The 40,717-nt window shown below is 60.1% G+C and carries 36 protein-coding genes and 1 pseudogene; 10 read left to right on the plus strand and 27 right to left on the minus strand.

Annotated elements, in window-relative coordinates; all coding sequences use genetic code 11:
• Nucleotides 1–210: 210 nt before the first annotated feature.
• The 10 genes from ASC74_RS21590 to gabT all read right to left on the minus strand — a co-directional run bounded on the left by ASC74_RS21590 (nt 211) and on the right by gabT (nt 10,400).
• Nucleotides 211–651, minus strand: a complete 441-nt coding sequence (locus ASC74_RS21590) for a CBS domain-containing protein (protein ID WP_046046902.1) — start codon at nt 649–651, stop codon at nt 211–213.
• 40 nt (nt 652–691) lie between these two features.
• The gene (gene nirD / locus ASC74_RS21595; RefSeq protein ID WP_008156769.1) at nt 692–1,069 is read right to left on the minus strand and encodes a nitrite reductase small subunit NirD; all 378 of its coding nucleotides are present in this window, start codon (nt 1,067–1,069) and stop codon (nt 692–694) included.
• Complete coding sequence (nirB, locus tag ASC74_RS21600; RefSeq protein ID WP_056743918.1) at nt 1,069–3,630, minus strand: nitrite reductase large subunit NirB; 2,562 nt, start codon at nt 3,628–3,630, stop codon at nt 1,069–1,071. The genes nirD and nirB overlap by 1 nt, the downstream gene beginning before the upstream one ends.
• Nucleotides 3,631–3,724: 94 nt before the next feature.
• Nucleotides 3,725–3,865, minus strand: a complete 141-nt coding sequence (locus ASC74_RS31665) for a hypothetical protein (RefSeq protein WP_156400838.1) — start codon at nt 3,863–3,865, stop codon at nt 3,725–3,727.
• A 125-nt stretch (nt 3,866–3,990) separates the two neighbouring features.
• A complete protein-coding gene (locus ASC74_RS21605) occupies nt 3,991–5,334 on the minus strand; it encodes an OprD family porin (RefSeq protein ID WP_056743922.1) in 1,344 nt (447 codons plus the stop codon).
• 66 nt (nt 5,335–5,400) lie between these two features.
• Entirely contained in the window at nt 5,401–6,606 is a 1,206-nt protein-coding gene (locus tag ASC74_RS21610; protein ID WP_056743923.1) for a DUF1624 domain-containing protein, read from the minus strand.
• Between the two features lie 28 nt (nt 6,607–6,634).
• The gene (locus tag ASC74_RS21615) at nt 6,635–7,405 is read right to left on the minus strand and encodes a DUF4198 domain-containing protein (protein ID WP_236713324.1); all 771 of its coding nucleotides are present in this window, start codon (nt 7,403–7,405) and stop codon (nt 6,635–6,637) included.
• Between the two features lie 416 nt (nt 7,406–7,821).
• Nucleotides 7,822–8,310 (minus strand): Lrp/AsnC family transcriptional regulator, encoded by a 489-nt coding sequence (locus tag ASC74_RS21620; RefSeq protein WP_008055821.1) that lies wholly within the window; start codon nt 8,308–8,310, stop codon nt 7,822–7,824.
• 45 nt (nt 8,311–8,355) lie between these two features.
• Nucleotides 8,356–9,012: a 2-haloalkanoic acid dehalogenase gene (locus tag ASC74_RS21625; RefSeq protein WP_056743925.1), complete on the minus strand. Its 657-nt coding sequence runs from the start codon at nt 9,010–9,012 to the stop codon at nt 8,356–8,358.
• Between the two features lie 95 nt (nt 9,013–9,107).
• Nucleotides 9,108–10,400, minus strand: coding sequence for a 4-aminobutyrate--2-oxoglutarate transaminase (gene gabT / locus ASC74_RS21630; RefSeq protein ID WP_056743927.1), 1,293 nt, complete (start codon nt 10,398–10,400; stop codon nt 9,108–9,110).
• 272 nt (nt 10,401–10,672) lie between these two features.
• Here gabT and ASC74_RS21635 point away from each other — a divergent pair, with 272 nt between their 5' ends.
• Nucleotides 10,673–11,599: a 2-hydroxyacid dehydrogenase gene (locus ASC74_RS21635; RefSeq protein WP_056743978.1), complete on the plus strand. Its 927-nt coding sequence runs from the start codon at nt 10,673–10,675 to the stop codon at nt 11,597–11,599.
• A gap of 123 nt (nt 11,600–11,722) precedes the next feature.
• Here ASC74_RS21635 and ASC74_RS21640 read toward each other — a convergent pair whose 3' ends face one another.
• The 13 genes from ASC74_RS21640 to ASC74_RS21700 all read right to left on the minus strand — a co-directional run bounded on the left by ASC74_RS21640 (nt 11,723) and on the right by ASC74_RS21700 (nt 27,914).
• On the minus strand, nt 11,723–12,802 hold the full coding sequence (locus tag ASC74_RS21640; protein WP_056743929.1) for a tartrate dehydrogenase: 1,080 nt from the start codon (nt 12,800–12,802) through the stop codon (nt 11,723–11,725).
• Nucleotides 12,803–12,827: 25 nt separating this feature from the next.
• A complete protein-coding gene (locus ASC74_RS21645; protein WP_056743932.1) occupies nt 12,828–14,285 on the minus strand; it encodes an NAD-dependent succinate-semialdehyde dehydrogenase in 1,458 nt (485 codons plus the stop codon).
• A 260-nt stretch (nt 14,286–14,545) separates the two neighbouring features.
• Nucleotides 14,546–15,703, minus strand: coding sequence for an acetylornithine deacetylase (gene argE / locus ASC74_RS21650; protein WP_056743934.1), 1,158 nt, complete (start codon nt 15,701–15,703; stop codon nt 14,546–14,548).
• Nucleotides 15,700–16,854, minus strand: coding sequence for an NAD(P)/FAD-dependent oxidoreductase (locus ASC74_RS21655; RefSeq protein WP_056743936.1), 1,155 nt, complete (start codon nt 16,852–16,854; stop codon nt 15,700–15,702). The genes argE and ASC74_RS21655 overlap by 4 nt, the downstream gene beginning before the upstream one ends.
• Nucleotides 16,851–18,242 carry an FAD/NAD(P)-dependent oxidoreductase gene (locus tag ASC74_RS21660; RefSeq protein ID WP_056743938.1) on the minus strand — a complete coding sequence of 464 codons (1,392 nt, stop codon included), beginning with the start codon at nt 18,240–18,242 and terminating at the stop codon, nt 16,851–16,853. The genes ASC74_RS21655 and ASC74_RS21660 overlap by 4 nt, the downstream gene beginning before the upstream one ends.
• Nucleotides 18,224–18,532, minus strand: a complete 309-nt coding sequence (locus ASC74_RS21665) for a (2Fe-2S)-binding protein (RefSeq protein ID WP_056743940.1) — start codon at nt 18,530–18,532, stop codon at nt 18,224–18,226. The genes ASC74_RS21660 and ASC74_RS21665 overlap by 19 nt, the downstream gene beginning before the upstream one ends.
• Nucleotides 18,529–20,370 (minus strand): ABC transporter ATP-binding protein, encoded by a 1,842-nt coding sequence (locus ASC74_RS21670; RefSeq protein ID WP_056743942.1) that lies wholly within the window; start codon nt 20,368–20,370, stop codon nt 18,529–18,531. The genes ASC74_RS21665 and ASC74_RS21670 overlap by 4 nt, the downstream gene beginning before the upstream one ends.
• A gap of 1 nt (nt 20,371) precedes the next feature.
• A complete protein-coding gene (locus ASC74_RS21675; RefSeq protein ID WP_056743943.1) occupies nt 20,372–21,247 on the minus strand; it encodes an ABC transporter permease in 876 nt (291 codons plus the stop codon).
• Nucleotides 21,244–22,200, minus strand: a complete 957-nt coding sequence (locus tag ASC74_RS21680) for an ABC transporter permease (protein WP_056743945.1) — start codon at nt 22,198–22,200, stop codon at nt 21,244–21,246. The genes ASC74_RS21675 and ASC74_RS21680 overlap by 4 nt, the downstream gene beginning before the upstream one ends.
• A 45-nt stretch (nt 22,201–22,245) precedes the next feature.
• A complete protein-coding gene (locus ASC74_RS21685; protein ID WP_056743947.1) occupies nt 22,246–23,883 on the minus strand; it encodes an ABC transporter substrate-binding protein in 1,638 nt (545 codons plus the stop codon).
• A 94-nt stretch (nt 23,884–23,977) separates the two neighbouring features.
• Nucleotides 23,978–25,252, minus strand: coding sequence for an NAD(P)/FAD-dependent oxidoreductase (locus tag ASC74_RS21690; RefSeq protein WP_056743950.1), 1,275 nt, complete (start codon nt 25,250–25,252; stop codon nt 23,978–23,980).
• Nucleotides 25,253–25,309: 57 nt separating this feature from the next.
• The gene (locus ASC74_RS21695) at nt 25,310–25,978 is read right to left on the minus strand and encodes a haloacid dehalogenase type II (protein WP_056743952.1); all 669 of its coding nucleotides are present in this window, start codon (nt 25,976–25,978) and stop codon (nt 25,310–25,312) included.
• A 463-nt stretch (nt 25,979–26,441) separates the two neighbouring features.
• The gene (locus ASC74_RS21700) at nt 26,442–27,914 is read right to left on the minus strand and encodes an aldehyde dehydrogenase family protein (RefSeq protein WP_056743953.1); all 1,473 of its coding nucleotides are present in this window, start codon (nt 27,912–27,914) and stop codon (nt 26,442–26,444) included.
• A 242-nt stretch (nt 27,915–28,156) separates the two neighbouring features.
• Between ASC74_RS21700 and ASC74_RS21705 the strand changes: the two genes are divergently transcribed.
• Both ASC74_RS21705 and ASC74_RS21710 read left to right on the plus strand, forming a co-directional pair.
• Nucleotides 28,157–29,014, plus strand: coding sequence for a GNAT family N-acetyltransferase (locus ASC74_RS21705; RefSeq protein ID WP_056743956.1), 858 nt, complete (start codon nt 28,157–28,159; stop codon nt 29,012–29,014).
• Between the two features lie 40 nt (nt 29,015–29,054).
• Entirely contained in the window at nt 29,055–29,768 is a 714-nt protein-coding gene (locus ASC74_RS21710; protein WP_056743958.1) for a cupin domain-containing protein, read from the plus strand.
• Nucleotides 29,769–29,849: 81 nt separating this feature from the next.
• Here ASC74_RS21710 and ASC74_RS21715 read toward each other — a convergent pair whose 3' ends face one another.
• A complete protein-coding gene (locus tag ASC74_RS21715) occupies nt 29,850–31,076 on the minus strand; it encodes an RtcB family protein (protein ID WP_056743960.1) in 1,227 nt (408 codons plus the stop codon).
• A 240-nt stretch (nt 31,077–31,316) separates the two neighbouring features.
• Nucleotides 31,317–32,261 carry an AraC family transcriptional regulator gene (locus ASC74_RS21720; RefSeq protein ID WP_056743980.1) on the minus strand — a complete coding sequence of 315 codons (945 nt, stop codon included), beginning with the start codon at nt 32,259–32,261 and terminating at the stop codon, nt 31,317–31,319.
• 174 nt (nt 32,262–32,435) lie between these two features.
• On the opposite strand from ASC74_RS21720, the gene ASC74_RS21725 reads away from it, so the two are divergent.
• From ASC74_RS21725 to ASC74_RS21735, 4 genes and pseudogenes are all read left to right on the plus strand, one after another.
• A complete protein-coding gene (locus tag ASC74_RS21725; RefSeq protein ID WP_056743963.1) occupies nt 32,436–33,485 on the plus strand; it encodes an NAD(P)-dependent alcohol dehydrogenase in 1,050 nt (349 codons plus the stop codon).
• Nucleotides 33,486–33,539: 54 nt separating this feature from the next.
• Nucleotides 33,540–33,719: a hypothetical protein gene (locus ASC74_RS21730; RefSeq protein WP_056743965.1), complete on the plus strand. Its 180-nt coding sequence runs from the start codon at nt 33,540–33,542 to the stop codon at nt 33,717–33,719.
• A pseudogene (locus tag ASC74_RS32240) lies at nt 33,670–33,864 on the plus strand (alpha/beta hydrolase); the annotation flags it as partial. The gene ASC74_RS21730 and the pseudogene ASC74_RS32240, both read left to right, overlap by 50 nt.
• Before the next feature lie 86 nt (nt 33,865–33,950).
• A complete protein-coding gene (locus tag ASC74_RS21735; protein WP_056743967.1) occupies nt 33,951–35,150 on the plus strand; it encodes an MFS transporter in 1,200 nt (399 codons plus the stop codon).
• 73 nt (nt 35,151–35,223) lie between these two features.
• Here the strand turns inward: ASC74_RS21735 and ASC74_RS21740 are convergent, their stop codons facing one another.
• Nucleotides 35,224–35,967 carry an SDR family NAD(P)-dependent oxidoreductase gene (locus ASC74_RS21740; protein WP_056743969.1) on the minus strand — a complete coding sequence of 248 codons (744 nt, stop codon included), beginning with the start codon at nt 35,965–35,967 and terminating at the stop codon, nt 35,224–35,226.
• A 180-nt stretch (nt 35,968–36,147) separates the two neighbouring features.
• Here ASC74_RS21740 and ASC74_RS21745 point away from each other — a divergent pair, with 180 nt between their 5' ends.
• Nucleotides 36,148–36,480, plus strand: a complete 333-nt coding sequence (locus ASC74_RS21745) for a winged helix-turn-helix transcriptional regulator (protein WP_201784098.1) — start codon at nt 36,148–36,150, stop codon at nt 36,478–36,480.
• A gap of 11 nt (nt 36,481–36,491) precedes the next feature.
• Here ASC74_RS21745 and ASC74_RS21750 read toward each other — a convergent pair whose 3' ends face one another.
• Nucleotides 36,492–37,421 (minus strand): LysR substrate-binding domain-containing protein, encoded by a 930-nt coding sequence (locus ASC74_RS21750; RefSeq protein ID WP_056743971.1) that lies wholly within the window; start codon nt 37,419–37,421, stop codon nt 36,492–36,494.
• A gap of 229 nt (nt 37,422–37,650) precedes the next feature.
• Here ASC74_RS21750 and ASC74_RS21755 point away from each other — a divergent pair, with 229 nt between their 5' ends.
• Both ASC74_RS21755 and ASC74_RS21760 read left to right on the plus strand, forming a co-directional pair.
• A complete protein-coding gene (locus ASC74_RS21755) occupies nt 37,651–38,940 on the plus strand; it encodes a dicarboxylate/amino acid:cation symporter (RefSeq protein ID WP_056743973.1) in 1,290 nt (429 codons plus the stop codon).
• 10 nt (nt 38,941–38,950) lie between these two features.
• Nucleotides 38,951–40,423 carry an amino acid racemase gene (locus ASC74_RS21760; RefSeq protein WP_056743975.1) on the plus strand — a complete coding sequence of 491 codons (1,473 nt, stop codon included), beginning with the start codon at nt 38,951–38,953 and terminating at the stop codon, nt 40,421–40,423.
• The last annotated feature ends 294 nt before the right edge of the window (nt 40,424–40,717 follow it).

The raw sequence follows: 40,717 nt of genomic DNA on the forward strand, positions 1-40,717 counted from the left end.
CCCCCGGCCATGGATGGCCGATGGCGGCGGGCCCCCGGAGCAATGCCGGAGTGAGGGCATGCCGAGCCTAGGCGAGGCACCGAATGGAGGGGCAAAGCGTTTTGCTTCCTTTTGGGCGTCTGCAAAAGGGAGTCGCTGTAAAAGCGAAACCGTAATCAGCCAACACCGCAGAAACGGATATGTCCCCCAACCTTAGTGACGCTGACCGGTCTAGTGCCCGCGAATGTAATGCTCCAGCTGCCGAATCAAATCCGCCTGTTCAACAATGGCCTCCTTGACCAGATCCCCAATCGATAACAGCCCCATCAGTTCGCCACCCTCCATCACCGGCAGATGACGCAGATGGCTGTCAGTCATAACCGCCATGCAACGCTCAATACTCTGCTGACTGTCAGCCGTCACCACGGGCGCACTCATGATGTCCCGCACCGGCGTACCAACCGAAGAGCGCCCCTGCAGCACGACCTTGCGCGCATAGTCGCGCTCGCTGATCACGCCGACCACCTGCCCGGCCTCGATCACCGGAAGCGCACCCACGTTCTTTTCGGCCATGATCCTCAGCGCTTCAAGGACCATCTCATCGGGCGCGATGCTATGCACCTGACGGTTTTGCACGACCTTGAGTTTCAGCAATTGTGCGGCTGTTTTCATAAATGCCTCCGATGCGGATACGCGATGCTGTTGAACAGGCTCAAGCCACCCCGACTTCCACCACGCCGCTGTTCAACCGCACGGGCCAGACACGCAGACGCTGTTGCGGGTACTCCAGGCAGCTGCCGTCCTCAAGGCGGAAATGCTGTTTGTAGATCGGCGACGCAACCACCAGATCACCCTTGATGCTGCCCACCAACCCGCGACCGATCACATTCGCCCCGGATTGCGGGTCATGGTTGTCGATGGCATAGAGGGTCCGACCCTCGGCACCCGGCAGGTAGAACAACGCCACTTGCGCGCCATCGAGCCAGACGACAACGCCGGAGTTGCTGACCAGGTCCTGTTGCTCGCACACCGTTTGCCAGGCCTCGGGGTTTTCCAGGGAATCGATGCGTTGGGTATTGGACTGGCTCATCAGGCAATCTCCTCGGAAACAGGGATAAGGTTGAGTTCGGCGGCCATGATCGGGCGCCGCTGGCCGCGTTCCTGGACAAAGTGGATGTCCGGGTCCGGGCGTTTATCGTTGACGAAGGTACGGAAGCGCTTGAGTTTTTCCGGGTCTTTGAGGGCGTTGGCCCACTCGCATTCATAGCGGTTGACCACCAGTTGCATCTGCGATTCGAGCTCTTCACCCAGCCCGAGGCTGTCGTTGATGATCACGTCCTTGAGGTAATCGAGGCCGCCCTCCAGGCTTTCGCGCCACACCGACGTACGCTGCAATTTGTCGGCGGTGCGGATGTAGAACATCAGGAAGCGGTCGATGTAGCGGATCAGGGTCGCATCGTCGAGGTCGGTGGCGAACAGCTCGGCGTGGCGTGGACGCATGCCGCCGTTGCCGGCGATGTAAAGGTTCCAGCCTTTCTCGGTGGCGATCACGCCAACGTCCTTGCTCTGGGCCTCGGCACACTCACGGGTGCAACCGGACACCGCGAATTTGAGCTTGTGCGGCGAGCGCAGGCCCTTGTAGCGGTCCTCGATGGCCAGGGCCATTTGCACGCTGTCTTGCACGCCATAACGGCACCAGGTGCTGCCGACGCAAGACTTCACTGTGCGGGTCGACTTGCCGTAGGCATGCCCGGTTTCAAAACCGGCTTCGATCAGCTCGGCCCAGATGTCCGGCAATTCATGCAACTGCGCGCCAAACAGGTCGATACGCTGGCCGCCGGTGATTTTGGTGTAGAGGTCGTATTTCTTCGCCACCACACCGATCGCGATCAGTTTGTCGGCGGTGATTTCGCCACCGGGGATGCGTGGCACCACCGAATAGGTGCCGTTTTTCTGCATGTTGGCCATGAAGGTGTCGTTGGTGTCCTGCAGCGGCACCAGTGAGGCGTCCATGATCGGCTGGTTCCAGCACGACGCGAGGATCGAGCCCACCGCCGGTTTGCACACGTCGCAACCGGTGTGGCCACGGCCATGCTTGGCCAGCAGTTCTTCGAAAGTGATCACCCCTTCTACCCGCACCAGCGCATAAAGCTCTTGGCGGGTATAGGCGAAGTGTTCGCACAGGCTCTTGTCGACGCTGACGCCACGGGCAATCAGCTCATGTTCGAAAACCTGCTTGAGCAGCCCGGCACAACCACCGCAACCGGTGCAGGCTTTGGTCTGCGACTTGAGCAGGCCGAGGTCGGTGCAGCCACCGTCGATGGCCGAGCAAATGGAACCCTTGGTCACGTTGTGGCACGAGCACACCGTGGCCGCTTCGGGCAACGCGCCCGGGCCCAGCGTCGGCGCGCCTTCGGACGACGGCAGAATCAGACTGGCGGGTTCCGCCGGCAGCGCAATCGCGTTCTGCATGTATTGCAGCAGCGTGTCGTAATAGCTGTTGTCACCGACCAACACCGCACCGAGGACGTGCTTGCCCGTGGCATCCACCACCAGGCGACGATAGCTGGCCGTGGTTTCGTCGATGAACTGATAACTGCGCGCGCCCGGCGTGCTGCCGTGGGCGTCGCCGATGGAGCCGACATCGACGCCCAACAGCTTGAGCTTGGTCGACATGTCCGCGCCCATGAACGGCTCGGCGGTTTCGTTGCACAGCAGTGCGGCAACACCGCGTGCCATTTGGTAGCCCGGGGCGACCAGGCCAAAAATGCTGCCGTTCCACGCGGCACACTCACCGATCGCATAGATGTTCGGATCGCTGCTCTGGCATTGGTCGTCAATCACCACACCGCCGCGCGGGCCGACTTCCAGCGAGCATTGACGGGCCAGTGCATCTTGCGCACGGATACCGGCGGAAAACACGATCAGGTCGGTTTCCAGGAATTCGTCATTGGCGAAGTTCATCCGGTAGCGGTATTCCTCGCCTGCGCTGATCGATTGCGTGCCGCGCGACAGGTGCACACCGACGCCGAGGCGTTCGATCTGCGCCTTGAGTGCACGGCCACCGTATTCGTCCAGCTGCACCGGCATCAGGCGCGGGGCGAATTCCACCACATGAGCTTCCAGCCTCAGGGTTTTCAGGGCGTTGGCCGCTTCCAGACCGAGCAAGCCACCGCCGACCACCACACCGCGTCGAGCGTTGCTTGCCGCGGCACGAATGGCGTCGAGGTCTTCAAGGGTGCGATACACCAGCCGCGAATCGCCCTCGGCGCCTTCGATCGGTGGCACAAACGGATAGGACCCGGTGGCCAGCACCAATTTGTCGTAGGAGACACAGCCTTGCGCAGTGATCACCTGACGGCGGGCGCGGTCGATTTCCAGGACCGGCACCCCCAGATGCAGCGTGACGCCCGGGGTCTGGTACAGCGAGGCTTCACCGAGGGCCAGCGACTCGGCATCACGGCCGGAGAAATACTCGGAAAGGTGCACGCGGTCGTAGGCACGCATCGGCTCCTCGCTGAACACGTGCAGCCGATACTGATCAAGGGCACCGCGTTCGATCAGCTGTTCGACACAATGATGTCCGACCATGCCATTGCCGATCACGATCAGCGTTTGCAGCTTGTTCAAAGTGGCAACATTGGAATTCATAAGAGACATCCGTCGATAGCTGTTCAAAAAGCAAAAAAAACGCCTGAAACCTTGCGGTTCCAGGCGTCTTTGCCTGTTCATTTACGGTGCTAAGTCAGGCATCTATGCCGGATCCACCGATGTTGCCCGCGACCTGTTCGGCCAATCGATCGTCGTTGACCGAGGGGGCTGCCCACTCGACTGCATTCACAGTGGGCCTGAACAGTGTCTTGCAGACTTTGTGCCAGTCGGCCATCGGCAGTCCTTGGGCCAGTTAACGTTGACTAAGGAAGCCCGTGAACGCCCGATATTTGCCTTCGCATAGTGCAGAGGCGTGTTGCGCGGCCTTATAAAAGTGCACAAAGGCGATCCGGTTCCGGATCAGAATTTGCCACCTAGCGGGTATTCGATCGCCAGGCGGATCTGATTGGCGTCCAGTTCTGCTTGCGCCGCATTCCCGCGATGAACCGCATGGCGCAGGCTGAACGCGAGGTTTTTCGCAACGCCCGACTGCACCACGTATTTGGCCTGCAGATCACGTTCCCAGTGCTTGCCGCCCTGCCCGTAACCCAGCCATTTGTATCCGCCGTTCGGGTCCATGTGCGTACCGTCGATGCCGCTGCCGCGCACGTACAGTGCGCCGAAGGTCAGGCCGGGAATGCCATAGCCGGCCATGTTCAGATCGTAGCGCGCTTGCCAGGATGCCTCCCGGGGTGCGTTGAAATCGGACAGCGCCACGGCGTTGCTCAGGTAGATCGCGCCACGGGTCACGTAATCGAAGGGCGTGTCGCCATCGACCTTTTGATAGCCAAGGCCGAAGCTGTGGGCCCCGAGCTTGTAGGTCGACAGCAAACTCCAGGTGGTGTTGTCGATGCGGCCGGACAAGGCTTTGCCGGTGTCCTGGGTTCGGTACAGATTGAGATCAAAGATCAGGTCCTGGCCTTGCGCCAACGGCTGGGTGTAGACCGCGCCCAGGTAATGCTGTCGCCAGGTGTCGGCGTAATCCGCGCTGAACAGGCTGGCGTTGAGTCCTTTGACCGCCGTGTTGCGCACCCCCACCAGGTCGAAGCTGTCGCCCTGTTTGCCGTTGGAGTAATTGACTACAAAGCCTTGGTCATGGCTGGTGGCGTTGCGATCGGTGCTCTCGTTGAAATGTCCGCCATACAGGGTCGTGGCGGGCAGTTCGCGACTGGTCAGCAGCCAGCCGGTGGCGGTCTCCGGCAGCAAGCGGCTGTCGGAGGAACCGAACACCGGGGTTTTTACCCGCTGCTCGCCGTAACGCAATTCCGTCGAGGAAAACCGCAGCTTGGCCACGGCACCGCCACGGCTGAACTCATCCTTGGGGTGCCCGTCATTGTCCACGCCCAACACCCGCGCCTTGCCGGCCCGGCCGCCGCCGCTGTCCAGTTCCCAGCCGGAATACACATGGGCGTCCAGGCCCAAGCCCACAGTGCCGGCGGTGTAGCCGGAGGTGAAATCGGCCATCAGGCCGTAGGCCCACTCCTCGGCCAGGTCGCTGCGTTCGGCGCGGGGCTTGAAGGCATTGCGCGCGCCATTGCTCAGTGAGCCGTGTTCATAGTCGCGACGGTCGTAGAGGCTGCGGTTGAGCAGGCTCCATTGGCTGTCCTCGATAAAGCCTTTTGCGGTGTCTTGCTCTGAAGCCAGGGCGAGCAGAGACTGCCCGCCCAATGCCAATAGCAGGGTATGCGTCGATAGGGTTTTCACAGTGCAACTCCACAGAATTCGGGGTCTGCAAGGTGTCCCGCCGAACGGGGGACACCGTAGGTCACCTCAGAGGTATTTGAGGATCGCGATATCGCGGCGGCGCTGTTTGAGGTTGGCGAACCAGCGCGTCGGGAAGAACAACAACACCCCGAGGATCACACTCCACAGCCACACCGTGGGCAGGTTGTCGAAGCCATAGTAGGCACCCTGATTGGCGCCCCAGATCGCGACCGCCACCAGGTACATGGCCTTGAGTACGTACAAGTGCAGCAAATAGAAGAACATCGGCGCCCCGCCGTAAATCGCCAGGGTTGCGGTGGACCAGCGATCCTGCAGCTTCTCGAACAGCGCCAGCAAGATCAGCGAAAGGCCAATCGTCGGCATCAGGAACATCAGCGAGGGCGGGTACTTCTTGGCGCTCATGAAACTCATGAAGGTGCGCAACGCATCACCGGTCTGCACCCAGGGTTTCTCGCCATAGACGTTCAGATAGCGAATGAACACGAACGCTACAAGCAGGCCGGCGCCCAGTTTGAGCAGGCGGGAAATCCGCTCGGCCGGGGCCGTGTCCTTGCCGAACCACGGCCCGATTCCCCACCCCAGCAGGATCACGCCAATCCAGGGCAATACCGGGTAAGTGGTGCGGGCCCGGGTGAATTCGGTGATGTCGATGAACACCCGCTGATGCAGGATCGACCACGGCACAAAGAACGGCGATTCCGGCCCCACGGTCACGCCATCGAGCAGGTTGTGCCCGGCGACAATGGCCACACCGAGCACAATCAACCAACTGCGTTTGAAGTGCAGCAACCCGGCAAGCACGATCATGCAGATGCCGATGCACCAGATCACCTGCAGCCACAAGGTCTTGGGCGGGAACTCGGCGTTCCAGGCAAAGCACACGAAGGTGACTTCGAGAAACACCAGGAACAACCCGCGCTTGAGCAGGAACACCGAGGTTTCTTTCGCTGTGTGTTTCTGGCTGTAGAGCCAGGCCGACAAACCGGTGAGGAAGATGAACGCCGGGGCGCAGATCTCGCTGAGCATGCGGGTGAAGTACAGGTCCGGCGTGACGCTCAACGCATCGATCGGGTCGGTGACCTGACGGTGCAGCAGAAAGGTTTCCCGCACATGGTCGATCAGCATCAACAGCATGACGAAGCCGCGCAAGGCGTCGATCGCCAGCATGCGGGTGTTGGCCTTGACGGCACTGGTTGCAAGCGCAGGGGAAGCGGCTGTCGCCTGCCCTGCCAATCCTGAAGATGGGGTCATATCAGTCACTCATGTAGTGGTCGAGGGGTCAGGCCTGTTTCTTCAGCCTGGCGACTTCCGATGCCGGTAGCTGCGACGGCGCGCGCGGCAATGGCGTCTGGCCCTGTGATCGATAGAACGACAGTGTCGAACTGAAGCTCTTTATATCGAACGGTTCGGCTTTGCCTTGAGGACTGATGCGTTCGCCGGGCGTGCGGTCCTTGTATTCCACGGCCACCACGTAGGTGCCCTGCCACGGCAGCTCGAAGCTGACTTTGCCCGCGGCGTCGGTGCGCTGGGTGAACACTTCACCGGAGCCGGTTTCCAGCACCACGTCCTGGTCGGCCAACGGTTTGGACGCATAGAACACCTGGAATTGCGCCTTGCCTGCATCGGCGACGCCGGTGGGCACGATGTCCAGGGTCAGTTCCGGGGTGCGGGCGCGCAAGTCGCCAACCCAACGGGTCGCTGGCGTCCAGTGGGTCTTCAGCGCCTTGTCGGCCTCATGAATATCGAAGATCGGATAGTGCGGGTCCTGGGCCAGCAGCGAGTCATCGGCCCGGGTTTGATGCGCCACCGCAAAGGCCTGGCGCTGCAAGGTCAGTGTTAACGGCTGGGACTTGTTGCTGATCGACCAGCCCTTGAGTTGCTGGAACCGGTCCATCCCGCCCGGCGTGACTTCCAGCATGTTCTTGTCATATTCCCCGTAGTACAACGCCAGGGGTTGCCCGGGTGGTTGTTCATACCAGATCTGATGCGCCTCGCTGCTGCTCGCCAGCAATAAGACGCCGTAACCCAATAGTGCTTTTGCGTTGCTCATTCGCATTTTTTTACGCTCCGATTGGTGTTATTCAGCGGTTTGTTGCAGCCGTCTCATCCTGTGGAATCAGCGACTTCAAAAACCGCTCCCCTCTCTCTGAACGCATTACAGCGCAGAGACTTTTGCGCTTTGCTCTGAAATCAGTGCATAGGGGGCAATCGGCAACTGTTTTTGTGGCTTGAAACAGCCGTTTATGCGGCTTGCGCCAGGATGAAGCGCGTTGAGGGGATCTAACGAACTCATGTCCAAACGCGGTGCAGGTGGCGCTGCAAAACAAATGTGGGAGCGGGCTTGCTCGCGAAAGCGGTTTGTCAGTCGACATTTCTACCGACTGATACGGCCTCTTCGCGAGCAAGTCGAATCGTCGCACCGCCGCTCCCACAGGGGATTTGTATTGGGTTTGGGAATGGAGTCTGTCAGTGGCGCAGCAACTTGCGCAGCGGCACGCCGTCCTTGAGCACTGGAGATTTGATGACGATGTAACTGAAGTACTTGGAGATGCCGATGTTCTTGTCCAGCAGGCTTTCGATCACTTCCTGATAATGCTGGATGCTGCGGGTCATGAAGCGCACCAGATAATCGTAGCCACCGCTGATCAAATGGCACTCGAGCACTTCGTCCACCAGACGGATGTTGGACTCGAACTTGGCGAAGTCTTCGCGCTTGTGGTCGCTCAAGGTGATTTCGGTAAACACCGTCACCGAATCGGTGATCTTGGCCAGGTTCAGGTGCGCCTTGTAGCTGGAAATATACCCGGCCGACTCAAGCCGTTTGACCCGTTGCAGGCAGGGACTGGCCGACAACCCCACCGCATCGGCCAGGCTGACGTTGGTCATGCGCCCGTCCTTTTGCAGCTCAACCAGGATGCTGATGTCGATTCGGTCCAGTTTGACTAACCCTTCCATTGCGTACCTCTTGACTGCCGTTTGTAAGACAATCTTCTAGCAAAATCAGCGCCGTAAAGACAGCTGATGCTGAGCTACCAGATCCGCCATGCTGTTAATACAGTAATCCGCCGCGCACGGCGTGGGGTGTTTTGACCGGCCGCGACAGATCAGGCACACGTCTTTGGCCGCCTGTCGACCGACCGAAGGACGGGTCACTTGCAGGATGCTGCCGGGTTCAAGCTCGTTGACCTTCAACCACTCTGGATCAAGCAAAGGGTCGCTGGCCAGTGAAATGAAATCGTCGGGCATGATCCCCAGTCGCTCACACAGCAGCCCTCGATCCTCGGCATCCCGGTCGCCGTGCACCAGCAAGCGGTAGAACTTGCGCAGGTACAACATCGCCCCGGGCGCGTCCTCGAACAGCGACCAGCCGGCCACCGAACGGGCAAAGCTCATGCCCTCCTCCCAACTGGCTTTCAGGCCCCAGCGCTCGGCCAGCTGGCGATGGGCGAAACACAGCACGCCACTAAAGCCCAGCTCAGCGAAACGCGGATACAGCGCTTGCACCACCTCGCTGTATTCGGCCAGCACCTGTTCCTTGTCCGGATGACCGCCTCGGCTGTCCAGCAGCGGTTGCAGTGCCGTCCAGACACCCGAGTCCCGATCGACCAGGACCTCATCGCAATCAATGAGCAGTGCTCGATAATCAGTCAGCCCCATGGTGCGCAAAGCCTCCGATGATGCATTCCATCAATCCATGCTCCATAAACGCTCACGGGCGATGCCTTGTGGCACCGCCCCGAGCGGCCATGAGCTCAGTTCAAGACGCGTGCCAATGCTGCTTCAAGAATCTGCAGCGCTTCATCGACCTGTGCTTCGGTGGTCACCAGCGGTGCGAGGAAGCGCAGCACGTTGCGGTACACACCGCATTTGATCACCAGCAAGCCGCCGGCCCGGGCTTCATCGATCAGCCGCTGATTCAGGTCAGCGTCCGGCGTGCGGGCCGCGTCATCCTTGATCAATTCGATCGCCAGCATGAACCCGGTGCCGCGCACGTCGCCGATTTGCCCGTGACGGGCCTGCAAACGCAGCAGCCCCTGACGCAAACGCTCGCCCAATGCTTCGCCGCGGGCCAGCAATTGTTCCTGCTCGAAGGCCTCGATCACCGCCAGCGCGGCGGCGCAGGACAAGGCGTTGCCACCGTAGGTGCCGCCCAGGCCACCGGGCAGCGGCGCGTCCATGATCTCGGCTTTGCCGACCACCCCGGACAACGGCAAGCCACCGGCCAGACTCTTGGCGACGGTCACCAGGTCCGGCTGTATCCCGGCGTGCTGGAAACCGAACCACTTGCCGGTACGGCCGAAACCGGTCTGGATTTCATCGAGAATCAGCACGATGCCGTGCTTTTCAGTCAGCGCGCGCAGGGCCTGGAGAAACTCCGCCGGTGCCGACAGGAAACCGCCGTCACCCTGCACCGGTTCAATGATGATCGCGGCGACACGCTCAGGGGCAACCTGGGTGGCCAGCAACTCGTCGAGGGCCTTGAGCGCCATCTCGCTGGTGACGCCACGATAGGCATTCGGATACGGGGTGTGGAACACCTCCGGCGCGAACGGCCCGAAGTTCTGTTTGTAGGGCTGGCTCATGCCGGTCAGCGTGGTGCCGAGCAAGGTACGACCGTGGAAACCACCGCGGAAGGCGATCACGGCCGAGCGGTTAGTGTGAGCGCGGGCGATCTTCACCGCGTTTTCCACCGCCTCGGCGCCGGAGGTAAAGAACGCCGCTTTATACGCTTCCTTGCCACCGATCATTTCGCACAGACGCTGGGCCAGGTCCAGATAAGGCTTATAGGCCACCACCTGGAAACAGGCGTGAGAGACCTTTTGCAATTGCGCCTGCACCGCAGCGACCACCTTCGGGTGGTTGTGACCGATGTTCAACACACCGATGCCGCCGACAAAATCCAGGTAGCGCTTGCCGTCCACGTCCCACAACTCGGCACCTTGGGCGCGATCGATCACCAACGGGTGAGCGGTCACCAGGCCACGCGGCACGAATTGATCGCGCTGACGGAGCAAATGAGGGGTTTCGTCGACTTTGCTATTCATGGCATATCCCATCGTGAGTCCGGCAACCGGGAGGTGGTTGCGATGGTGTTCAGGTTAAGCCTTGCGCGAAACGATCTACGCCGAACTTGGCCCCTGAGAAATTCGGATCGACTGTTTTCACCCTGCCAAACGGCAGATTCCTTTCACCCGCCGAATCTGCCGGGCCGTCGCCGATCGAACATCGCGAAACCCGTTTAACCCGGCCCTTTCGACAGATCCTGCGCTGACGTTGCGCGATGATGGACAACACCTTCATCCCTCAGGACATGCCCATGGCCCTGCTTTATAAAGCTGACCCTGTGCGCGGCGAACAGTGGAAAGCGCTGTTTGCCGAACACGCCCCGGATATCGAATGGCGCGCCTGGCCGGACATCGGTGATCTCGCGGACATCGAGTACCTCGCCGCCTGGCAGGCACCCGACGATCTCGAGGTTTTGCTGCCGAATCTGAAAGTACTATTTGCGTTGTCCGCCGGGGTCGATCAACTGGACCTCAGTCGCTTGCCCGAGAGCTTGCCGGTGGTGCGTCTGCTGGACCCCGGCATCACCCGTGGTATGTGCGAGTACGCCAGTTTTGCGGTGCTGAGCCTGCACCGGGACATGCTGCGTTATCGCCAGCAGCAAATGGCGCGGTGCTGGCAGGCGCACTTGCTGCAACCGGCGGCCACGCGCCGGATCGGGGTCATGGGCCTTGGCACCCAGGCTCAGCAGATTCTGGCGACGTTGCAGCCGTTGGGCTTTGCCTTGTCGGGTTGGGCGCGCAGTGCGCATCAGGTCGCTGGCGTGGAGTGCTATGCCGGGCGCGAGCAACTGCCGGCGTTTCTCAGTCGGTGCGACATTCTGCTGTGCGTGCTGCCGCTGACTGAGCAGACTCAGGGCATTCTTGATCGTGAGTTGTTTCGGCAATTACCCCTTGGCGCGGCGTTGATCAACATGGGGCGTGGCGGGCATCTGGTGGAGAGTGATCTACTGGAGGCGCTGGACAGCGGGCAGCTCAGTGGTGCGGTGCTGGATGTGCTGCAGGAAGAACCGGCGCCGAAGGATCATCCGTTTTGGGATCATCCGCAGATTCTGCTGACCCCGCATATTGCCGCGATGACACAGCCGGAGAGTGCGTTTGGGGTGTTGTTGGAGAATATTCGGCGGTTTGAACAGGGTAAGCCAATGGTGGGCCAGATCGACCGCACCCAAGGTTACTGAACTCAACACATAACAACTGTGGGAGCGAGCCTGCTCGCGAAGACGGAGTGTCAGTCAACATCCATGTTGAATGTAAGTCCGCCTTCGCGAGCAGGCTCGCTCCCACATGAGTGAGTGCTGAACTCAAAGGTTGTCGGCGATGGCTTTGCCGACGTCCTGAGTCGACCCCTTCCCCCCCAAATCCGGCGTAATCGGCCCCTGCGCAATCACTCGCTCAATCGCCTGCAAAATCCCGTCATGCGCCGCGCGATAGCGCTCGTCCCCATTCCCCAGAAAATCCAGCATCAACGCCCCTGACCAGATCATCGCAATCGGATTGGCAATGTTCTGCCCATAGATGTCCGGCGCCGAGCCGTGCACCGGTTCGAACAGCGACGGAAAGCGACGTTCAGGATCAAGGTTGGCCGACGGCGCAATACCAATGGTCCCTGCACACGCCGGGCCCAGGTCGGAAAGAATGTCGCCGAACAGGTTCGACGCCACCACCACATCAAACCGGTCCGGTTGCAGCACGAAACGCGCGCACAGAATGTCGATGTGCTGCTTGTCCCAGGTGATGTCCGGGTACTGCGCCGCCATCAATGCGGTGCGTTCGTCCCAGTACGGCATGCTGATGGAAATCCCGTTGGACTTGGTCGCCGCCGTCAGACGCTTGCGCGGTCGAGTCTGGGCCAGCTCGAAGGCGAACTTGAGAATCCGGTCCACGCCGCGCCGGGTAAACACCGACTCTTGCAGCACGAACTCATGCTCGGTGCCTTCAAACATCTTGCCGCCCACCGACGAATACTCGCCCTCGGTGTTCTCGCGGATCACCACGAAATCGATGTCCCCCGGCTTGCGTCCGGCCAAGGGGCACGGCACGCCGGGGAACAGCCGCACCGGACGAATGTTCACGTACTGGTCAAAGTCCCGACGAAACTTGAGTAGCGAGCCCCACAGGGAAATGTGGTCCGGCACCTTGTCCGGCCAACCCACGGCACCGAAGTAGATCGCGTCGAAGCCCTTGAGCTGTTCAAACCAGTCGTCGGGCATCATTTGCCCGTGTTCCAGGTAGTAATCGCAATGCGCCCAATCGAGCACTTCGATGCTCAGATCCAGCTGCCATTTCTTCGCGGCCTGCTCCAGTACTCGCAGCCCTTCCGGCAGCACTTCCTTGCCGATGCCATCGCCGGCAATCGCGGCGATTTTGAATGTCTTGCTCATCAATCTGCCTCCCCGTGCCTGTGAATTACAGCCCACCGATGTGGAAGGCTTTGACTTCAAGGTATTCATCCAGACCGTACTTGCTGCCTTCGCGGCCCAGGCCCGATTGTTTGATGCCGCCGAACGGCGCGACTTCCATGGAAATGATCCCGGTGTTGAGGCCGACCATGCCGAATTCCAGCGCCTCGCCGAAACGCCATGAACGACGCAAATCCTGGGTGAAATAGTAGGCCCCCAAACCGTAAGGCGTGGCATTGGCCAGCGCGAGGGCTTCGGCTTCATCGGTAAAGCGCATCAGCGGCGCCACCGGGCCGAAGGTTTCTTCGTTGGCCAGTAACATGCCCGCGTGGGCCTCGCCGAGTACCGTGGGCTGCACGAATTGGCTGTCGCCCTCGGGAATACCACCGCAGAGCAACCGCGCGCCCTGACTCAGGGCATCGTCGATGTGCCGGGCGACTTTGCTCACCGCCGCAGGGTTGATCAGCGGGCCGATGGTGACGTCGGCGTCAAGGCCGTTACCGACCTTGAGCTTGCCGACCTCCTCCACCAATCGCTGGGCGAAGCGTTCGTAGATGCCGTCCTGCACCAGAATGCGATTGGCACAGACGCAAGTTTGCCCGGCGTTGCGAAACTTGCTGAGCATGATGCCGGCCACCGCCTGCTCAAGGTCAGCGTCGTCGAACACAATGAACGGCGCGTTGCCGCCCAGTTCCAGGCTCAAGCGCTTGATGTGTTCGGCGCTCTGGCGCATCAGCAAGCGGCCGACGGCGGTCGAGCCGGTGAAGGAAATTTTGCGCACGCTCGGGTTGCCGGTCAGCTCTTCGCCGATCCCGGCGGGCATGCCGGTCAACACGTTGAACACCCCGGCCGGGATGCCCACGCGTTCGGCCAGTACCGCCAGGGCCAAGGCCGACAACGGCGTCAGGTCCGAGGGCTTGACGATGATCGGGCACCCGGCCGCCAGGGCCGGCGCGCATTTGCGGGTGATCATCGCGTTGGGGAAATTCCACGGGGTGATCGCGGCGCACACACCCACTGGTTGCTTGAGGGTCAGCAGTCGGCGGTCACCGCTGGGGGCCGGCATGGTTTCGCCGTAGACCCGTCGGGCCTCCTCGGCGAACCATTTGACGAAACCGGCGCCGTAGCGAATTTCGCCTTTGGCTTCGTTCAACGGTTTGCCCTGCTCGCAAGTCATGATCAGCGCCAGGTCGTCGAGGTTGTCGATCATGGCCTGATACCAGCGCTCAAGCAGCGCCGCACGTTCCGCCGCCGGGCGAGCGCGCCAGGCCGGCCAGGCTTTTTCGGCCGCTTCGATGGCGCGACGGGTTTCCGCGCCTTGCATCGCCGGTACGCGGGCAAGCAACTGGCCGTTGGCCGGGTCGATGACGTCCAGGGTCGCGGCGTTGTCGGCGCCGATCCACTGACCGTCGACATAGGCGAGTTCTGCTAAAAGGCTGGGGTCTTTCAAACGATTCTTGAGCATGGTCGAGTCCTGATCCGAGACACGCTCCAGTCTAGGGAGGTGCTGCGGATGAGGATGCTGAAAGCAATTTGAGGACAGTGTCGGATGCTGAAATTGGCGGTGAAACGGCAGATTTGTGGTCTGCCAGGTAAACACAAAACCCTGTGGGAGCGGGCTTGCTCGCGAAAGCGGTGTGTCAGTTGTCATAAATGCTGACTGACACGACGCCTTCGCGAGCAAGCCCGCTCCCACATTTGATCTGTGCTTGCCATGGAACCTGATTACAACTTCAGGGAACCGAGCAGGCCATCAAGAAACCGCTCCGCGGCCTCCATCTGGCTGATCTCGATGAACTCGTCCGGCTTGTGCGCCTGTTCAATCGAGCCCGGTCCACAGACCACCACCGGCACATCGAGGCGCTGCTTGAACAGCCCGCCTTCGGTGCCGAACGATACTTTGGCGGTGCCGGTATCCGGCGCGGCGAAGTTCTTCAGAAAGCGCACCGCTTCGACGCTCGGGTGCGTATCGAGACCGGGATAGACGTTGACGGTTTCAATCTCAATGGCCGCAATACTGGACAGCTTTTTGGCCTCACGCACAATCACTTCGGCCCGCTCGCGCATCTGCTCCAGGAACTGATCCAGATCGTCCGCCGGCAAGTTGCGCACTTCGAAGTCCAGGGTGCACAGGTTCGGCACGATGTTCAGCGCCTTGCCGCCAACAATCTGCCCGACATGCACGGTGCTGTAAGGCACGTCGTAGTCAGCGTCCTGGGCGCCCTGTTCTTGCAACTGCTGCTGGCTTTGACGCAGCGCGGCGATGAAATCGCAGGCCACGTGAATCGCATTGACCGAGCGCGGTGCCAGCGAGGAATGCGCTTCCAGGCCACGACAATACGTGCGGTAAGAACCTTTGCCCTTGTGCCCCAACACAAACTGCATGTTGGTCGGCTCGCCGATCAGGCACAAAAACGGTCGCACCGGCGCCAGGTGCAACACGTCGAGCAAACGGCGCACGCCGACGCAACCGGTCTCTTCGTCATGGGACAGCGCCAGTTGCAGCGGCCGGCTCAAGGGGCTGTCCGCCGCGTCGAGCATCGCGTCGATGGCCAATGCGATGAAGCCCTTCATGTCGCAACTGCCACGGCCGTAAATCCGCCCGTCCTGCACCGTCGCCTGAAAGGCCGGGAAGGTCCAGGCCTGCCCCGCCGCCGGTACCACGTCGGTATGCCCGGACAACAGAATCCCCGGCAACTCGCGTGGGCCGGTGCTGGCGAACAGGTTGGCCTTTTTGCCGGTTTCATCCTTGACGATCAGCGACTCGATGCCTTTGGTCAGCAGTAGCTCACGCACGTACTCGATGAGGGCCATGTTCGACTCCGAAGACACGGTGTCGAAGGCCATCAGGCGTTTGAGAATATCCAGTACACGGGGTTTCATGAGGCCTTGCTCCGTTGCTCGGCTGAGAGGGCGAACCGGTTGATGGAGAACGGCTCAATCGACGTGCTGGTGCTGCCGGTGCTGATCAGTTCGGCCATCACGTCGCCGACGCCAGGGCCGAGCTGGAAACCGTGGCCGCAGAAGCCGAACGCATAGAACAAGCCATCGACGATGCCGCTGGGGCCCATCACCGGCAGGGAGTCGGGCAGATAACCTTCGATGCCGCTCCAGACCCGGATGATGTTCAGGTTGCCGACTCCCGGCAGCAGGCGACGCATCTGCTCCATCTGATTGAGGATGCTGCGTGGCTCGACATAGGCCCGGCGATTGAGCATGTCCGGTTTGCTGCGGTAACCGCCGCCGATGACGATGTTGCCGCGCGGGATCTGGCGGAAATAGATCACTTCCTCGGGAATTTTGGTGTACACCCCGATCACCGTCGGCAAGGCGTAAGGCACCGGTTCGGTCACCGCCATTTGCGGGCCATGGGTGTCCAGCGGCACCGGCTCGCCGAACTGCGCCGACAGCTTCTGGCCCCAGGCGCCCGCGGTGATCAACAGCTGGGCGGCGCTGAATTGGCGGCCATCGGTGGTGGTGACGCTGAACTCGCCAGCGACCTTCTGCACTTCGGCGACTTCGGTCTGTTCTTCGATCCGCGCGCCGAGGCGTCGTGCAGCACGGGCAAACGCCGGGGCGGCCAAACGTGGATTGGCGTGGCCGTCGTGGGGCGCGTAGGAGCCGCCCTTCACGTCTGGCCCGAGAAACGGGAAGCGCTCGTGCAACTCGGCGCCGCGAAAGATTTTCAGGTCCAGTTGCGCCGCTTCGGGCGCTGCCGCGTAGGCTTCCAGCTCAGGGATTTCGTCTTCGCGGTAACACACACGCATGTGCCCGCTGGCGATGAATTCGAGGTCATCGTCGATCAATTCCGGCAAGCGCTTCCACAGGGCCCACGAACGGTTGGCCAACGCCAGTTGCCCAAGGAATCGTCCCTGACGGCGCACGTTGCCGAAGTTCACGCCGCTGGCGTACTGACCAATCTGGTCGCGCTCCAGCAGGATCACCGACTGACCGCGCTGACGCAGAAAAAACGCCGCCGCCGAACCCATCAGGCCGCCACCGACAATCACGACATCGGCTTTGTGAACCGTCATGGCGACACCTCCTCGGTGAGCATCGAAAGGGGTTTGACCGGCGCCTGACCGCGCTGCCGGCCGACCTGTTGCACGCTGACGCCGGCGGCGGCAGCAATCACCTCGGCCCCGGCCTGGGAACAATAACGGCCCTGGCAACGGCCCATGCCGACTCGGCTGAACGCCTTGGCCCGATTGACTTCGCAGGCACCCTTTTCGCTGACGGTGCGGCGCAATTCGCCGGCGCTGATCATTTCGCAGCGACAGACGATGGCGGCATCCGGCAAAGCTTTGGCTTGCGCCGACGGCCAGGGAAACGCCTGGGCCAGCCCCAAACGAAACTGATCCATCACCGCCAGCGCGTGGCGTTGTTCGTCGCGCAAACCAGCATTTAAAGGTTGGTGCAGGTCCTCCAACAGCGCCATGGCGACCAGCCTTCCGGCGTGTTCAGCCGCATCCGCGCCGCGAATCTTCGAGCCGTCCCCGGCCGCGTACACGCCACTGACCGAGGTCCGGCCGTCCTCATCAACCGCCAGCAACCATTGGCTGGACGCCTCATCGAACCGCAGGCGACAACCAGCCAGGTCCGCCAACTGCGTTTCCGGACGCAGGTGATAACCCAGGGCCACGGCATCGCAATTGACCGTCAGGGTTTCCCCGCGCGCCGTGCTGACCCGCACGCCACTGACTCCGCTCGCGGCGTCGCCCAGTACTTGCTGAGGTTTGATCCCCAGATGCACCGGGATTTTCGCCTGATACAGCTGCGCCAGCAGTTTCATCCCGGTGAACAGCAATCCGGGACGTGCCAGCAGTTTGGGCATGGCAAGGATACGTTTGCTCAGCGGCGAGGTATCGAGCACAGCCGCCACGTTGGCGCCGGCTTTGACGTATTGGCTGGCCACCAGATACAGCAACGGCCCGCTGCCCATGAACACCACGCTGTGGCCGATGGAGACTGCCTGGGACTTGAGCGCGATCTGCGCCCCGCCAAGGCTGTAGGTGCCCGCCAGTTGCCAGCCTTCGATCGGCATCAAGCGATCGGTGGCGCCGGTGCAGAGGATCAACGCGTCGTAATCCACCGTCGAGTGCTTGCCCTGACTGACGCAGCACAATTGCCCCGGCGTGAGGTTCCACACCAGTGTGTCCGGGCGGTAGTCGATCGCCCCACGCAAGCGATCGAAGCTTAGGTGCAGGTCCCGGGCCTTGGTGGCTTCGGTGCCGTACAGCGTGGGGTAATCGCGGGTAAAGCCTTCTGGCTGGCGGCGGTAGATCTGCCCGCCATCCCGGCGATTTTCATCGATCAGGATCGGCTTTACACCAGCGGCCAGCAGGGTTTCGGCACAGCGAATCCCGGCCGGCCCGGCGCCGACGATAACGACTTTATTAGAGCTCAGCCGTGCAGTGGCCATGTCGCCTCCGGTTGTGTGGTGACGATGTCCAACCCTTCACGGACTTCGTTGGAACAGGCACGCAGGCGTTCGCCGCTGCGGGTCCAGACCCAGCAATCCTGGCAGGCGCCCATCAAACAAAAACCGGCGCGGCGGCCCGAATCGAATTCCGACTGGCGCAACGCCGAGCCTTGGGTCAGCAACGCGACCATCAGGGTATCGCCCCGCAGCGCCTCGATGGGTACGCCGTCCACCTTCAAATTGACGGTCGGCCGGCTCTGCTCGGCCAGCCTCACAAAACGCCCGTTCATGCATAGGCTCCCTGGGTCATGGTGTTCAAATCCTGCTGGGTTTTCAGCAGTTCTGCCGTGTCGTGGTGGCAAAGGATTTCGCTGCCACCGGCGATGGTCCGGCGGTTCGGCGCGGTGCGATTGCACAGGCCGTCGACCCGCACCGGGCACCGATTGAGAAAGGTGCACAGCTCCGGCACGTTGGCGCTGGCGCCGATTGGTGGCAGTTCGCCGCAAGTGGTGCCGCAGTTCTCCAGCCAGCCCTGACGCAGTTCCGGCACGGAATGGATCAACAGGTCGGTGTAAGGATGGAACGGTGCCTGGGCGAACGCTTGCCGAGTGCCGGCCTGGATCTTGTGGCCGCTGTACATCACCACAATGTCATCGCACAGTGCCCGCACCGTGGAGATGTCGTGACTGATGAACAGGTACGAAACCCCCAGTTCCTGACGCAGGTCGCGCAGCAGTTCGAGAATCGCCGCGCCGACCACGGTATCGAGCGCCGAGGTCACCTCATCGCACAGAATCAGGTCCGGTTTGGCCGCCAGCGCCCGGGCCAGGTTGACCCGCTGCTTTTGCCCGCCGGACAGTTCATTCGGACGCCGTTCGGCCATGGCTCGCGGCAAACGAACGAGATCCAGCAACTCGCCGATGCGCTCGCGCAATGCGGCCCCTTTGAGACCGAAATACATCTTCAGCGGCCGACTCAGAATGGTGCTGACGCTGTGCATCGGGTTGAGCGCGGTGTCGGCATTCTGGAAGACCATTTGAATGCGGCGGAACTGTTCAGCGGTGCGCTCGGACAGGCAGCCGCCCAGCGGTTGACCATCGAAGGTCAGCCCACCCAGCGCCGGAGTCAGCAACCCCGCCACCACCCGCGCCAGGGTCGATTTGCCCGAGCCCGACTCACCGATCACGCCGATGGCCTGGCCCCGGCGCACGGTCAGGTCGATGTCTTCCAGCACCCGAATCGACGGCATGCCGTGCATGTTCTTGTTGCCGTAACCGGCGGTCAGGCCCTGGATGGTCAACAAGGGCGTGTCTTGCGCCACATCGCAGGGCGGACGAATCGTGGTGTCCGGCCGCGCCGCCGCCAGCAGGCTGCGGGTGTATTCGTGGGCCGGGCCTTTGAGTAACGGCGCGGTGGCGCTTTGTTCAAAAATCTCGCCGCCGTTGAGCACCACAATCTGATCGGCCATCTGCGCGACCACGGCGAGGTCGTGGGACACGTAAACCGCCGTCGCCCCCCGTTCGCGCACCACCCGTTTGAAGGCGCGCAGCACGTCGATCTGGGTCGTCACGTCGAGGGCCGTCGTCGGTTCGTCGAGCACCACCAGCAGCGGATCGCTGATCAGCGCCATGGCCGCCATCACCCGCTGCAGTTGCCCGCCGGAGACTTGATGAGGGTAGCGCTGGCCAATGCGATCGGGGTCCGGCAGCGCGAGGTCGCGGAACAACTCGATCGCCTTGGCTTCGAGCACAGCTCGGCTGCCCAGGCCATGAATCAATGCGCCCTCCACCACTTGATCGATGAGTTTTTTCGCCGGGTTGAACGCCGCAGCAGCGCTTTGGGCGATGTACGAAACCCGGTTGCCCCGCAGGCCTTGCAGCTCGCTTTCGCTCAACGCCAGCATGTCGTGCTCACCGATCTGTACCACGCCGGACGCCAGGCGACAACCGCGCCGGGCATAACCGAGCAACGCCAGGGCGATGGTGGTCTTGCCGGAGCCGGACTCGCCGATCAACGCCAGCACTTCACCTTTTGCCAGGGCGAAGCTCACACCCTTGACGATTTCCACCTCGCCGCGCTCGCCACAGGCGACCACCCGCAGGTTTTCGACTCGAATCAATTCACTCATTTCAATGACCTCCCGTACGGCGACTACGTCGGGACGACAGTCTGTCGATAAACAGATTCACACCGATGGTCAGGGTGCCGATGGCCAGGGCCGGAATCACGATGGCCGGCGCGCCCTGGTTGAGGCCGCCAATGTTCTCGCGCACCAGTGAGCCAAGGTCGGCATCCGGCGGTTGCACGCCCAGGCCGAGGAAGCTCATGCCGCTGAGCAGCAGCACAATGAAACCAAAACGCAGCCCCAGGTCCGTCAGTACCGGGTTGAGCATGTTCGGCAGGATCTCCACGCACGCGATGTACAGCCGACGCTCGCCGCGAGTGCGGGCCACCTGCACGTATTCCAGGGCTTCGATGTTCACCGCCATGCTGCGGGCGATGCGGAACGCGCCGGGGGTGAAACTCAGCACCGCCGTGCAGATCAGCAAGGTCACCGAAGAGCCGAAGGCCGAGACCATGATCAGCGCCAGCATCTTGCTCGGGATCGAGATGAAGGCGTCCATCAAGCGACTGATCACCTCGTCCAGCCACTTCGGCGACACCACCGACAGCAGCGCGCAACTGGTGCCCAGACCGCTGGCCAACACCGCCGCCACCAACGCCAGGCCGACGGTGAAGCGTGCGCCGACGAGGATTCGGCTAAGCATGTCGCGGCCCAGGTAATCGGTGCCGAACGGGTAAACGGCGCTGATGCTGTCGAAGACATTGTCAGAGACCACTTCGCCCACCGGGTGCGGCGCCAGCCACGGGCCGAAAATCGCCACCAGCAACCAGATAACGCACATCGCAGCCCCGATCAGACCCAGCCAGGCCGGACCATGAGACACCTTGCCAACCGACAGGTCAGGGGTCGCAGGCGTCGATTTCACAATGAGATTGTTCATTGGTTTCTCAGCCTCGGATTGGACAGAATCGCGCACAGGTCGGCCAGCAGCACCAACCCCAGGTACGCCGTGCAAAACAGCATGGTGCAGGCCTGGACCAGCGCCATGTCACGGTTGGTCACCGCATCGACCATCAGGCTGGCGATGCCGGGGTAGTTGAAGATCGTCTCGACGATCACCACCCCGCCCAACAGGTAGGAAAGACTCAGGGCGATGGCATTGGCGATCGGCCCGATGGCATTGGGCAAGGCATGGCGCAGCACGATGCGCATCGGGCTCACGCCTTTGAGCCGGGCCATTTCCACGTAAGGGCTGTCCAGTTGATCGATCACCGCCGCTCGGGTCATGCGGGCCATTTGCGCCACGATGACGCAGCACAGGGTCAGCACCGGCAAGGCGTAAGTGCGCATGAATTGCCAAGGAGAGGTGATGTCACTGGCGTACGACAGCGCCGACAACCAGCCCAGGTTCACCGCAAAAATCAGCACCGCCAGGGTCGCCACCAGAAACTCCGGCACCGCGACCATGGCCAGGGTGAAAAAGCTCAGGAAGCTGTCGATGCGCCCACCGCGTCCCATCGCCGAGCCGATGCCCAGAATCAACGCCACCGGCACTGACACCAGCGCCGTGGCGGCCGCCAGCATCAAGGTGTTGGGCACCCGCCCGGCCATCAACTCGCTGACCGGCATGGCGTTGGAGACCGACTGGCCCATGTCGCCGCTCAGCAGGTTCATCAACCAATGCAGGTAACGCAACACACCGGGCTGATCCAGCCCCAGTTTCAGGCGCAACGCCGCCACCTGTTCCGGCGTGGCGAACTGCCCGAGCGATTGTTGCGCCGCGTCCCCCGGCAGTACCGCCGTGATCGCAAACACGACCATGGACACGATCAACAAGGTCACGATCGCGGCGCCCAGGCGCCGGCCGATCAACCACAGTGTGTTGCTATTCATCGCCTACCCTCCTGCACTGTCCCTGACGTACCAACCCACTACCCATCAAGCGTCCAGCCAGACCTGCTCGGCGAACATGTAGCCCATGAAACCGCCCAGCGGATTGCTGCCGTAGCCTTTGATGCGTTGGTCGACGCCGTCGATGTTGCTGATGAACACCGGCACGCCGATACCGCTGTGGTCATGCACCAGGGTCTGCATGTCGGCGTACATCTTGCTGCGCTTGGCATCGTCGGTTTCACCGCGGGCGAGCATCAGCAACTGATCGAACTGATCGTTCTGCCAACCCGATTCGTTCCAGGGTGCTTTCGACTGGAAGAACTGCGAGAACATCACGTCGGCGTTCGGCCGCGGGTTGATGTTGCCGAAGCTCAGCGGGTGCTTCATCCAGTGGTTGGACCAGTAGCCGTCGCTTGGCAGGCGGTTGACGTCGAGCTTGAGCCCGGCCTGTTTCGCCGACTGTTGCAACAGCACCGCGATGTCCACCGAACCGGTGGCGGCCGGCGATGCGACCAGCGGCATGGTGATGCTTTCCATGCCGGCCTTCTTCAGCAGGAACTTGGCTTTTTCCGGGTCGTAGACCCTTTGCGGCAGGTCGGCGTTGTAGTAGCGCGAACCCGGGGAAATCGGATGGTCGTTACCGACTACGGCAAAGCCGCGGAACACTGCGGATTTGACCTGTTCACGGTCCAGCAGGTACTTCATGGCCTGGGTGAATTCAGCGCTTTTGCCCGGCATCTGATCCTGGCGGATGATCAAGTCAGTGTAGTTGCCCGAGGGTGCATCGACGACCCGGTGCTTGGGGCTGGCCTTGATGCGCGTGGTTGAGCGCGGGTTGACCTCGTTGATCAGGTGCACGTCGCCCGACAGCAGCGCGTTGATCCGCGACGGCTCGTCGGCGATGGCGATGAACTCGATCTCGTCCAGGTACGGCAGGCCCGGTTTCCAGTAGCCGGTATTGCGCGCGGCAATCGAGCGTACGCCTGGTTTGAATTCCTTGACCTTGAACGGCCCAGTGCCAATGCCTTGGTTAAAATCGGTGGTGCCTTCCGGAACGATCATCAGGTGCGACACGGCGAGGATCGACGGCAGCTCGGCGTTCGGCGCGCTCAGACGGATTTGAACTTCGTTGGGGCCGGTGGCTTTGATTTCTTCGAACTGCGCCATTAGCGGCATGACCTTGGAACCGGTCAGCGGATCCTTGTGGCGCGACAGCGAGTACACCACGTCGGCGGCGCTCAGGGTCTTGCCGTTGTGGAAGGTCACGTCCTTGCGCAGGGTGATGGTCCACAGCGTGGCATCGGTGTTGTCGATGCGCTCGGCCAGTTCCAGTTGCGGCACCAGGTGGGCGTCGAAACGGGTCAGGCCGTTGTAGAACATGAAGTGACGCACGTAGTCGGTGGACAGCGCGCCTTTGGCCGGGTCCAGCGTATCGGCGGTGGAACTGGACATGCCGGCGACACGAATCCGCCCGCCCGGTTTGCCTTTGCCGGGGGTGGCAGCTTCTTCGGCGAACAGTTTACCGGCGGCGCCAAACAGGCTGCCTGCGCCCGCCGCAGCCACACCGGCCACGCCGAGCATTTGCAGGGCATTACGGCGCGACATGCCGCGATTGAGGCCTTCGAATACCCGCAGGCTTTCCTGGCCGGAGATCAGTTGGGAGTCGATCTTGTTGTCAGTCATATCAGTTGTACCTGTCGAAAATGAGAAGGCTCGAGTGTCCCGGTTGACCGGAACGTCCTGGAAACGCAAACGACGGTGACGCCACAACATCAACTCAATGCAAATAATCCTGGAAACGGTAATAGGCGCCCACAAACGGCAGGAACCACGGTTTGCCGAAATGCCCGGGAATCGCCGGCCATTCGAGTTCACGCCAAGGGTTGGCTTCGACGTTGCCGGCCATGACATCGGCCATGACCTGGCCCATGTGCACCGACATCTGCACGCCATGGCCGCTGTAGCCCATGGAGTGATAAATCCCGCCGTGCTGACCGGCACGGGGCAAGCGATCGGACGTCATGTCCACCAACCCGCCCCAGCAGTAGTCGATCTTCACGTTGGCCAACTGCGGGAACATCTGCACCATCGCCGCTTGCAGCACCTTGCCGCTCTTGGCGTCATTGACGCTGTCCGACATGGCGAACCGCGCACGGCCGCCAAACAGCAGGCGATTGTCCGGGGTCAGGCGGAAGTAGTTACCGATCATGCGGCTGGTGACATAGGCGCGGCGGCCCGGCAACAACTGCTCGATCAGCGACGGTGGAAGGACTTCGGTGGCAATCACGAAACTGCCCACCGGCACGATCCGCCGCCGGTACCAGCCCAAACCGCCGTGCTGACAGGCGCCCGTGGCCAACAGCACCTGGCCGGCGTGCAGCGATCCCTTGCTGGTGTTGACCTGATAACCGCCGGCCCGGGCTTTCCAGTCCACAACCGAGGTGCCTTGATGGATCAACGCACCCTGGCGAGCGGCGGCCTCGGCCAACCCGACACCGAAGCGCCCGACATGCATCTGCACGCCGTTGCGCTGCAGCAAGCCACCGTGGAACTGGGCCGAATTGACTTCCGCTCGGGTCTGCTCGGCAGTCAGCAATTCGACGTCGGCATCCACTTCCTTGCGAATCAGTTCGCAGGTCCGTGCCAGGCCCTCGTAGTGCATGGGCTTGGCCGCCAGTTTGAGTTTGCCATTGCGAATCAGGTCGCAGGCGATCTGCTCCTGTTCCACCAATGAAACGACACTCTGCACCGCGCTTTCGTAGGCCTGGTAATAAGCCCGAGCCTTGTCGGCACCGAGGCTGGCGCTGAGCCCGGCATAGTCCTGGGCAACGCCGGTGTTGCACTGGCCGCCATTGCGCCCCGACGCTTCACCGATGACCCGTCCGGCCTCCAGCACCACCACACTGGCGCCCTTCAAGGCCAACGCCCGGGCCGCCGCCAGGCCGGTGAAACCACCACCGACGATGGCCACGTCGACCTGCCCGGGCAATGCGCCGAGCTGTGCACCGCTGAACGCCGGTGCGGTGTCGAGCCAGTAGGATTCACTGCCCATGTCTAACCCGCCTATGCCAAAAAAAGAATGCGCTGAAGAGTGCCGTTACCGTTCGACTCAGAGACCCACCAGCGCCGCCAGCCCGCCAATATCGGTGATCTGTTGGTAGCCGTAGAAAGCATTGCCCGGGACTTCGTGACCACGGGCGACGAAGGCCTTGTTCTTGATCTTCATGTCGTGGGCCGGCATCAGGTCGTAACGGAAGCTGGAGGACACATGCAAGATGTCTTCCGGTCCGCAGTTGAGGTTGTCGAGCATGTACTCGAACGCGGCCAGACGCGGCTTGTAAGCCTGGGCCTGTTCGGCGGTAAAAACCTTGTGGAACGGTGCGCCGAGCTTGTCGACGTTGGACATGATCTGGCTGTCGCTGGCGTTGGAGAAAATCACCAGCGGGATCTTGTCGGCGATCTTCGACAGGCCGGCCGGCACATCGGGGTGCGGGCCCCAGGTCGGCACGGCGTCGTAATACAGCTGACCTTCGTCACGGTATTCGATGCCCCAGCGCTTGCAGGTCCGCGCCAGTGCGGTCTTGAGGATTTCGTCATACGGCATCCAGTCACCCATGACCTGGTCCAGGCGATAGGCCGAGAAGTCCTTGACGAACTGATCCATCTGCTCGGGCTTCACGCGATCGGCGAACAGTTCGCGAGTCATCGTGCCCATGTGGAAATTGGTCAGCGTACCGTAGCAGTCGAACGTAATGAATTTGGGGCGAAGAAAGCTCATTGAGTGCGGTCCTGAAGTTCGTTGAGGTCATGGCGTGACAAGCATTCGCTTCGTTACCGAAGCTGTGATGCAACGCTGCAGCACACCGTCATTACAACACTGTGAAATCAGCAGATGGCGTTAAAAGCGACCTTCGCTTGATACAAACCACCGTTTTAACGCCCGCCCTCAGCAGACTTTGCGGCGCGCACAAGCCTTGGGCAAACCCCGTATTTGTGCGCTCTTATGGGCCTTTATAGCCCTGCAAGGGCCGATCACGCACCGATCTACCGCAGAACCTGCGCCGGGCTGAACGAAAACGGGCGCTTCCTTGCGGAAGCGCCCGTTTGACATGTTGAAGATCTGGAGGCTGGTGAGAACCTGTGGGAGCGGGCTTGCTCGCGAAGGCGGTGTGTCAGGCAGCATTGATGTCGACTGACACTCCCTCTTCGCGAGCAAGCCCGCTCCCACAGGGGGATTTGTATTACTGGACGATATCGATCAGCACACTCTTGAAGCGTAAATTCGCTTCGAACGCTTCGCGCCCCAGGTCCTTGCCGATGCCGGAGCGTTTGTAGCCGCCGGTCGGCAGGATGTAATCGTTACTGCGCCCGTAACGGTTAACCCAAACGGTCCCCGCCTCCAGCCGCCGAACCAGTCGCAGGGCGCGATTGATATCGGCGGTGTGTACGCCCGCCGCCAGGCCGTAGGTGGCATGCGCGGCCAGGCTCAGCGCCTGCTCTTCATCATCGAATGCCTGCACCGTCAGCACCGGGCCGAAGATTTCTTCGCAGACGGCCGGGTTGTCATTGTCCAGCCCCGTCAGCAAGGTCGGTTGGTAATAAGCGCCGCCCAGACCTTCAAACACTCCGCCGCCGGTCAGCACTTCAGCACCGGCCTGACGCGAGCGCTGGACGATGCCGTCGATGCGGCTGGCTTGCAGTCGGGAAATGATCGGCGACAGCGTGCTCTCGGACGACCAGGTCGGCCCCGGGCGCAGTTCCTCGAAATACGCCTGCAAATGCGCAATAAAGGGTTCCATGATCGAGCGCTGGATCAACAACCGCGAACCGGACACGCACACCTGCCCGGCGTTGCCGGTGATGGCCAGCGCCACAGTGCGCGCGGTTTTGGCGATGTCCGGCACGTCGGCGAATACCAGTTGCGGGCTCTTGCCGCCGAGTTCCAGTGTCACCGGTTTCGGCCCCACCAACGCGCAGGTCGACATGATGCTCGACCCCGTCGCCGTGGACCCGGTGAACGTCACCTTGGCCACGCGCGGATGGCGACACAAAGCATCGCCGGTGATGCGGCCATCGCCCTGGATAACGTTGAAAATCCCCGCCGGAATGCCCGCCTGCAGTGCCAGTTCGGCAAAGCGCAGGCTGGAGAACGGCGTCAGCTCCGAAGGTTTGAGCACCACGGCATTACCGGCGGCCAACGCCGGGGCCACTTTCCAGGAGGCCATGCTCAAAGGGAAGTTCCACGGTGCGATGGCGGCAATGACGCCGTAGGGTTCGGCGATCTGCATGCCCAGTCGATCGGTCTGGGTCGCCGCCACGTGACCGCCATGTTTGTCCGCCAGCTCGGCGAAAAAGCGAATGCCTTCGGCGACATAGGGAATATCCCAGGCGATCACATCTTTATGAGGACGTGTCGAGCCCACGGCTTCCAGCGGTGCCAGAATGGCGGCGTCCGCTTCGATCAGATCGGCCCAGCGGCGCATCACCCGCGCCCGCTCCCGGGGTGGACGGCTGGCCCAGTCACTGCGGTTGAACGCCTGCCAGGCATCAGTGACCGCTTCATCCACCACGTCGGCATCGGCGATTGGCAACTGCGCATAGACCTGGCCGTCAGAGGGGCGCACCACCTCAAGCCCGGGTTGTGCATCGCGGTACTTTCCAGCAATGAAGTGAGCGCTGCGCACAGCGATAAGGCGGGGATCGAAGCTATCCATGGAGCACTCCAAATAAGGGACGAGGCGTCGTGAACTCAGGTCTCCATCGTAGAAAAAAAGCCCTGGCATTTGCTGCCGACCTTGCGGTGCATTTAAGTAGTAAGTGTGGTCTCCCGGCCTCGGGCTTGCGGAATCTGCCGAATGCTCAAGCCCCCCTTGTCAGGCCTTCGCACAGATGGGATACAGGCACCATCGCGCTGGAAAACCGGCCGCTCGCGCACATTGTCCAACGGAGACTCGCCATGTCCGCCTTGCAACAACCTGCTTATGTCTATCGGCCAATGACGGCCGCCGACCTGCCCTCGGCCCATGCCTTGTCCGTGCAGTTGAAGTGGCCCCATCGCCTGGATGACTGGGCAATGCTGCAACGGGTCAGCGACGGTTTTGTGGTACTCGATGGCGAGCGTCTGATCGGCACGGCATTCGCCTGCCCCCAAGGCGGCTTCACCACCATTGGCCTGGTGATCGTCAGTGATGACTATCAAGGCAAGGGCATCGGTCGCAAGCTCATGGAACAGGCACTGGATGCCTGCCAGTCACGCACCCCCATGCTCAACGCCACACTGGCCGGCGCACCGCTTTACGCCAGTCAGGGCTTTGTCGAATTCGGCCGGATTCAGCAGCATCAGGGCAACGCCAATGCACCCGCGCCCAAAGCACTGGCCGACGGCGAACATTGCCGTGCGCTGAACGCGGCGGATCAGGCTCGCGTGCTGGCGTTGGCCAACGCCGGCAGCGGCCTGGATCGCAAAGCGGTGCTGACCGATCTGTTTGAGGTGGTCGAGCATTCGGTGGGGATCGAACGCGACGGCCAGTTACGTGCCTTCGCCTTGCTGCGCCCCTTCGGCCGTGGGCGTTGCATCGGCCCGGTCGTCGCCGAAAACCTCGAGCAGGCTAAACACCTGATCGCGGTGTTGCTGGCGCAAGTACCGGACGCCTTCGTGCGCATCGACATTCCGGCAGACAGCAGCCTGGCTGAATGGCTGGAGTCGGCAGGTTTGAAGCAGGTCGATACCGTAGCGCAAATGGCCAAGGGCACGCCGCCGCAAACAGCTAATGGCGTCCAGCAGTTTGCACTGGTGACTCAAGCCATTGGCTGATCGCTGTCCCTCTCAGTCTTTTTTATGGAGCGTCACCCGTATGTCTGAACCTACCGTTCTGCTGTTGGCTCGCGCCGACGGCAGCCGCGTTACCACGTCTTTTACAGCAGCGTCTTTGGGTGCTTTCGATCCGTTCAAGGACGGTCGCCAGCTGGCCTACAACGGGCCGGATGGCGTGTCAGCGGGCATCGTGCACGCCAGCGGGACTCTCGATAGCGATGACTTTCCGCACACCGAAGTGATCGTGGTCCACGCCGGCCACGTCGTGCTGCAATCCGAAACGCAGACGCTGAAACTGGGTGTCGGCGCCAGCGCCGTGATCGGTCGCGGTACAGCGCTGCGTCTTCAGGCCCAAGCTGATACATGCTGGGCCTTTTGTGCCGTCACCAGCCCCAGCGCAAACCCGACACCTGGCCTGACCTCGCTCGACCCACTGGACATGCTCTCGCCGTCGGCCGCACCGGAACCGCAGATTTTGATCGGACCGACGCCGCAGTGTCGCTCACACAATGCCTTCGAAGACGACGCCACCCACTTACGTGTCGGCGTTTGGGATTCGACACCGTATGAGCGTCACGGCCGGCCCCACAAACTCCATGAGCTGATGAACCTGATCGAAGGCAGCTTCACCCTGCTGGCGCCTGATGGAACGAGCGTGGAGGTCAACACCGGCGACAGTGTGTTTGTGCCGCTAGGTGCACGGTGCGCGTGGAAAAGTACGCGGTATGTGCGCAAGTTCTATGCGGTGAAGTAGTGACGTAGTGTCTTCCTGAGTGCGCGGCAGTTTGGGTAGGTACGCTCCAATGCTGCCGCGACGAACGCGCGCCTCTTTTTCCTATCCTTTTACGCACACCACCTGACGCAAAGTGTGCAGCACTTCCACCAAATCGCGCTGGGCGTGCATGACGTGGTCGATGTCCTTGTAGGCCATCGGAATTTCATCGATGACGGCAGCATCCTTGCGGCACTCCACGTGGGCGGTGGCACGGATCTGATCTTCGACGGTAAACAGGCTTTTCGCTTTGGTACGACTCATGGTGCGGCCGGCGCCGTGACTGCAAGAGCAGAAGGAATCCTCGTTACCCAGCCCGCGAACGATGAAGCTTTTGGCGCCCATCGATCCCGGAATAATCCCCAGCTCGCCCTTCCTGGCCGATACCGCGCCTTTGCGGGTGACCAGAATATCCTCACCAAAATGCCGCTCTTTCTGCACGTAGTTGTGGTGGCAGTTCACCGCTTCCAGCGCAGCCTCAAAAGGCTTACTGATCACTTTCCGCGTCGCCTGAATCACCGCTTGCATCATCAATGCACGGTTCTGCCTGGCGAAGTCCTGGGCCCAGCCGACCGCTTCGACGTAGTCATCGAAGTGCCGGCTGCCCTCTTTAAAGTAAGCCAGGTCACGGTCCGGCAGATTGGCGAGGTGCTGACGCATGTCCGCCTGAGCCATTTGAATGAACAGGTTGCCGATAGCGTTGCCAACGCCACGGGAACCGCTGTGCAGCATGAACCAGACCCGGTTGGTTTCATCCAGGCACACCTCGATGAAGTGGTTCCCGCTGCCCAGCGTGCCCAAGTGCCCACGGTTATTGGTGTTGGCGAGTTTCGGGTACTTGCCGGTGATCGCCTTGAACCGCGAATCCAGTGCCGCCCAGGCCCGGTCCGCCTGATGCGGAACGCTGTCCCAGGCACCCTTGTCCCGACCGCCGCGCCCCCCGGTGCGGCCATGGGGCACCGCTTTCTCGATCGCACAACGCAAGCCATGCAGGTTGTCCGGTAAATCGCTGGCGGTCAGCGACGTGCACGCGGCGATCATCCCGCAACCAATATCCACGCCGACGGCGGCCGGAATGATCGCGCCGACCGTGGGAATCACGCTGCCGATGGTCGAGCCCTTGCCCAGGTGTACATCGGGCATCACCGCCAGATGCTTGAAGATGAACGGCATCTTGGCGGTGTTCATCAACTGCTGTCTGGCTTCGTTTTCTACCGGGACGCCTTCGGTCCAGAGCTTGATCGGTTTGCCGTTGGCGACTTCCAGCAGTTGGTAAGTATGTGCTTGCATGATTTCGATTCTTTTCGATTGGCCAACTGTTCGGCGTTGTTCTGGCGCCTGAGGTGAAAAAGGTATTAGCAGCCGACGCGCCAGCTTTGATTCTCCTACTTCGCGGAAAAAAGGGGACAAATTTATTGACTCACCGTGTTCCTGCCCCCTGGCAATCGATTGTCATCGGCAGGAAGCGTTCAATCACCGCGATAATGCATTCCATGAATGTGAATCTGTCACGGTGCCCCCATTGGTTTCTCATGACTGCTTTCGCGTTGCAGTGCCATTGGCATTGCCACGCAACACCGCAATATCCCGCTTGGGGGGTACGCCAAACAGACGGCTGTATTCGCGGCTGAACTGGGACGGACTTTCATATCCGACCTTGAAAGCCGCACTGGACACATCCTGATGTTCATTGAGCATCAAACGCCTTGCCTCGTTCAGTCGCAGCCATTTCTGGTATTGCAAGGGGCTCATTGTGGTGAGTTGGCGGAAGTGGTGGTGAAAGGTCGGAGTGCTCATCTGCACCCGGGCCGCAAGCTCATCGACACGAAGCGCCAAGGTGTAATTCAACTTCAGCCAATCGATGGCTTTGGCGATCCGGTAACCTTGGCCATCGACAGAAGTTATTTGTCGTAGCCGGCTCGCCTGATCACTCTGCAAGAGACGGTAGTGAATCTCGCGTTGGATCAAGGGGGCCAGAACAGGAATGGATTCCGGTTCATCGAGCAGTGCCAATAAGCGCTCGAATGACGCCAGCATCGCAGGGGTCACTGAACCAATTCCTACTCCCTTCGCAACTGATCGATCACGGGGTGGCGGCAGGTCACTTTGCGCTATCAGCTCAGCCAGCATGCGCAGATCGAGCTTCAAAGTCAGTCCCAGGCATGGTTGTTCCGGGCTTGCCGCCAGCACTTCTGAATTGGCAGGCAAGTCCAATGAGGTGATCAGAAATCGCGACGTGTCATACGGGTAGCCTTCGCCGCCTACCCAAAGCTGTTTCTCACCCCGGGCGACGAGGATGATGCTTGGCTCGACCATGCAGACGACAGGCGGTGATGGATATTCGCGCCTGAAGAAGCCGAGGCCCGTAATGGGCGTTCCGTAATCACCTGGTTTCGGAATCTGCGCGCCGATGATCTGCGCAAGCGATTCTTGCGGCGATGTCTGTTGAGGCGCGGTGTCGTGTTTGATCGTCATGTTCGTCATGTTCGTCTTGTACCTCTTCGCTGAACTCTAACTCGCCAGTTCACGACCGTCCTGCAAAAAAACAGAGACTCATAGAATCAGGCAAGTAATCCAGCGGAATGCACTACAGAGGGTCTGCACAGAGCGGGAGAATGTTCATCCGACAAACCCATCGAGGATGCTCCCATGCTTGTCAAAGCCTACGGTGCTCACGCGGGCGACAAACCCCTTGAGTCAATGCAGATCAACCGCCGCGAGCCTGCAGCCCATGATGTTCAGATCGATATCGCCTTCTGTGGCATCTGCCATTCAGATTTGCACCAAGTGCGCGCAGAGTGGGCGGGCACGCAATTTCCTTGTGTACCGGGGCACGAAATTGTCGGTCGCGTATCGGCGGTGGGCGCACATGTAGCGGATTTCAAAGTCGGGGATCTGGTCGGTGTCGGCTGCGTCGTCGACAGCTGTAAAGACTGTGACGACTGTGAGACAGGCCTGGAAAACTATTGCGACGGAATGGTCGGCACCTACAACTTTCCGACACAGGACGCACCCGGCTGGACGCTGGGCGGCTACTCGCAAAACATTGTGGTGCATGAGCGCTACGTGTTGCGCATCCGCCATCCCGAGGCGCAACTGGCTGCCGTCGCACCGTTGCTATGCGCGGGCATCACCACCTACTCGCCTCTGCGTCACTGGAACGCTGGACCGGGGAAAAAGATCGGCGTGGTCGGCATCGGCGGTCTGGGCCACATGGGCATCAAGCTGGCTCATGCGATGGGCGCCCACGTCGTGGCGTTTACCACCTCTGAATCCAAGCGCGAGGCGGCAAAGGCGTTAGGCGCCGATGAGGTCGTCGTATCGCGCAACCCTGAAGAAATGGCTGCACATACCAAAAGTTTCGACTTCATTCTCAACACCGTCGCAGCCCCCCACGACCTTGATGCGTTTCTGGTGCTGCTCAAGCGTGATGGTGCGCTGACGCTGGTTGGTGCGCCCGCCTCGCCACACCCATCGCCGAACGTATTCAACCTGATCATGAAGCGTCGAACGATTGCCGGCTCGATGATCGGAGGCATCCCCGAAACACAGGAGATGCTGGATTTCTGCGCCGAGCACAGCATCGTCGCCGACATCGAACTGGTTCGAGCAGACCAGATAAATGAATCCTACGAGCGAATGCTCAAGGGCGACGTCAAGTACCGCTTCGTGATCGACAACTCCACATTGGTTGACTAAGCGCCTCAGATTCAAGAACGCAAATGGACACCATCCAAAAGTAAGGATTATCGAATGAACAGACTCTTTCTTGCCCTGGGGCTGCTTATCGCCTCTTTCTCAACAATGGGAGCTGATATGTCCAACGGTGCTGACAACTTCTACAAAAGCGAAAAGGTAATCGCAGAAAAGGTCACCTTTAAGATCGCCACGTCCGCTTCTGTTTATCGCTGGCTCCGAGGCTCATTCTCGTGAATACAGTGAAGATGCCTACAAGCGTGCAGCGGAGCCTAAAGAACTGGTCATCATTCCGGGCACCAACCATGTCGATCTCTACGACCGGGTCAACCTCATTCCATACGACAAGCTGACTATGTTCTTCAAAAGCAACCTGAAGTAGCCCGTTCGGTGCCCTGGCCGGGCATCGTTTCTCTCGTAGCCTCGTCCTCGGGGCTACGACGCTTCGCGCAATACAGGATTCAACCAATGACTGATCACACCATCCCAGTACCCCATAAATCATGGGGTGCCGTATTTGCCATGTCGCTCGCCGCCTTCGTGCTCGTGGCATCGGAGTTCATGCCCGTCAGCCTGCTGACACCCATTGCCGCGGATCTGCATATCACCGAAGGACAAGCCGGTCAGGGCATTTCCGTTTCGGGGCTGTTTGCCTTGTTCACCAGTCTTCTGATCGCATCGGTGGCTGCGCGGGTTGACCGCAAACCGCTGCTCCTCTTACTGACACTGCTTATGATTTTTTCTGGAACAGTGGTCGCGTTCGCGCCGAACTACTGGGTGTTCATGATCGGCCGCGCGCTGATCGGCGTTGCGATAGGTGGCTTCTGGTCATTGTCGGCGGCAACCGCCATGCGCCTGGTGCCTGATGACCAGATCACTCGCGCAATGGCAATCGTCAACGGCGGCAACGCTTTGGCGACGGTTATTGCAGCGCCATTGGGCAGTTTTCTCGGCGCCCTGATTGGCTGGCGCGGGGCATTCTTGTGCGTCATCCCAGTCGCGATAGTCGCTTGTGTATGGCTGTTGTTAAGCCTTCCACCGATGAAATCGCAAAACGGTTCAGGCGCTGGCAACGTCTTCAAGTTGATGAAAAGCACGCCGGTCGCGTTAGGCATGGTGGCGGTCAGCGTGTTTTTCATGGGCCAGTTCATGCTGTTTACCTATTTGCGCCCGTTCCTTGAAACGGTCACGCACGTCAGTGTTTCCATGCTGTCGTTGATGTTGCTCGTCCTGGGTCTTGCGGGCCTCGCAGGAACCTTCCTGATTGAAGCGTTCTTGAAAAATGGCCTGCATCGAACACTCATCGTCATCCCGATCTTGATGGCGGTGATTGCACTGGCGCTTGTTTCATTCGGTAGCTCGGCGGCTACCACGACTGTCTTGCTTGGCCTCTGGGGACTGGTTGCGACTGCAGCGCCTGTGGGATGGTGGACATGGCTGGCGAGAACGTTGCCAGACGCTGCCGAAGCGGGAGGCGGCTTAATGGTGGCGATCATCCAACTCGCTATTGCGTCTGGCGCAACCGTTGGCGGGCTGGTCTTCGACTCGAGCGGCTATCGAGCGACCTTCGAGTTGAGCGCCACTGTGCTGGGCGTGGCGGCCGTTCTTGCCTTCCTGGCTGCACGCGCAGCATCGCGGGAGCCTCTTGCCGCAGCGAATATCGCTTGAAATAACCACAAGACACACCAAGGCATGTCTTGCGGTTTCGGTGGAGAATACGCTCGGTAACTGGACGTGACCGTCAGCGTGCGCTGTCGATGATTTGGCCACCATCAGGCGTCAGGCTGTAACCCGTCAGGAATTGTGCATCCTTGCTGGCGAGGAATAGCACGACCGGCGCAATGTCCTCTTCGGGCGATCCATAACGGCCAAGTACGTTAGTGGGTGCGGGCGCATTGGCCGCGGCACCCCAAGTGTCTGCAACCGGCATCACATTGTTTACTGTGATCTTGTCAGCCCCCCACTCCCTTGCCGCCGAGCGAGTCAAGGCGCGCACCGCCTCCTTCGCCATGTTGTACGGAGCGTATCCCTGCAGGCCGATGACACCGGCCAGCGAGGCGAAGTTAATGACCCTACCCTCCCCGCTGGCTTTGAGGTGGGGGTAACAGGCTTGCATCGTCCGTAGATAGGCAATAGGCCCCATTTCCAAATTGCGTTGCAATTGCTCGGCCGACAGATCGAGAACCGATGAAAGAACAACCGAGGGGTCGAAGGCATTGTTCACAAGAATATCGATCCGGCCATACACAGCCACCACCTTTTCTACGGCAGCTTTGATTTGATCCGGGTCGGCGATATCACAGACTACTCCGAGGGCGATACCACCCGTAGCCTGGATCTCAGCGACAACAGCAGCGACATTTTCAGCCGTGCGTGAAACGACCGCCACCTTCGCACCTTCCTCCGCGAAAAGCTTCGCTGTGGCTCGGCCGATGCCGCGGCCGGCGCCAGTGACAATGGCAACTTTTCCATTGAGTCGGGACATGTTGATCTCCAATCAGTTAGGGGTTACTTGATATGCCGTGGTTACTTGGCCGTAAGGTGAATGCGTCGACTCAGGTCAAAGATGTCGCCTAATATGAAAAGCTACAAGTAGGATGAAAAAGTGGTGCTTAGTATGGAAAACCAGACTATTGGCGACGTTCAGATCAACATGCACGAGGAAATGCGCCGCGCATTTGCGCTGCTCTCAGGCAAGTGGAAACTGGAAATCATGTGGTTGTTGAACCAGCGAATCTATCGTTTCGGAGAACTGCGCAAGGCGATTAGCGGCATCACCCAGCACATGCTGACGGCACAACTCCGAGAGCTTGAAAACGATGGCCTGGTATTGCGAACAGTCTTCGCGGAAGTGCCCCCGCGCGTCGAATATGAAATGACGGCAAAGGCTCGTGCGCTAGGGCCGACGATGGAGGCACTCGCGTTATGGTGGAGCGAGTATGGGAAGAGCGTGCCGGTGAAGCCAAGCTCGCGTGGACGCAAACCAAAAAGCACTTAAGCATTAAATGATCAATTGGCTATTTTGCCATGGAGATCGCGGGAAGCTCCTTCGAGGGTTTTCCATAAGCTGCGCATCGTAGGGTTCTCATTGGTGATGGAACAGTAGGAGCGTATCTCCAGTCGCGTACTCCATTCATCACCACCCGCTTTTACCAACTGACCTCGCTGAAGCTCATCAATGACGGCGCTTTGCGGCAACCATGCCACGCCATACCCCTCTATCGCCATTCGCATCAAAAGCATCGCCATGTCTGCCTCATAGCAGCGCTCCAGCACACTCACACTTGGGCCATTTTTGATGACTATGTCTGCTACGCGACCTAGAAAAGTTGTGGCCGTATAAGCGAGGTGAGGTACTGCTTTGGCTGAGGTACCGGGCAAGCGATACAGCGGTTGCCCGTTGTTGTCAGGGGCACACAACGGAATAAAGGCGTCATGTCCCAACGTCAGGCAACCGAATTTTTCCGGGTCTAGAAGAATGGGTGCCAAGGGATGGTGGTAGACGATCATCAGATCGCAACTCCCCTCCTCCAAGGCGATAACGGCGTCATGAATGTTCGCTGCAACGACTCGGGCGTTGAACTGCTCATTGTGCTGCTGAAATTGGGTTAGCCATTTCGGTAGAAACGTCATTGAAAGGCTGTGGCCAGCAGTGACCTGGATGGATCGCCCGGGCATTCGCTCAACCTCTCGCAAGGCTGAACGCAGTCTCAATAACCCCGCCAATGCCTCGCGGCCCTCTTCACAAAAACTTCGCCCCGCAGGCGTGAGCTGAACGGGATAAGTTCCGCGATCTACCAACTCTGCTCCAACCCATTCCTCAAGTGACCGTATGCGACGCGACAGTGCTGACTGGGTCACGCACCGTACCTCCGCAGCACGAGAAAAGTTTTTCCACTCGGAAATCGCTAAAAGATCATCCAGCCATTTGATTTGCATACCGGCACCTCACGCTCCGAATGCGCAGTGTACTGCGCCTCAGTCAGGACGAAGCAGCTGTTTCGAAAACTATTCCAAAAGCGCATGAGGCTATCGGGATTACTCATCACGACGATTCAAACCCGACCCTAGAATCGTAATCGTTGAAGCGACGCTAGAGAGCTTCGACCCAATGACACTTGTCTCCTGCCAAGTAACAAAAGCAAAAAAACCACTTGAGGAAAGCTCCGTGAAGAAAAATAAACTTCCGCGTCGGATCGCAATTGGCATCGCCTCAGGCGTGCTTGTCGGTTGGGCGTGTCACCATTTCGCAGGGAGCGAACAAAGCGCCAAAGAGATCGCCTCTTACTTCTCGATGGTCACCGACATCTTTTTACGCATGATCAAGATGATCATCGCGCCTCTGGTGTTCGCTACCTTGGTCGGCGGCATCGCGAGTATGGGTAACTCCCGCTCCGTTGGCCGGATTGGCTTAAGAGCCATGGCCTGGTTCGTCACCGCTTCGGTAATCTCGCTGGCAATCGGCATGGGCCTGGTCAACCTGTTCCAACCCGGTGCGGGACTGAACATGGAGGTTGTCCAGCATGCGGCAAGTCCCGTGGTGGTCAACACCGGGGATTTCAGCCTCAAGGTTTTCATCAGTCACGTGTTCCCTCGCAGCATTGCTGAAGCAATGGCCAATAACGAAATCCTGCAAATCGTGGTGTTCTCGTTATTCTTCGGGTTTGCCTTGGCGGGTGTGAAGCGAGCGGGTTACACAACGATTGTCGATAGCATCGAAGAGCTGGCCAAGGTGATGTTCAAGGTCACGGACTTCGTCATGGCCTTCGCGCCAATTGGGGTTTTCGCAGCCATCGCATCGGCTATCACCACGCAAGGGCTTGGCTTGATAGTCGATTACGGAAAACTGATTGCCGAGTTCTACTTGGGCATTGTGATTCTGTGGTGCGTGTTGTTCGCTGCCGGCTACCTGTTCCTGGGTCGCTCAGTGTTTACCTTGGGCAAGCTCATTCGCGAACCCATCCTCCTCGCATTTTCCACTGCCAGCAGCGAATCCGCTTACCCGAAAACCATGGAGGCACTGGAGAAATTTGGTGCGCCCAAGCGCGTATCCAGCTTCGTCCTTCCGTTGGGGTACTCATTCAATCTTGATGGTTCGATGATGTATCAAGCGTTCGCCATCATGTTCATTGCTCAAGCCTACAACGTCGACTTGAGCTTCACACAACAACTGCTCATCTTGCTGACGCTGATGATCACCAGCAAGGGAATGGCGGGTGTAGCCCGAGCATCGGTGGTCGTGGTGGCGGCTACGTTACCCATGTTCAATCTTCCCGAAGCCGGCATTTTGTTGATTCTTGGCATTGACCAATTCCTTGATATGGCCAGGACTGCCACCAACGTCGTTGGCAACAGCATAGCGACGGCTGTGGTTGCCAAATCAGAGCCACATGAAGAACCTGAAGACGCGCCTGGCAACAAATCTCCGATCCAAAATCACACTGTAGCCACCGCCTGAGAACCGAACCATGAAAGGTAAATCAAAGCCGTCCAGCGGGTCATCGTTCGCTCGCAAACTAGGTATCGTTGGCGGGCTTGGCTCACTGGCCGGCGGTGATCTTTTCCACAAATTGGTGAAGTCCAGAGCTGTTCTGGAGGATCAAGGTCGCTATCACTTTCTGTTTGAACAATACCCGTTCAAGGACGTGCTGATGCCTCTTGATCAGGGTGCCAGCATGACCTCCAGAAAGTTTTATGTATTTCAGGTTTGTCAGACGTTCGAGGCGAGCGAAGTCAATGCAGTCTTACTGCCTTGCTTTGCCAGTCACACCTTTCGGGAGGAGATCCAGGAGGAAATTGGGATACCCGTTCTGGATATGATGGCGGCGTTACGCAAGCATGTGGATCATGTCGCTGAACACGGCAGTACGTTGGGAATCATCGCATCCGACTATGTTCGGCACTCCGGGTTGTTTGAGCGCTATTTTAGCAATGACTTCAAGCTGGTTTATCCAAACGATAACGCGCAATCCGGGTTGATGGACGCCATGTACGGGGTTAACGGCATCAAAGATGGATTCCTTGACGGTGTACCACTCGAATGTGTTTATCAGGCCTGCCTGTCGCTTCAGGATCAGGGGGCCACAATCATCCTGCCAGGTATGACTGAGCTTTCGTTGGTCTGCGGTGATCTACAACGGCGTGGCTTGACTGTCCTGGATATCAACGAGATTTATGCCGCTTTCGCCACCTTGGAGAAAGGCCAGTCGACCCGTCCGCCTTTCAAGCTTGGGATTGTAGGTGGAGTTGGGCCAGCGGCAACGGTCGACTTCATGGGTAAGGTTGTGGCGCACACACCGGCAGGTCGCGATCAGGAACACATCAAAATGGTGGTGGAACAGAACCCCCAGATCCCTGATCGCACAGCCAATCTGCTGAACGACGAAACTGATCCGACGATGGCGATGTATGCAACGTGCAAACGACTGGAAAGCGCCGGTGCCAATGCCATTGCGATTCCGTGCAACACAGCACACGCCTTTGTTGAGCGCATCCAGACGCACCTGCGTGTACCTATCGTGAATATGCTGACTGAAACGGTAGAGGCTATCGTGCAGCGGTACGGTGCCGGCAAAACCGTCGGGCTGCTAGCGACGTCCGGCACCATCAAAAGTCAGGTTTATCACGAGGCAGCTCGACAAGCAGGGCTTCAAATAATTGCCCCTGGCGTGGATTACCAAGCGTTGGTGATGGAGTCGATTTACGGACATCACGGAATCAAAGCAGGTTTCACAGAGGGCATATGCAAAGACCAGCTCCTGACCGCCGCAGAACACTTATGTGAATTGGGTGCTGATGTGCTCATCCTGGGATGTACGGAGCTACCGCTGGTGCTTGAGCATAGCGAATCCTACATGATCAAAAATCATGAGGTCGCACTGGTCGACCCGACAACCATTTTGGCATTGAAGTGCATTGAGCTAGCGCTCAGTACACAGTAGAAAACAGCCGCCGACACTTTTCTCCTGTCAGCACCGATAACAGAAACGCCGCTCAGTGAGCGTAATGCTGTTCACTTAAGGTTGGGGGACATATCCGTTTCTGTGGTGATGGCGACTTAGGGTTCCGCCCTTACGGCGGGTCACTTTCGAAAAGCCTGCGCGGCCCGGCGGAAAGTAACCAAAGCGCTTTGCCCCGCCATTCGGTGCCTCGCCTAGGCTCGGCATGCCGTAACGAAGGCATTGCTCCGGGGGCCCGCCGCCATCGGCCATCCATGGCCGGGGGCGGCTACCGCG

This window comes from Pseudomonas sp. Root329, assembly GCF_001424925.1.
Taxonomy (GTDB): domain Bacteria; phylum Pseudomonadota; class Gammaproteobacteria; order Pseudomonadales; family Pseudomonadaceae; genus Aquipseudomonas; species Aquipseudomonas arabinosi.

Excerpts from the sequence above, each read along its gene's own strand:
- ASC74_RS21590 (WP_046046902.1), bottom strand. The coding sequence starts at position 651 with ATGAAAACAGCCGCACAATTGCTGAAACTCAAGGTCGTGCAAAACCGT.
- nirD (WP_008156769.1), bottom strand. The coding sequence starts at position 1,069 with ATGAGCCAGTCCAATACCCAACGCATCGATTCCCTGGAAAACCCCGAG.
- nirB (WP_056743918.1), bottom strand. The coding sequence starts at position 3,630 with ATGAATTCCAATGTTGCCACTTTGAACAAGCTGCAAACGCTGATCGTG.
- ASC74_RS31665 (WP_156400838.1), bottom strand. The coding sequence starts at position 3,865 with ATGGCCGACTGGCACAAAGTCTGCAAGACACTGTTCAGGCCCACTGTG.
- ASC74_RS21610 (WP_056743923.1), bottom strand. The coding sequence starts at position 6,606 with ATGACCCCATCTTCAGGATTGGCAGGGCAGGCGACAGCCGCTTCCCCT.
- ASC74_RS21615 (WP_236713324.1), bottom strand. The coding sequence starts at position 7,405 with ATGAGCAACGCAAAAGCACTATTGGGTTACGGCGTCTTATTGCTGGCG.
- ASC74_RS21620 (WP_008055821.1), bottom strand. The coding sequence starts at position 8,310 with ATGGAAGGGTTAGTCAAACTGGACCGAATCGACATCAGCATCCTGGTT.
- ASC74_RS21625 (WP_056743925.1), bottom strand. The coding sequence starts at position 9,012 with ATGGGGCTGACTGATTATCGAGCACTGCTCATTGATTGCGATGAGGTC.
- gabT (WP_056743927.1), bottom strand. The coding sequence starts at position 10,400 with ATGAATAGCAAAGTCGACGAAACCCCTCATTTGCTCCGTCAGCGCGAT.
- ASC74_RS21635 (WP_056743978.1), top strand. The coding sequence starts at position 10,673 with ATGGCCCTGCTTTATAAAGCTGACCCTGTGCGCGGCGAACAGTGGAAA.
- ASC74_RS21640 (WP_056743929.1), bottom strand. The coding sequence starts at position 12,802 with ATGAGCAAGACATTCAAAATCGCCGCGATTGCCGGCGATGGCATCGGC.
- ASC74_RS21645 (WP_056743932.1), bottom strand. The coding sequence starts at position 14,285 with ATGCTCAAGAATCGTTTGAAAGACCCCAGCCTTTTAGCAGAACTCGCC.
- argE (WP_056743934.1), bottom strand. The coding sequence starts at position 15,703 with ATGAAACCCCGTGTACTGGATATTCTCAAACGCCTGATGGCCTTCGAC.
- ASC74_RS21655 (WP_056743936.1), bottom strand. The coding sequence starts at position 16,854 with ATGACGGTTCACAAAGCCGATGTCGTGATTGTCGGTGGCGGCCTGATG.
- ASC74_RS21660 (WP_056743938.1), bottom strand. The coding sequence starts at position 18,242 with ATGGCCACTGCACGGCTGAGCTCTAATAAAGTCGTTATCGTCGGCGCC.
- ASC74_RS21665 (WP_056743940.1), bottom strand. The coding sequence starts at position 18,532 with ATGAACGGGCGTTTTGTGAGGCTGGCCGAGCAGAGCCGGCCGACCGTC.
- ASC74_RS21670 (WP_056743942.1), bottom strand. The coding sequence starts at position 20,370 with ATGAGTGAATTGATTCGAGTCGAAAACCTGCGGGTGGTCGCCTGTGGC.
- ASC74_RS21675 (WP_056743943.1), bottom strand. The coding sequence starts at position 21,247 with ATGAACAATCTCATTGTGAAATCGACGCCTGCGACCCCTGACCTGTCG.
- ASC74_RS21680 (WP_056743945.1), bottom strand. The coding sequence starts at position 22,200 with ATGAATAGCAACACACTGTGGTTGATCGGCCGGCGCCTGGGCGCCGCG.
- ASC74_RS21685 (WP_056743947.1), bottom strand. The coding sequence starts at position 23,883 with ATGACTGACAACAAGATCGACTCCCAACTGATCTCCGGCCAGGAAAGC.
- ASC74_RS21690 (WP_056743950.1), bottom strand. The coding sequence starts at position 25,252 with ATGGGCAGTGAATCCTACTGGCTCGACACCGCACCGGCGTTCAGCGGT.
- ASC74_RS21695 (WP_056743952.1), bottom strand. The coding sequence starts at position 25,978 with ATGAGCTTTCTTCGCCCCAAATTCATTACGTTCGACTGCTACGGTACG.
- ASC74_RS21700 (WP_056743953.1), bottom strand. The coding sequence starts at position 27,914 with ATGGATAGCTTCGATCCCCGCCTTATCGCTGTGCGCAGCGCTCACTTC.
- ASC74_RS21705 (WP_056743956.1), top strand. The coding sequence starts at position 28,157 with ATGTCCGCCTTGCAACAACCTGCTTATGTCTATCGGCCAATGACGGCC.
- ASC74_RS21710 (WP_056743958.1), top strand. The coding sequence starts at position 29,055 with ATGTCTGAACCTACCGTTCTGCTGTTGGCTCGCGCCGACGGCAGCCGC.
- ASC74_RS21715 (WP_056743960.1), bottom strand. The coding sequence starts at position 31,076 with ATGCAAGCACATACTTACCAACTGCTGGAAGTCGCCAACGGCAAACCG.
- ASC74_RS21720 (WP_056743980.1), bottom strand. The coding sequence starts at position 32,261 with ATGACGATCAAACACGACACCGCGCCTCAACAGACATCGCCGCAAGAA.
- ASC74_RS21725 (WP_056743963.1), top strand. The coding sequence starts at position 32,436 with ATGCTTGTCAAAGCCTACGGTGCTCACGCGGGCGACAAACCCCTTGAG.
- ASC74_RS21730 (WP_056743965.1), top strand. The coding sequence starts at position 33,540 with ATGAACAGACTCTTTCTTGCCCTGGGGCTGCTTATCGCCTCTTTCTCA.
- ASC74_RS21735 (WP_056743967.1), top strand. The coding sequence starts at position 33,951 with ATGACTGATCACACCATCCCAGTACCCCATAAATCATGGGGTGCCGTA.
- ASC74_RS21740 (WP_056743969.1), bottom strand. The coding sequence starts at position 35,967 with ATGTCCCGACTCAATGGAAAAGTTGCCATTGTCACTGGCGCCGGCCGC.
- ASC74_RS21745 (WP_201784098.1), top strand. The coding sequence starts at position 36,148 with ATGCGCCGCGCATTTGCGCTGCTCTCAGGCAAGTGGAAACTGGAAATC.
- ASC74_RS21750 (WP_056743971.1), bottom strand. The coding sequence starts at position 37,421 with ATGCAAATCAAATGGCTGGATGATCTTTTAGCGATTTCCGAGTGGAAA.
- ASC74_RS21760 (WP_056743975.1), top strand. The coding sequence starts at position 38,951 with ATGAAAGGTAAATCAAAGCCGTCCAGCGGGTCATCGTTCGCTCGCAAA.